Source organism: Paenalicyclobacillus macrosporangiidus (genome assembly GCF_900116805.1).
GTDB classification, from domain to species: domain Bacteria; phylum Bacillota; class Bacilli; order Alicyclobacillales; family Alicyclobacillaceae; genus Alicyclobacillus_H; species Alicyclobacillus_H macrosporangiidus.
Genome location: NZ_FPBV01000001.1, coordinates 343690 through 400243 on the forward strand (window position 1 = coordinate 343690; position 56554 = coordinate 400243).

55 protein-coding genes and 1 riboswitch (2 of these 56 running past the window's edge) are annotated in these 56554 nt (G+C 65.4%); of the genes, 42 read left to right on the forward strand and 13 right to left on the reverse strand.

The features are described 5' to 3' along the window. Window positions 1-113, forward strand: partial view of a S9 family peptidase gene (locus tag BM357_RS01545; RefSeq protein ID WP_074948876.1) — the 3' end only. It extends 1993 nt beyond the left edge of the window; 113 of the gene's 2106 nt are visible here — the last part of the coding sequence; its start codon lies off the left edge, out of view; the stop codon is at window positions 111-113. An 83-nt stretch (window positions 114-196) separates the two neighbouring features. Here BM357_RS01545 and BM357_RS01550 read toward each other — a convergent pair whose 3' ends face one another. Then, the gene (locus BM357_RS01550) at window positions 197-1786 is read right to left on the reverse strand and encodes a class II fumarate hydratase (RefSeq protein WP_074948878.1); all 1590 of its coding nucleotides are present in this window, start codon (window positions 1784-1786) and stop codon (window positions 197-199) included. A 249-nt stretch (window positions 1787-2035) separates the two neighbouring features. Here BM357_RS01550 and BM357_RS01555 point away from each other — a divergent pair, with 249 nt between their 5' ends. The 8 genes from BM357_RS01555 to BM357_RS01590 all read left to right on the forward strand — a co-directional run bounded on the left by BM357_RS01555 (window position 2036) and on the right by BM357_RS01590 (window position 7917). Next, entirely contained in the window at window positions 2036-2257 is a 222-nt protein-coding gene (locus tag BM357_RS01555) for a heavy-metal-associated domain-containing protein (RefSeq protein WP_074949266.1), read from the forward strand. Between the two features lie 21 nt (window positions 2258-2278). Beyond that, the gene (locus BM357_RS01560) at window positions 2279-2602 is read left to right on the forward strand and encodes a hypothetical protein (RefSeq protein WP_074948880.1); all 324 of its coding nucleotides are present in this window, start codon (window positions 2279-2281) and stop codon (window positions 2600-2602) included. A 105-nt stretch (window positions 2603-2707) separates the two neighbouring features. Then, window positions 2708-3592, forward strand: coding sequence for an inositol monophosphatase family protein (locus BM357_RS01565; protein WP_245783791.1), 885 nt, complete (start codon window positions 2708-2710; stop codon window positions 3590-3592). A gap of 5 nt (window positions 3593-3597) precedes the next feature. Continuing rightward, entirely contained in the window at window positions 3598-5133 is a 1536-nt protein-coding gene (locus BM357_RS01570; RefSeq protein ID WP_074948882.1) for a nicotinate phosphoribosyltransferase, read from the forward strand. Window positions 5134-5171: 38 nt separating this feature from the next. Further along, window positions 5172-6113, forward strand: coding sequence for a 4-hydroxy-3-methylbut-2-enyl diphosphate reductase (locus BM357_RS01575; RefSeq protein ID WP_074948885.1), 942 nt, complete (start codon window positions 5172-5174; stop codon window positions 6111-6113). 43 nt (window positions 6114-6156) lie between these two features. Next, window positions 6157-6348 carry a hypothetical protein gene (locus tag BM357_RS01580; RefSeq protein WP_074948887.1) on the forward strand — a complete coding sequence of 64 codons (192 nt, stop codon included), beginning with the start codon at window positions 6157-6159 and terminating at the stop codon, window positions 6346-6348. 15 nt (window positions 6349-6363) lie between these two features. Further along, window positions 6364-7278 (forward strand): proline dehydrogenase family protein, encoded by a 915-nt coding sequence (locus BM357_RS01585; RefSeq protein ID WP_074948889.1) that lies wholly within the window; start codon window positions 6364-6366, stop codon window positions 7276-7278. Between the two features lie 30 nt (window positions 7279-7308). Continuing rightward, window positions 7309-7917 carry a flavin reductase family protein gene (locus BM357_RS01590; protein WP_074948891.1) on the forward strand — a complete coding sequence of 203 codons (609 nt, stop codon included), beginning with the start codon at window positions 7309-7311 and terminating at the stop codon, window positions 7915-7917. Between the two features lie 60 nt (window positions 7918-7977). Here BM357_RS01590 and BM357_RS01595 read toward each other — a convergent pair whose 3' ends face one another. After that, complete coding sequence (locus BM357_RS01595; RefSeq protein ID WP_074948893.1) at window positions 7978-9063, reverse strand: glycosyltransferase family 4 protein; 1086 nt, start codon at window positions 9061-9063, stop codon at window positions 7978-7980. A gap of 108 nt (window positions 9064-9171) precedes the next feature. On the opposite strand from BM357_RS01595, the gene BM357_RS01600 reads away from it, so the two are divergent. Together BM357_RS01600 and BM357_RS01605 are read left to right on the forward strand one after the other, a co-directional pair. Continuing rightward, window positions 9172-10284: a YheC/YheD family protein gene (locus BM357_RS01600; RefSeq protein WP_074948895.1), complete on the forward strand. Its 1113-nt coding sequence runs from the start codon at window positions 9172-9174 to the stop codon at window positions 10282-10284. Between the two features lie 70 nt (window positions 10285-10354). Continuing rightward, complete coding sequence (locus BM357_RS01605; RefSeq protein WP_074949270.1) at window positions 10355-11464, forward strand: M24 family metallopeptidase; 1110 nt, start codon at window positions 10355-10357, stop codon at window positions 11462-11464. An 11-nt stretch (window positions 11465-11475) separates the two neighbouring features. On the opposite strand, the gene BM357_RS01610 is transcribed toward BM357_RS01605, so the two are convergent. The 3 genes from BM357_RS01610 to BM357_RS01620 are packed head-to-tail and all read right to left on the reverse strand — an operon-like array spanning window position 11476 to window position 12593. Continuing rightward, on the reverse strand, window positions 11476-11790 hold the full coding sequence (locus BM357_RS01610; protein WP_245783792.1) for a DUF1811 family protein: 315 nt from the start codon (window positions 11788-11790) through the stop codon (window positions 11476-11478). Between the two features lie 24 nt (window positions 11791-11814). Next, window positions 11815-12267, reverse strand: coding sequence for a sporulation membrane protein YtrI (locus BM357_RS01615; protein ID WP_074948897.1), 453 nt, complete (start codon window positions 12265-12267; stop codon window positions 11815-11817). After that, complete coding sequence (locus BM357_RS01620; RefSeq protein WP_074948899.1) at window positions 12264-12593, reverse strand: YtrH family sporulation protein; 330 nt, start codon at window positions 12591-12593, stop codon at window positions 12264-12266. The genes BM357_RS01615 and BM357_RS01620 overlap by 4 nt, the downstream gene beginning before the upstream one ends. 161 nt (window positions 12594-12754) lie before the next feature. On the opposite strand from BM357_RS01620, the gene BM357_RS19630 reads away from it, so the two are divergent. The 4 genes from BM357_RS19630 to BM357_RS01635 all read left to right on the forward strand — a co-directional run bounded on the left by BM357_RS19630 (window position 12755) and on the right by BM357_RS01635 (window position 17210). Then, window positions 12755-12913 carry a hypothetical protein gene (locus BM357_RS19630; RefSeq protein WP_175511399.1) on the forward strand — a complete coding sequence of 53 codons (159 nt, stop codon included), beginning with the start codon at window positions 12755-12757 and terminating at the stop codon, window positions 12911-12913. A 27-nt stretch (window positions 12914-12940) separates the two neighbouring features. After that, window positions 12941-13132, forward strand: a complete 192-nt coding sequence (locus BM357_RS01625) for a hypothetical protein (protein WP_074948901.1) — start codon at window positions 12941-12943, stop codon at window positions 13130-13132. 164 nt (window positions 13133-13296) lie between these two features. Beyond that, window positions 13297-16398, forward strand: a complete 3102-nt coding sequence (locus BM357_RS01630; protein WP_083430069.1) for a DEAD/DEAH box helicase — start codon at window positions 13297-13299, stop codon at window positions 16396-16398. Further along, the gene (locus BM357_RS01635; RefSeq protein WP_074948903.1) at window positions 16398-17210 is read left to right on the forward strand and encodes a hypothetical protein; all 813 of its coding nucleotides are present in this window, start codon (window positions 16398-16400) and stop codon (window positions 17208-17210) included. Before BM357_RS01630 ends, BM357_RS01635 begins: the two co-directional genes overlap by 1 nt. Here BM357_RS01635 and BM357_RS19635 read toward each other — a convergent pair. Beyond that, entirely contained in the window at window positions 17180-17317 is a 138-nt protein-coding gene (locus BM357_RS19635) for a hypothetical protein (RefSeq protein ID WP_175511400.1), read from the reverse strand. The genes BM357_RS01635 and BM357_RS19635 overlap by 31 nt on opposite strands. A gap of 232 nt (window positions 17318-17549) precedes the next feature. On the opposite strand from BM357_RS19635, the gene BM357_RS01640 reads away from it, so the two are divergent. The 10 genes from BM357_RS01640 to BM357_RS01685 all read left to right on the forward strand — a co-directional run bounded on the left by BM357_RS01640 (window position 17550) and on the right by BM357_RS01685 (window position 29051). Beyond that, a complete protein-coding gene (locus BM357_RS01640) occupies window positions 17550-18863 on the forward strand; it encodes an ABC transporter substrate-binding protein (protein ID WP_175511401.1) in 1314 nt (437 codons plus the stop codon). A gap of 18 nt (window positions 18864-18881) precedes the next feature. Continuing rightward, complete coding sequence (locus BM357_RS01645) at window positions 18882-19826, forward strand: carbohydrate ABC transporter permease (protein ID WP_074948907.1); 945 nt, start codon at window positions 18882-18884, stop codon at window positions 19824-19826. Between the two features lie 2 nt (window positions 19827-19828). Continuing rightward, a complete protein-coding gene (locus BM357_RS01650) occupies window positions 19829-20665 on the forward strand; it encodes a carbohydrate ABC transporter permease (protein WP_083430070.1) in 837 nt (278 codons plus the stop codon). A gap of 49 nt (window positions 20666-20714) precedes the next feature. Next, window positions 20715-22496, forward strand: coding sequence for a sensor histidine kinase (locus BM357_RS01655; protein ID WP_074948910.1), 1782 nt, complete (start codon window positions 20715-20717; stop codon window positions 22494-22496). Window positions 22497-22500: 4 nt separating this feature from the next. Beyond that, on the forward strand, window positions 22501-23469 hold the full coding sequence (locus BM357_RS01660; RefSeq protein ID WP_074948912.1) for a response regulator: 969 nt from the start codon (window positions 22501-22503) through the stop codon (window positions 23467-23469). Further along, window positions 23372-24547, forward strand: coding sequence for a glycoside hydrolase family 88/105 protein (locus BM357_RS01665; RefSeq protein WP_074948914.1), 1176 nt, complete (start codon window positions 23372-23374; stop codon window positions 24545-24547). Before BM357_RS01660 ends, BM357_RS01665 begins: the two co-directional genes overlap by 98 nt. 2 nt (window positions 24548-24549) lie before the next feature. After that, window positions 24550-25833 carry a Gfo/Idh/MocA family protein gene (locus tag BM357_RS01670; protein WP_074948916.1) on the forward strand — a complete coding sequence of 428 codons (1284 nt, stop codon included), beginning with the start codon at window positions 24550-24552 and terminating at the stop codon, window positions 25831-25833. A gap of 95 nt (window positions 25834-25928) precedes the next feature. Then, window positions 25929-26759, forward strand: coding sequence for a 5-dehydro-4-deoxy-D-glucuronate isomerase (gene kduI / locus BM357_RS01675; protein ID WP_074948918.1), 831 nt, complete (start codon window positions 25929-25931; stop codon window positions 26757-26759). A gap of 36 nt (window positions 26760-26795) precedes the next feature. Next, window positions 26796-27542, forward strand: a complete 747-nt coding sequence (gene kduD / locus BM357_RS01680; protein WP_074949276.1) for a 2-dehydro-3-deoxy-D-gluconate 5-dehydrogenase KduD — start codon at window positions 26796-26798, stop codon at window positions 27540-27542. A 246-nt stretch (window positions 27543-27788) separates the two neighbouring features. Next, window positions 27789-29051 (forward strand): amidase, encoded by a 1263-nt coding sequence (locus BM357_RS01685; RefSeq protein ID WP_175511402.1) that lies wholly within the window; start codon window positions 27789-27791, stop codon window positions 29049-29051. 59 nt (window positions 29052-29110) lie between these two features. Here BM357_RS01685 and BM357_RS01690 read toward each other — a convergent pair whose 3' ends face one another. Then, on the reverse strand, window positions 29111-30205 hold the full coding sequence (locus tag BM357_RS01690) for an alpha/beta hydrolase family protein (RefSeq protein WP_074948922.1): 1095 nt from the start codon (window positions 30203-30205) through the stop codon (window positions 29111-29113). 376 nt (window positions 30206-30581) lie between these two features. Here BM357_RS01690 and BM357_RS01695 point away from each other — a divergent pair, with 376 nt between their 5' ends. The 3 genes from BM357_RS01695 to BM357_RS01705 are packed head-to-tail and all read left to right on the forward strand — an operon-like array spanning window position 30582 to window position 33254. Beyond that, on the forward strand, window positions 30582-31481 hold the full coding sequence (locus BM357_RS01695) for a TRAP transporter substrate-binding protein (RefSeq protein ID WP_245783793.1): 900 nt from the start codon (window positions 30582-30584) through the stop codon (window positions 31479-31481). Window positions 31482-31493: 12 nt separating this feature from the next. Continuing rightward, window positions 31494-31970 (forward strand): TRAP transporter small permease, encoded by a 477-nt coding sequence (locus tag BM357_RS01700; RefSeq protein WP_074948924.1) that lies wholly within the window; start codon window positions 31494-31496, stop codon window positions 31968-31970. Then, window positions 31971-33254, forward strand: coding sequence for a TRAP transporter large permease (locus tag BM357_RS01705; protein WP_074948926.1), 1284 nt, complete (start codon window positions 31971-31973; stop codon window positions 33252-33254). Window positions 33255-33370: 116 nt separating this feature from the next. On the opposite strand, the gene BM357_RS01710 is transcribed toward BM357_RS01705, so the two are convergent. The 3 genes from BM357_RS01710 to BM357_RS01720 all read right to left on the reverse strand — a co-directional run bounded on the left by BM357_RS01710 (window position 33371) and on the right by BM357_RS01720 (window position 35667). Further along, window positions 33371-33931: a C40 family peptidase gene (locus BM357_RS01710; RefSeq protein ID WP_074948928.1), complete on the reverse strand. Its 561-nt coding sequence runs from the start codon at window positions 33929-33931 to the stop codon at window positions 33371-33373. Window positions 33932-33975: 44 nt separating this feature from the next. Continuing rightward, window positions 33976-34434, reverse strand: coding sequence for a hypothetical protein (locus BM357_RS01715; RefSeq protein WP_074948930.1), 459 nt, complete (start codon window positions 34432-34434; stop codon window positions 33976-33978). Window positions 34435-34740: 306 nt separating this feature from the next. After that, window positions 34741-34866: riboswitch (cyclic di-AMP (ydaO/yuaA leader) on the reverse strand. Window positions 34867-35040: 174 nt separating this feature from the next. After that, window positions 35041-35667: a CAP domain-containing protein gene (locus BM357_RS01720; protein ID WP_074948932.1), complete on the reverse strand. Its 627-nt coding sequence runs from the start codon at window positions 35665-35667 to the stop codon at window positions 35041-35043. 319 nt (window positions 35668-35986) lie between these two features. On the opposite strand from BM357_RS01720, the gene BM357_RS01725 reads away from it, so the two are divergent. The 7 genes from BM357_RS01725 (at window position 35987) to BM357_RS01755 (ending at window position 43676) form a co-directional block, all read left to right on the forward strand. Continuing rightward, window positions 35987-37321, forward strand: coding sequence for a DNA polymerase Y subunit UmuC family protein (locus BM357_RS01725; RefSeq protein ID WP_074948934.1), 1335 nt, complete (start codon window positions 35987-35989; stop codon window positions 37319-37321). A 49-nt stretch (window positions 37322-37370) separates the two neighbouring features. Continuing rightward, entirely contained in the window at window positions 37371-37613 is a 243-nt protein-coding gene (locus tag BM357_RS01730; RefSeq protein WP_074948936.1) for a hypothetical protein, read from the forward strand. Then, window positions 37613-40723, forward strand: coding sequence for a DNA polymerase III subunit alpha (locus BM357_RS01735; protein WP_074948938.1), 3111 nt, complete (start codon window positions 37613-37615; stop codon window positions 40721-40723). The genes BM357_RS01730 and BM357_RS01735 overlap by 1 nt, the downstream gene beginning before the upstream one ends. A gap of 231 nt (window positions 40724-40954) precedes the next feature. Next, entirely contained in the window at window positions 40955-42019 is a 1065-nt protein-coding gene (locus BM357_RS01740; RefSeq protein WP_139234508.1) for a phospholipase D-like domain-containing protein, read from the forward strand. Then, a complete protein-coding gene (locus tag BM357_RS01745) occupies window positions 42009-42611 on the forward strand; it encodes a phosphatase PAP2 family protein (RefSeq protein ID WP_074948940.1) in 603 nt (200 codons plus the stop codon). Before BM357_RS01740 ends, BM357_RS01745 begins: the two co-directional genes overlap by 11 nt. Window positions 42612-42773: 162 nt before the next feature. Continuing rightward, on the forward strand, window positions 42774-43130 hold the full coding sequence (locus BM357_RS01750) for a cupredoxin domain-containing protein (protein WP_074948942.1): 357 nt from the start codon (window positions 42774-42776) through the stop codon (window positions 43128-43130). Between the two features lie 87 nt (window positions 43131-43217). Continuing rightward, window positions 43218-43676: an OsmC family protein gene (locus BM357_RS01755; protein WP_074949280.1), complete on the forward strand. Its 459-nt coding sequence runs from the start codon at window positions 43218-43220 to the stop codon at window positions 43674-43676. On the opposite strand, the gene BM357_RS01760 is transcribed toward BM357_RS01755, so the two are convergent. After that, entirely contained in the window at window positions 43673-44017 is a 345-nt protein-coding gene (locus tag BM357_RS01760) for a histidine triad nucleotide-binding protein (RefSeq protein WP_074948944.1), read from the reverse strand. The genes BM357_RS01755 and BM357_RS01760 overlap by 4 nt on opposite strands. A 171-nt stretch (window positions 44018-44188) precedes the next feature. Between BM357_RS01760 and BM357_RS01765 the strand changes: the two genes are divergently transcribed. The 7 genes from BM357_RS01765 (at window position 44189) to BM357_RS01795 (ending at window position 54943) form a co-directional block, all read left to right on the forward strand. Then, window positions 44189-45133 carry an aminotransferase class IV gene (locus BM357_RS01765; RefSeq protein WP_074949282.1) on the forward strand — a complete coding sequence of 315 codons (945 nt, stop codon included), beginning with the start codon at window positions 44189-44191 and terminating at the stop codon, window positions 45131-45133. A gap of 144 nt (window positions 45134-45277) precedes the next feature. Continuing rightward, window positions 45278-47686: a 3-hydroxyacyl-CoA dehydrogenase/enoyl-CoA hydratase family protein gene (locus BM357_RS01770; RefSeq protein ID WP_074948946.1), complete on the forward strand. Its 2409-nt coding sequence runs from the start codon at window positions 45278-45280 to the stop codon at window positions 47684-47686. Between the two features lie 27 nt (window positions 47687-47713). Further along, window positions 47714-48895, forward strand: coding sequence for an acetyl-CoA C-acetyltransferase (locus BM357_RS01775; protein ID WP_074948948.1), 1182 nt, complete (start codon window positions 47714-47716; stop codon window positions 48893-48895). A 73-nt stretch (window positions 48896-48968) separates the two neighbouring features. Further along, entirely contained in the window at window positions 48969-50741 is a 1773-nt protein-coding gene (locus BM357_RS01780; RefSeq protein WP_074948950.1) for an acyl-CoA dehydrogenase family protein, read from the forward strand. Between the two features lie 268 nt (window positions 50742-51009). Beyond that, the gene (locus BM357_RS01785) at window positions 51010-52665 is read left to right on the forward strand and encodes a site-specific DNA-methyltransferase (protein WP_074948952.1); all 1656 of its coding nucleotides are present in this window, start codon (window positions 51010-51012) and stop codon (window positions 52663-52665) included. Beyond that, complete coding sequence (locus tag BM357_RS01790; RefSeq protein ID WP_074948954.1) at window positions 52662-54674, forward strand: DEAD/DEAH box helicase family protein; 2013 nt, start codon at window positions 52662-52664, stop codon at window positions 54672-54674. The genes BM357_RS01785 and BM357_RS01790 overlap by 4 nt, the downstream gene beginning before the upstream one ends. Further along, on the forward strand, window positions 54656-54943 hold the full coding sequence (locus tag BM357_RS01795) for a hypothetical protein (RefSeq protein ID WP_074948956.1): 288 nt from the start codon (window positions 54656-54658) through the stop codon (window positions 54941-54943). Before BM357_RS01790 ends, BM357_RS01795 begins: the two co-directional genes overlap by 19 nt. Before the next feature lie 125 nt (window positions 54944-55068). On the opposite strand, the gene BM357_RS18880 is transcribed toward BM357_RS01795, so the two are convergent. Both BM357_RS18880 and BM357_RS01805 read right to left on the reverse strand, forming a co-directional pair. Then, the gene (locus BM357_RS18880) at window positions 55069-55794 is read right to left on the reverse strand and encodes a 3D domain-containing protein (protein ID WP_175511403.1); all 726 of its coding nucleotides are present in this window, start codon (window positions 55792-55794) and stop codon (window positions 55069-55071) included. A 167-nt stretch (window positions 55795-55961) separates the two neighbouring features. Next, window positions 55962-56554 carry the 3' portion of a deoxyribonuclease IV gene (locus BM357_RS01805; RefSeq protein WP_245783794.1) on the reverse strand. It continues 259 nt past the right edge of the window, so 593 of the gene's 852 nt are visible here — the last part of the coding sequence; the start codon falls outside the window, past its right edge; the stop codon is at window positions 55962-55964.

Genomic DNA, 56554 nt, shown 5'->3' on the forward strand with positions numbered 1-56554 from the left:
GCGTGCCAAACGCCAGCCATGACCTGTCGCGCACCGGCAAGCCGAAGCTGCGGGTCGCGCGTCTGGAAGCGATGTTCCGCTTCATTCACGACCGCCTGCCGAACCGGGATTGATCCCGGTCCGGCAGGGCGGCGTCCGCGACGGGACACAGCGGCGGACCGGCTGCCGTGCGAGGCGGACGGGGGATGGCCGCTCGTCAGTCGCTTCGTTCCCTCGACACGTGCGGCGGCATGCTGGCATACCCCATCCATCCGCCGCTGGTCCCCGCCCCGTCCGCGAGCTTCACCCCGCTCGCACTTCCATCCCCCGGCGAACCTGCACCCGGGCCCGTGCTGCCGGAGCCGCTCATGCCGTCTGTCTGGATGCCGGCGCTGTGGGCCTCGGCCAAGGTACGCGGCACCCCCTCCGAGAGGTGGTCGACGTCGAGGGCGTGGCGCAGCGCAGCCTCGTCGATGCCGAGGGCCAAGCCCGCTTCCAGCAGGCTCGTATCGTGGGCCAGCGCATGTTTCACCACCTTCGCCGCCGTGTCGTAGCCGACCACCGTGTTGAGCGCGGTCGCCAGCGACAGCGAGCGTTCCGCATAGGCGCGGCAGCGGGCGGCGTCGGCGGTGATGCCCTGCACGCAACGGTCCGTGAATACCGTGACGGCGTTGGTCAGGATCTCGATTTCATGCAACAGGTTCGCCGCCATCACGGGCATCATCACGTTGAGCTCCAACTGGCCGGCGCCTCCCGCCTGGGCGATGGTGGTGTCGCACCCCTGCACCTGGAAGGCGACCATGTTTAGCATCTCCGCCATCACCGGATTCACCTTGCCGGGCATGATGGACGACCCGGGCTGAACCGCCGGCAGGGTGATCTCCGCGAGTCCGGTGCGGGGCCCGGAGGATAGCAGCCGCAGGTCGTTGGCGATCCGCTGCAGGGCCAGGGCGAGGTTGCGCAGCGCCGCGCTGACCCACACCGCCTCGTCCGGGTTCTGGTTGAACGTGAAGGGATTCTCCGGCAGCCGGAAGGAGAGGCCGGTGTATTCCGCCACGAACTGCACCGCCAGCTCGGGGAACCCGGGTGGCGTGTTGATGCCCGTCCCCACCGCGTTTCCCCCGAAACCGATGGCCAGGAGGTCCCCCGCCGCCTGCTCCACCCAGCGCCGGTGGCGCGCCACGTTGTCCGCCCAAGCGGCGAACTCGTCCCCGAGGCGCATCGGCACCGCATCCTGCAGATGGGTGCGGCCCGATTTGACGATCCCGCGAAACGCCATCGCCTTGTCGCGCAGCGCCTGTTCCAACCGGGCGAGGGCCGGATCCAGCCCGTGGGCGAGCCGTTCCATCGCCGCGATGTTCATGGCGACGTGGATGGTGTCGTTGGTCGACTGGGACTTGTTGACGTCGTCGTTCGGATGCACTCGTCCCGTGTCTCCCCGCGCGCCGCCCAGCAACTCGGCGGCCCGGGCGGCAATCACCTCGTTGGCGTTCATGTTCTGCGACGTGCCCGCGCCGGCCTGGTAGACGTCGACGCGGAACCATTCGTCCAAGTCTCCGCGGATCACCTCTTCCGCCGCCATGCAGATGGCGTTGGCTTTCTGCGGGTCCATGGCACCGAGGGCCTGGTGCGCACGGGCGGAGGCCCACTTGATGATGCCCTGCGCGCGGATAAACGCGCGCGGCAGCCGCAGTCCGCTGATGGGGAAATTCTCCATCGCGCGTACCGTCTGCGCGCCGTAATACGCGTCCGCCGGAACTTCGAGTTCTCCCAAGGAATCGCGCACGATGCGTGTCTGCAACCGCATGGCCTCCCTCCATCCGGCGCCGCCTCAGGACAGGCCCGAATGGGGCCCGTTTCAGCCCGGGCGAGGCGGACGATGGTACATGGGATTGAAATGGATGGCTGTTTTTAGTATATCCTCGAATGATTGCCATCACCCGTCCTCTCGTCCAGACACAAAGATGCCTCGGTGCGGTACAATGACATCAATCGGCACACCTCGCCGCAGGGCGGGAAGCCGCAAGGCGGGGTGGAAAGGTGGGAGATGCGGCGCATGGCCGATCAGGTGTTTTACGTGACGGGCATGTCATGTGCGCACTGCAAACAGGCCGTGGAGTCGGCCCTGATGGACTTGCCCGGCGTCTTGCGGGCGGAGGCGGATGTGCAGACCGGACGTGTGGTCGTGGCAGTCGGGGAGCCGGTGGATCCCCAGCTCATCCGCCTGGCTGTCGAGGAGGCGGGGTACACGTTGGCGGAGTCCGGGCCAGTTCGTTAAGATGGGACAGGAGTGTGAACGATGATCTGGATTCACGAGGCGCTGGGCATCGTCACGCTGGTGGCTGCGCTGGTGGTGTGCGTGTGGGCGTGGCTGCGGGCAGCGGCGGGGATGCAGGCGAAGCTTCCGTCCAAAGTGTTGATTGGGCTCATCGATCTCCAGATTTTACTCGGCATCATCACATGGGTCCTGCATCGCGTGTGGAGTTTGCATCCGCTGTTCGGCATCGCGGCGGCCGCCGTGGCCCACATCTGGGTGAAGGACAAGCGGTCGCGCGCGGCGCAGGCGTGGGGTGCCACGGCCGTGCTGGTCCTGTTGGCGGTCGGCGTGCTCGCAGGCCGGTAACAGCATGTACGTCGGTCGATCACGGTACTGCGCGGGGGTTTCACGAAGCGGCCTGCGCAGCACAAGCGGAGTGAAACGTCCACGTCATTGAAGGGGTTTGGTCCATTGCTGTCAGAACATCTCATCCAGTGTTTGGCGACCGCCGCCGAGGCGGCGCTGGAAGCGGGCGACTACTTCCGCTCCCGAGTCGATTCCATCCAAGACGTCAAGGCGAAATCCTCCCCGAACGACCTGGTGACGGATGTGGATCCCGCCTGTGAGGCGATGATCCGGCGCCGCATTGCGGAGCGCTTCCCGGATCACGACGTGTTCGGGGAGGAGACCACCGCCCCCGGCGCCGCCGCGTCAGCCGCCGCCGCTGAGCAGGTGTGGAACAAGCCGCACCTGTGGATCGTCGATCCCATCGACGGCACCACCAACTTCGTCCACCACCTGCCATTGTCCGTGGTCTCGGTGGCCTATGCCGCGGGCGGCGAGCTTCAGGTCGGCGTGGTGTACGACCCGTACCACCGCGAGGTCTTCTACGCGGTGCGGGGCGTCGGGGCCTACCTGGCCGGGGCCGGAGCGATGCGCGGGTGGCTCGGCGCACCGTCGGCGGAGGGGCTCCCGGTGGGCGTGCGGCTGGAGGCCTCCCGCGTCGAGCATCTCAAGCGGGCGGTGGTCGCGTCCGGTTTTCCGACGCGATCGCGGACGTACGAACAGACCACCGCCAACACCGCCAGGCTCTTCGGCCGCGTGAAGAGCATCCGGGCGCTCGGCAGCGCAGCCCTGCACCTGGCGTACGTGGCGGCCGGGCGCATCGACGGCTTCTTCGAGTACGACCTCAACGCCTGGGACGTGGCGGCGGGGGCACTGTTGGTGCGGGAAGCCGGGGGCTGCGTCGGGGAGATTGGGGGCGGGCCGTATCACCTGCGCGTCCGCGACATCGCCGCAGGTGGCACGCCCGCTCTGTTCCAGGCGATGGACGGCGCGATCCGGGGGGAGGCGTGAGACTCATGAGCGGAACGGAAGAGACCCGCTGGCCGGACGCGGAGCAGCATGAGCGTGCCCTGGCGCGCATCGAGGCCATCTCGCGGTTGCCGGTGTACCGGGACAGGCCGGTCTCCTTGTTGACCGACCTGTACGAGCTGACGATGATGTACGGACATTTCCAGGCCGGACGGCACCGGCAGCGGGTGGTGTTCGATCTCTACTACCGGACCAATCCCAGCGGCAACGGCTACGTGATTGCCGCCGGGTTGGAGCAGGTGGTCTGGTATCTGCACAACCTGCGGTTCACGGACGCGGACATCGCGTATCTGCGCAGTCTTCGCCTGTTCTCCGAGCCGTTCCTCGAGTACCTGCGCACGTTTCGGTTCACGGGCGACCTGTATGCCGTACCGGAGGGGACCATCGTGTTTCCCAACGAGCCCCTGCTGCGCCTCGAGGGCCCGATTGACGAGCTGCAACTGGTGGAGTCCGCCCTGATGACGTTCATCAACCATCAGAGCTTGATTGCGACCAAGGCCCAGCGCATCGTCGACGCGGCGGCCACGGCGCAGGGCGCGCGGGCGCCCGTCATCGAGATGGGGCTGCGGCGGGCGCAGAACATGGACGCCTCCGTGTTCGGCGCGCGCGCGGCTTTCATCGGCGGCTGCGTCGGCACCAGCAACGTGCTGGCCGGCCAGAGCTTCGGGATCCCCGTCTCAGGCACCATGGGGCACAGCTGGGTACAGAGCTTTCCATCGGAACTGGAGGCGTTTCGCGCGTACGCGAACGCGTTCCCGGACGACACGGTGCTGTTGGTCGACACCTACGATGTCCTGCGCAGCGGCGTGCCCAACGCCATTCAGGTCGGCCGGGAGCTGGCCGCCAGCGGCCGGCGCCTGAAGGCCATCCGCATCGACAGCGGCGACATCGCCTACCTGTCCAAGCAGGCGCGGCGGATGCTGGACGAGGCGGGGCTGCACGACGTCGGGATCATCGCGTCGTCCGACCTGAACGAGTGGACCATCCGCGACCTCATCGTCCAGGGCGCGCGCATCAATGCCTGGGGGGTCGGCACCAGCCTCATCACCAGCTACGATCATCCGGCGCTCGGAGCGGTGTACAAGCTGGCGGCGCAGGAGGAAGGCGGCGTGCTCCGGCCGCGCATCAAGATCTCCGAGAACGCCAACAAGATCACCAACCCGGGCAAGAAAAAGGTGTTACGATTTTATGTGAACGGGCGTGCATCGGCCGACCTCATCGCGCTCGACGACGAGTCGTTCAACCCGTCAGAGCCGCTGGAGTTGTTCGATCCCGTTCACACCTACAAGCGCAAGGTGATCCAGGGGTTTGAGATGGAGGCGCTGCTGCAACCCGTCTACATCGGCGGGCGGCTGGTGTACGAACTGCCGGACCTGCGGCAGATCCGCCGCCACGTGGAAGCCGGACTGGCGCGGTTCGCGCCGGAGATCCTGCGCCACGTCAATCCGCACATCTACCATGTGGACCTGTCGCAGCGGCTGTGGGATCTCAAGCAGCGGTTGCTGCACGAGTGGCGGCCGTGAGACGGCCGGGATTGCCTGCCGCGAAATGAGGGAAAGCCATGAAGGTCATCAAAATCTCGCCGCGCGGGTATTGTTATGGGGTGGTGGACGCCATGGTGATGGCCAAACAGGCCGCCGACGATCCCACCCTGCCGCGGCCCATCTACATCCTCGGGATGATTGTGCACAACCGGCACGTCGTCGAGGCGTTCGAGCGCGAAGGCGTGATCACGCTGGACGGCGCCAACCGGTTGGAACTCCTGGAGCAGGTCAAGGAGGGCACCGTGATCTTCACCGCCCACGGGGTGTCGCCTGAGGTCAAGCGGCGTGCGGCGGAACGGGGCCTGCACACGATTGACGCCACCTGCCCGGATGTGACCCGGACGCACGAGCTCATCCGCGACCGCGTAGCCAAGGGATACGATATCCTCTACATCGGCCGCAAGGGCCATCCGGAGCCCGAGGGGGCGGTGGGGGTGGCGCCCGGGCGCGTGCATCTGATTGAGAACATGGCGGACATCGAGGCGCTGGATGTGCGCAACGACAAGATTGCCGTCACCAACCAGACCACCATGAGCCAGTGGGACACGGCCGAGCTGATGCAGGCGGTCAAAGCCAAGTATCCGCAGGCGGAGATCTACAACGAAATCTGCATGGCCACCCAGATGCGCCAGCAAGCGGTGGCCGAACAGGCGAAGGATGCGGATCTCTGCATCGTCGTCGGCGATCCGCGCAGCAACAACTCCAACCGCCTGGCGCAGGTGGCCGAGGAGATTGCGAAGGTGCCGGCGCACCGGGTGGCGGATGTCACCGAGATAAATCCCGCGTGGTTAAAAGGGATTCGTACGGTCGCTGTGACGGCCGGGGCGTCGACGCCGACGGCCATCACCAAGGAAGTCATCGATTACCTGGAGCAGTTCGACGAGAACGACCCGTCCACCTGGACGCCGAAGCGCACGGTGCAGCCGGACCGGATTTTGCTCACCGCGCGCCGGACGTGACGGCTGGATCCGGCGTGGACGAGAGCGGGTGGGGAGAGTTGCCGTGCAGGTCTTGATGCTGGTGGTGCTGCTCGCCATCGCGGTGCTGTGCAGTTGGCTGCGGCGCAAAGCCGTGCGTTGGCTGTTCACCTTGCTCGCGGTGGTGTTCTGGATCGCGTTTTTCGCACTGCTCGGATTCGTCATCGGATACAGCGCCGGGGAGCACGGCGTGCGGATTTTGCACGCGCTGCAGTAAAAGGAGGAACCACACATGGAGCAATGGATGCGGTCTGTGCTCTTGTCGCTGGCCAAGAACCGGGCTGCGAACCGCTGGGCCAAGCGGTACGGGTTGCGCCTGGGGGCACGGCGATTCGTGGCCGGGGAGACGATTGACGAGGCCATCCGGGCGGTGGCTCAGCTCAACCGTCAGGGGATGGCCGCCACGCTGGACCACCTGGGAGAGTTCGTCGGCGACGAACGGGAGGCACGCCAGGCGGCGGATGCGTGTGTGACGGCCCTGACCGCCATCCACCAGGCCCAGGTGGACTCCACCCTGTCCGTGAAGCTGACGCAGTTGGGGCTCGACATCGACCGGGAGCTGTGCTTGGAGAACATGCGCCGGATCCTGGGCCACGCCCGGGATCTCGGGATCCGGGTCACCATCGACATGGAGGATCACCCGCGCTGCCAGGCGACGCTCGACCTCTTCGACATCCTTCGCGCCGAGTACGACAACGTGGGCACCGTCATCCAGGCGTACCTGTACCGCAGTCTGGACGACGTGCTCAGGCTGGCGGCCGACGGGGTGCACCTGAGGATCGTCAAAGGGGCGTACAAAGAGCCGCCGGAGGTGGCGTACCCGGAGAAAGCCGACGTGGACGCCAATTACATCAAGCTGATGGAGGCGCAATTGCTGAGCCCGGGGTTCACGGCCGTGGCGACCCACGACGAGCGCATCATCGAGCACGCCAAGCGCTTCATCGCCGAGCACGGCGTCGCCCGCGACCGCTATGAGTTTCAGATGCTCTACGGCATCCGAACCCAACTGCAGCAGCAACTGGTGCGGGAGGGGTATCCCTTGCGGCTGTACGTGCCGTACGGGAACGACTGGTATGGTTACTTCATGCGCCGCTTGGCGGAACGTCCGGCAAACGTGTGGTTCGTCCTGCGCGGCGCGCTCCGCTGACGGAACACATCCTGTGGGGAGGGATGGCGGGTGGAACTTTCTCCGGATGCGCTGGCGTGGCAGGACAGTTACAAGCTCCTGGTGGGCTGTGTGGTGCCGCGACCCATCGCCTTTGTGTCCACGCAGAGCCGGGACGGGGTGCGCAATCTGGCGGCTTTCAGCTTTTTCAACGGCGTGTGCCCGAAGCCGTTCATCATTTCGTTCGCGCCGATGTTTCGCGGCGACGGCGAGAAGAAGGACACCTTGCGCAACATCGAGGAGACCGGAGAGTTTGTCGTCAATGTGGTCCCTGACGAGTTGGTGCAGCAGATGAATCTCACGTCCCCCGAGTATCCGCCGGAGGTCGACGAGTTCGCCGTCGCCGGCCTGACCCCGGTGCCAAGCCGTGTGGTGGCTCCGCCGCGCGTGGCGGAGAGCCCGATTCAGATGGAGTGCGAACGGGTCCAGATCCTGCAGTTCGGGGACGGCCCCGGCGGCGGGTTCCTGGTGCTCGGCCGGGTCGTTCATCTGCACGTGCGCGACGACCTATGGGCGGGGGACCGCATCGACGGATCCCGCTGGCTGCCCGTGGGGCGCATGGCGGGGAACGAGTACACCCGCGCCACAGATCGCTTCCGGCTCAAACGCCCGTCTCTGTAGGATGCGCGCCCTTATCGGGGAGGCGCCCTTATCGGGCAGGTGCCCTTATCGGGGAGGCGGTCAGAGTTCGCCGTAGAGGGCGGCGAAATGCGCGGCGCAGCGGGGCCAGGTGAACGCCTCGGCGCGCCGCCTTGCGCCGTCGCACAGCGCCTGCCAACGGCCTGTGTCCGCCATGAGCGTGCGGATGGCGCGCGAGAAGCCGGCGGGGTCGCGATAGCGGCGCACCAGAATGCCGCACGATGCGTCGACGGTCTCCTGGATGCCGCCCTGTTGACTCGCGATCACGGGCAGGCCGGCGGCCATCGCCTCCACGTTGACGAGCCCGAACGCCTCAGGGGCTTGAGACGGGCAGACGAGCGCGTGTGCCGCCCACAGCCGCGGCGGCAGCTGGTCCGGCGGCACAAAACCGGGCCACTGTACGGGCAGACCGCGGATGGCGGCCCGCAGCGCCCGCTCATAGGCGCTCTCCCACCGGGGCGTCCGGCCGATGATGGTCAGGTGCACGGGGACCTTCGCCCGGTGCAGCTGCCGGACCGCTTCGACGAGGATGTGCACGCCTTTGCCGCGAATCACCCGGCCGACATACACGAGCCGAAACGGCGGCCAGGCCGGCCGGGCATTCTGAGCGGGCGGGGTGAACCGCCCGGCGTCGACGCCCGGGTGGATGACGTGCGGCCGCCAACGGCCCGGATCCAGGCGAAACGCCCGCGCGATCACGCGGCGTAAATAGTGGCTGTTCAGCACCACCGCGTCGGCGTGCCGGAGCACGCGCCGGGCCCGGGCCCGGTCGATGTGCCGCGGCCCGAGAAAGGTGGTCGAGTGCAGGTTCAGCACCACCCGCGCGTTTGGCACCGCCCGGCGCACGCGCGGGACCAGGTCCGGGCGGTTCTCCACCTGGATCACCTCCGGCGCAAGGCTTCGCAAGTGAGCCAGGCAGGCGCGTCGGTACGCACCGCGACTGGATTCCTCAATCTGAATGTGGCGCTCGCAGGCGTCCCGCCCGGCTCCCGGTGACAACAGGGTCACGTCCACCCCGGTTGCATCCAGCTCTCGCACCAAATCTTCCAGGTAGATCTGCACCGATCCGCCGCGCACCGGCGGGATCGGCAACCCCTCCGGCGCGACGAGCGCCACACGAATCCCCATCTTCCCGTCCCTCCCGGCATTCGCCCAGCCCTCATTCGACACAAGGTATGCACGCCCTGCGGGGAAGGTCACATAGCGTGCATCATGCACGCGCAGGGAGGGGTTCGCATGCTGATCACCGTCACCGGAACCACGCCTGTCGCCGCGCGGCCCAGACGGCGCGTGCTGTGGTTTCAGACGTTGGGCGAGGCGGCTGCGGCATACGACATGCCGCTGGTGGTGACCCCGCCCGATCTAGCAGCGGCGGGATTGCCGGACGGCGTGACCGGATGGGCTTGGGAGCGAAGCGGGACGTGGCGCCGGGCGCGGATGGCCCATGTGGCCCAACCGGTGGTGTACGACGCGATGTATCTCAAGGACCTGCAACGTCACCGGATGGCCTACCGGCGGCTGCGCGAGACGTTGGACCGCAGCCGCCTGGTCGCCTTCAATCCGGTGCTCCCGGCGAAGGACCAGGTGTACCGCGTGATCCTGGCGGATGACTCGGTGCGGACCGCCTTGCCCCCGACGCGGTTCCATCCCTCGCCCGAGGAACTCCTCGACCTGTCGGAGGTGTGGGGAGCGGTCTGGTGGAAGCCGGTGTACGGCTCGGGCGGGCGCAACATGCTGTTCATTCGTCCGCTTTCCCGCAGGCGTTGGTATGTGACGGGTGAGCGGTTTTTCGGCCAGATGATTCACCGGGACGTGGACCGGGAGCAACTGCTCGCGCTGTTGGCCTACAGCCAAAGGCGGCGGCCCTACATGGCGCAGGGGCATATCCCGTTGTGGCGCACGGAGGACGGACGGCACCTGGATCTCCGAGTGACGGTCCAGTGCAACGCGTGCGGGGTGTGGGAGGTGTTGGCGGTCACCGCACGCAGGGGACCTCCGGGGGCGATGGTGACGAACTACCATGCCGGCGGACGCGTGGAATCTTTGACGCATCCGACCGCCGTCCAACTGTCCCGGCTGGCCAGTGCCTGCATCGACGAGGCGGTGCTTGATCGCGCACGGGCGCAGGCGCTGCAGGTGGCCCGCGTGCTGCAGCGGGCGTATCCTGCGCTGGGCGTGTTGGGCGTGGACGTGGGCGGATCACCGGACGAGGAATGGTGTTACGTGTACGATTTGAACAGCCGGCCGGGCCGGGATATCCTGACCGATGACGAACTGGCGGGGTTTGCACGGGGGGTGGCGGGTTTTGCCCACTATTTGCGCCACGAGATGCCCCGCCGGTGCCGCTGATTTGGTACACTCTGGACGACGGGGACCGCCTGCGGGCGGGACCGGACCGAGGATGGAGGCGATGCGGTTGATGACGTCAGGTCCGTGGTCGGATCGTCGTCAGCGGTTGTGTCAGGAGTTGGCCCGGGCCGGGGTGGAGGCGGCCCTCCTCACCTCGAGGCCCAATGTGTACTATCTGACGGGGGTGTGGCTCGCGACCGGGGAGCGCGCGAGCGCGTTGATTGTCCGTCCGGACCGGGATCCGGTCTGGGTGGTCCATGAGATGTTCGCGCAAGAGGTGACATCGGCGGACGTGCGCATCGTCCTGTGGAAGGACGGTGAGGACGCGCACCGCCTGATCCAGGAGCAGGTGGGACAAGCCGCACGGGTGGCCGTCGACGGGGGCTGGGAGGCACGCCACTTGATGGCGTGGATGGCGCTGCGGCCGGGGCTGCCGCTCCCGGTGTCCGCGGACGGGATGATGGCCAAGCTGCGCAGCCGTAAGGACGCGGAGGAGTTGGATTGCCTGGCGCGGGCCTCGGCGATGGCGGATGAAGTCGTCAAGGCGCTCGCGGCGGATCTGCGTGCGGGCGACACGGAAGCCGTGTTGGCAGAACGGCTCGCCACGCTGTGGCGGCAGGCCGGATCGGAGGGCATGTCGTTTCCGCCCATCGTCGCCGCCGGCCCGAACGGAGCGGCCCCGCATCACGAGCCCGGCGGGAGCCAGGTGACGGCGGGGACCACGGTCATCGTCGACACGGGCGGGGTGTACCGCCATTACGTCAGCGACATCACGCGGACGTACATCGTGGGAGAGCCCACGGAGGAGATGAGGCGGGTGTACGCCTGCGTCCTCGCCGCGCAGGAAGTTGGCATCCAGGCCGCGAAACCGGGTGTGACGCTGGGAGAGGTGGACGCGGCGGTCCGGCGGTACATCACGGATGCCGGGTATGGTCCGTATTTCACCCACCGCACGGGGCACGGGGTCGGCCTCGACGTCCACGAGGAGCCCTATGTGGTGGGCGGCAATGACCAGGTGTTGGAACCGGGGATGGTGATGAGCATCGAACCCGGGATCTACCTGCCCGGGCGATTCGGGGTGCGGATTGAGGATCTGGTGGTCATCGAAGAAACGGGTGCCCGGTCTCTCAACCGTGCGCCAAAACACTGGGAGGCGGTGTGCCTGCCGCTCGGTGAGTGAGTGAGCTTGGATCACGATCCGTCGATGACCAGCATGGCCAGGGGGACCGCCGTCTCCGATCCGTCGGAGAAACGGATCCCCCAGGCCATCACGCCCTCCACGCGCGTGACGGTCAGGCGGTCCGGTTCTTCGGCGAGATCGTACACGCGGCCGGGTTCAATCCGGACCTGATCCCGGATGAGGTACGATTTCGCGAGGTACCATTTCTGCATGGCCACGGCGTATCGCGACCAGTCCTGACGGTCGAACGCCTGCCGGCCCTCTTCTTGCAACTGTGCCATTTCCCGCTCCAACTGCGCCGGGGTCATCTCGCTGTATCGCAGCATATCGTTCCTCCACGTGTGCATCGGTCATGCCGAGGGGCTGACGGTGATGGCGACGAACAGCTTTTTGGCCACCACCACGGTGTTGACACGGATGGTGAACTCCTGTTGGTCGACGGTGACGGTGCGGCCATCCAACAGCCGGTAGGGAAGATCGGGGTTGTGATCGAGGGTGGACAGGGGGCGGTCGACCAAGAAAGCCAGTTGTTTCTTGACGAAATCGACCACCTCCAACTGGGTCAGGCTGTCCGGGGCCTTGGCGTCCACCTGGATGCTTTCAATCACCGGCTGCGGGTTCGGCTGCTGCAGCTTCGCCGACAGCAGCCGCACTTGGTCTTCCAACGTTTCCTTCTCCGTTGTACAGGAATTGTACTGTACGCGCAACTGATTGATCTCCCGGCCCTGGTAGACCAGCATCAGGCTGCCGCCGAGCAGGGCACCCGCCACGAGGGCCGCGATGAGGCGGCGGTTGACGGTCATGAGGAGCTCCCCTCCCCGGCAAGCCAGCGCACGATGAAGGCACCGGCCTCACAGCCGACGAACGCGGCAATCAAGAACGTAATCTGGCGCCCGACCGGCGCCAGCTCGCGGGAGAGTACCCCGGTTTCGATGACCTTGAGGGTGTCCATCGTGCCGCCGAGCGTGCTCACCATCGCCCAGATTTTCAGCTGCTCGGACAGATTCACCATCACCGCCATCGGGGGCGCGTGCATCAGCGAAGCGCCGATTCCCCCCAACAGGGAACCGCCCAGCACAATGCCCATCGCCACAAAAAAATCGACGACCAGGCTGGAAACGAACGACATCCTGCATCTCCTCCCGCATCGAGCCGCCTGTGGACGCCATCCGTCACCAACATACGGGACAGGTCCATGAATTATGCCCGGCGCATACTCATATCCCATCCCGTGTGAGGCACACTAGCTGCGACCAGAATGGTGTCAGGCAGGCCGAGGAGGTGGGGAGGATGCCGGTGGTCCACGAAGCCCGGTGTCCGTATTGCGGGGAGACGTGGGAGATCGACGTCGGCGTGGAGCAGGTTTCGGACGAGGAGTTCCTCGACGCGACGCGCACCCCGTACGTGTATGTGCCGTGTGAACGCTGCACCTATCTGCACTTTGACTGAGACCTTTCAGGAGAGGAGCGATGGCGCATGGACGGCGGGGATCCCGTCCCCCACACGCCGCAGCACAATGCGTTCACGGAATCCGTCGTGGATGCGGTGGACCGCATGCGGGATGAAGGGGGAATCGCACCCGACATTCCGCACCGGGAAAGCACGTTGAAGGAGCGTGGGGTCACGGGCCATCCGGATGGACCGGACGGGCAGGATGACCCCCATTGAGAGACAGCCGACATCACCATCTTCCGTATCCGGGGCGAGGCGGCCGTACGGCCGGCCTCGCCACGCCGTTTTGGGCGGCAGCGGCCGAACCCCGCCGGGGACCGGAACTTGATATAATATAACGAATACCGTCCATGAGGCTTGGACAGTTCGAGGGGACAGGGATGCGGGTTGAGGAGACACAACCGGTTCGATTGCACGGGCGGTTGACGCCAGGAAAAGCCTGGTGGCAGGACGGAGAGGTCCGGCTGTGGCTGACCGGGGCATCCGTAGGCCATGACCCCGTGGAACCGGTCAAACGCTGGTGCCTCAGACACCTGGAGCCTTCCTGTGTACGGGCCGAAGCGGACAGCGTGGTGCTCGGCGGCCGGGACTTTCTGCACCTGATTTCCCGCTTGCCAAGTGCGCCGTGGCCGCTGGCGGACGACCTCGCCGTATACGGGTGGGCGGTCGGGTTGGCGCTCGAGATCGTGCAAAGCCAGGACGTGCTGCCGTTCGCAGCCCCCGTGGACCTGCCCGGAGGGGGCGTCTGGGATCTCATGGGCCGTCTCGCGCAGGCGGGGGACCTGGGATACGCGGAGTGGCCGTCGGGCGCGGGCGCGTTCGCAGCCGCCTGGATGCCGGCGTGGACGCGGGAGGAATTGGTGGACCGCAGAATGGTCCTGCTGTCCCAGGCGGAACGGTGGTGGGCGCCGTCAGCCGCGGCGTTCGGGGATGAGAATGCCCGCCGGCTGTGCGATGCCTGGCTCTGTCGATGTGTGGATCACTTCGTCCGCCAGGCGCTGTCCCGAGGCGAGCTGCTCCCGCAAGACGCGCCGGCCCCGTTCCGCATCCTCTATCGGGGCGAACCGGAACTGATGGAGGCGTTCGCCCGAGCGTTGACTTCGGACGGCGCACTGTTCCACGCCGACGGATGGTTGATGTGGCGGGCCTTGCGGCGTTGGTTCGCCGGCACGGGATGGACGCCGGAACGGTGGGCGGATACCCACGGTGCAGGGCGTTACCGGTTGGAGTTGGTCTTGGAGCCGCCGAAGGGGAACAGCTACGATTGGACCGTGCGTTTTTGGATCGCGCATCGGCGCCGCCCGGGCGTACGGGCGCCGCTGGCGTCGTGGTGGCGCGAACCGCGCCGGGTCTGGTGGATCGGCGGGGAACGGCTACATCGCCCGGACCGATGGATCCTCCCGCAGCTCTGCCGGGCGGCGGAGGTGTGGCCGGCCCTGGGGCCGGCGCTGCAGGCGCCCGCCCCAAGCCAGTGGCGGGTGCCGGCGCAGGAGGCGTACGACCTGTTCACGGTGTATGCGCCCAGGTTGGAGGCCCAGGGAATCTCCGTCCGGCTGCCCGCGTTGAAGCGGGTGGATGCCGGAGACATCCGCCTCCAGGTGCAGGTTCGCCGTCGATCTCCCAGGTCTTCACCGCTTCCCGCGGCCACCGCGCGTCCGTGGTTCGATCTGGCGCACCTGGCCGACTTCGACTGGACCCTCGCCGTCGGAGACGTCACGGTGACGCCGGAGGCCTTCGCGCGCATGGTCGAGCAGGGCGCGCCGTTGCTCCAGACGGATGCCGGGTGGTGCCTGGTCCCGGTGCGGGCTCTCCTCGACCGCCTGGAGATGACGAGGCCATCGCCGGAAGAGCGGTCGTTGCCGGCGTTCGCGAGGCTGTGGCTGTGGGCGCAGGCGTCCGAGGAAGAGACGATACCGGTGGAGCTGTCCTTTGACCATTCCGCCGCCGACCTGGCGCAGTTCGTCGACGCGCTGCGCATGGCCTGCCACCCCAGCCCCCTGCCCGCTCCGGACGGCTTCCGGGGACAGTTGCGGGGCTATCAGCAGACCGGGTATGCGTGGTTGGTGCATCTGCGGCGGCTGGGGCTGGGCGGGGTGCTGGCCGATGACATGGGGCTGGGCAAGACCGTCCAGATATTGGCCTATCTGTGGTATCTCAAGGAGACGGGGCAAGCCCGGGGCCCTCACCTATTGGTCTGTCCGACGTCGCTGCTCGCCAATTGGCGGCAGGAGATGGCGAGATTCGTCCCCAGCCTGCGCGTCCACATCCACCACGGCAGCGCCCGCCACCAGACGGATGCGGACGGGACGCCGCGGTTGGCGGCGGCCCTTCGGAGGTGCGACGTCGTCGTCACCACGTACGGAACGGCCGTGCGCGACGCGGACGTTCTGCAGGCCATCCAGTGGGACGTCGCCATCGCCGATGAGGCGCAGGCCATCAAGAATCCGGACACCCATCAAGCGCGGATGCTGCGCCGCCTGAAGGTGCGGCAGTGGGTGGCCTTGACCGGCACGCCGGTGGAGAACCGGCTCGAAGAGCTGTGGTCCATCGTCCAGTTGGTCAATCCGGGATACCTCGGGAGCGCCCGTTGGTTCCACCGTGCCTTCGCCGATCCGGTGGCACGGGCCCCGGGCGGCGTCACGGCGCGGCGGCTGCGGACGCTGCTGCAACCCATCCTGCTGCGCCGCAGCAAGGCGGACCCCGTCATCCGCCGGGAGCTGCCCGAAAAGTGGGAGATCGCCGCCTATGCCGCCCTGACGCCGGAACAGGCCGCCTTGTACCAACGGATCGTCCACGACCTGTTCCAGGGGCTCGGGCGGCCAGGCTCCATCGGGCGGCGCGGGCAAATTCTCGCCGCGCTCACCCGGCTCAAACAGGTGTGCGATCACCCGGCGCTGGTCGCCGGAGGGAAGGGGACGCCTGGCCGATCGGGAAAGTTGACACTGTTGTTGCAGCGGATCGAAGAGGTGGTCGCCAAGGGAGAAGCCGCCCTGGTGTTCACCCAGTTCCGCGAGATGGGCGAACTGTTGGTCGCTGCGCTTCAGGCCCGGTTCGGTTGGTGTCCACCCTTTCTGCACGGGGGGCTCGGCGCAGCCAAACGGGGGGAGTTGGTCGCCCGGTTTCAGGAGGGGGTGGATCCCGCGCCGGTGTTCGTCCTGTCGCTCAAGGCGGGCGGCACGGGGCTCAACCTCACCCGCGCCAACCACGTGTTTCACTACGACCGCTGGTGGAATCCGGCGGTGGAGGATCAGGCGACGGATCGCGCGTTCCGCATCGGGCAGACGAAGGACGTCCAGGTGCACCGGCTCATCTGCCCGGGGACGCTGGAGGAGCGGATCGATCAGATGATTGCGCACAAGCGCGCCCTGACGCAGGTCGTGGCCGGGACGGGGGAAGGTTGGTTGACGGAATTCGATGACGAAACGCTGCGGCGGCTGTTCATGTTGGATGTGGAGGCGGCCGTAGGGGAGATGGAGGACTGATGGCGCGCTCGTCGAAGCCTGGCGGCACGTGGGGATGGCATCACCTGTTGGAATGGATCGATTCGGCAGGACAGCGGCGTCCGCGTCACGCGGCGCGGCAGAGCCTGGTGACAGGGGTGACCGTGCGCGAGGGGCACATTTACGCCATGGTGCAGGCACCCCATCCAGGCCCGGGTGCCGGTCTGGACGCGGGGGCGTCGGTGACCTTGCCCTGCCCGGATTGGTGGCCACCGGTGTTGGACGAGGTGGCGGAGTGGTTCTGCCAGCGCCCGGATTGGCTGGGCGCCTTGTGGATGGGGCGGTGGGAGGAATCTTTCTTGCGCCACGCGGCGGACGCCGGGCGGCTCCTGTTGCCGGACGCGGCCGCGGCAGCCCGGATGGCGGCCGGCGCCGAGTGCTCCTGCGGGGCCGCCGAACGGTGCCTGCATGTCGCCGGATTGGCGCACTCGATTGCCCAGGATGTGCAGATGCAGCCCGAGCGCGCCCTGTTCTACGTGGGGGTCTGTCCGGAGGGGTTGTTCGACCGGGCGCATGCGCGCACCGCCGAACGGCTCGCGGACGCACGGGATCCGCGGCCGGCCGGGCTTCCCGGTTCAGAGGCGGGCGATGCCGAGCCGGACGCGGTGGCCGCGGGCCGGGCGGCAGGCCAGGATCCGTTGTGGCGCATGGCGGCGTCTTGGGCTCAGGTGCCGTCCGTCACGCCAGGCGAGCCGCCGGCCCGTGCGGCCGCTCCGTTCACGGTCCGGTGGGATGCGGCGCGGCTGGAAGCGCTGCAGAGAGACTACATGGCGTGGGTGTGGGGAGCATCCTGATGCGATTCCGGTTCCGGCGGTGTTTCCATGCCCGACAGCGCCTGCCTGGCGAAGAGCCCCAACACGACGCTCAGCAGGCCGACGGTGATGATGAATCCAACCCCCATGTGGGTGACACCTCAATTCCGAACCCTCTGCGCCCCGGGCACCAGGGCGTCCGTTCACCTATATAGACGCAGTGCCCCCGGGCGACGTTGCAACGGAAACCCTGTCGCATATCGGATTTTTAAACAACACCCTTCGGATTTTTCGATTCCTGCCGGTACGGGCCGCTTTCTATAATACAGACATCCTGCAAGCGGTTTCATCCGCGCGAAGAGGAAGAAGGGGGTTCGGATGATGAAACGGGCGGCTCAGTGGCTCGTACCGGCCGCGGTGGCCCTGGTGGCGGTCACCGGATGCGGCGGAAGCAGCGGCGGTACCGGACAGAACACGGCCAACAACGGTGTTGGCGGACCTGCGAGTAACGGGCAGACCATCACGCTGCGCATCTCCTGGTGGGGGGATCAAACCCGCGCGAATCTTACGCAGCAGGTCATCGATCTCTATGAAAAATCCCATCCAAACATCAAGATTCAACCCGAGTTCACCGGTTACTCCGGGTATCAGCAGAAGCTGACGACCGAGGCCGCCGGCAACAACCTGCCGGACGTCATGCAGATGAACTACGGGCCGATGATCTCCCAGTTTTCCTCCCAGGGCCTGTTGGACGACCTGAAACCTTACATCGACAGCAAGCAGATTGACGTCAGCAAGATCGATCCGCAGCTGCTCGGCACCGGCGTCATCAACGGCCAGCAGCTCGGCATCCCGTTGGCGGAAAACGCCCTCGCCGTCCTGTACAACCCGGATCTACTGCAGAAGGCCGGCCTGAGCGATCCCAAGCCCGACTGGACCTGGGACGATTTCATCCAGATGGCGGAGACGGTGCACCAAAAGCTCGGCATCTGGGGCGCGCGCACACTGGATTACACGTTCACGCCCGAGTACTACATCCGCCAGCATGGCCAGCACCTGTTCTCCCAGGACCAGAAAGCGCTGGGCTACGACGACCAGACGCTCGCCGACTACTGGCAGATCAATCTCAAGCTGATCCGGGACGGTGCCGCGCCGACCATCGACAAGATTCAGCAGATTCAGGGTCTGGAGCAGGAGCCGTTGGCGCAGCAGAAGGCGGCCTTCGATCTGCGTTGGTCGAACCAGTTGACGGCGCTGTCGAACAACGGCAAGCTCCCGCTGAAACTCGCGCCGCTGCCGGGCCCGGACGCGGACAAGGGGATGTACCTGAAGCCGTCGATGTTCTTCTCCATCAGCAAGACGTCCCAACACAAGGCGGAGGCGGCGGATTTCATCAACTTCTTCATCAACAACCTGGACGCCGCCAAGATCCTGAAGACGGAGCGCGGTGTGCCGGTGTCATCGGACATCCGGGAGCAGTTGAAGTCGTCTCTGTCGCCGCTGGATCAGGAGACGTTCGACTATATCGATTACGTGTCGAAGCACAGCAGTCCCATTGATCCCGACAGCCCGCCCAATTACTCGCAGATCAGCCAGACCTTGAAGGACGTGGACCAGAAGGTCCTGTTCGGCAAGGAGACGCCAGAGCAGGGGGCCAAGGAATTCCGGAGCAAGGCCGAATCCCTGCTGAAGTGACAGAGGGTGAGAGAACGCATGCTTGCCACGAAAACCGACACCATCGTCCCGCCGGCGCCCGGAGTGCGTTCTCGCCGAAAGAAGAACGACAACTTGACCGGGTACCTGTTCATCCTGCCCTTCGTGATCGGGTTCATCGGCCTGACCCTGTTCCCGACGGCGGCGTCGTTGTACCTGTCCTTCACGGACTACAACATGTTGGGTTCTCCGCATTGGGTCGGGATTGAGAATTTCCGGCAGATGTTTACCCAGGATGACAAGTACTGGCAGTCCGTGCGCGTGACGGTCCAATACGTGTTCACCGCGGTACCGGTCCGGTTGGTGTGCGCCCTGCTCATCGCCATGCTGTTGGACCGTATCACCGCAGGGGCGGGGTTTTTTCGCACGGTGCTGTACGTTCCCTCCCTCATCGGCGGGAGTGTCGCCGTGTCGGTGATGTGGAAGCAGCTGTTCAGCGACAAGGGGGCCATCAACGCGCTGTTGACGGCGGTGGGCCTGCATCCGCTGCCTTGGCTGGGCGATCCGCATCTGGCCCTGTGGACCCTGGTCCTGTTGGCAGGCTGGCAATTCGGATCGCCCATGCTGATCTTTCTCGCCGGGCTCAAGAACATCCCGCGCGAGCTGTACGAGGCCGCCGGCGTCGACGGGGCCAACGCATGGCAGAAGTTCGTGCGCATCACCCTGCCGATGTTGACCCCGGTCATCCTGTTCAACGTGGTCATGCAGGTGATCCAGGCTTTCCTCGCCTTTACGCCGAGCTACATCATCTCCAACGGCCACGGCGATCCGCTGGACGGCACACTCCTGTACGTGCTCTATCTGTTCCGCAACGCGTTCGAGTTTTTCAAGATGGGGTACGCATCCGCCATGGCCTGGGTGCTTCTGGCCGTCATCGCCCTGTGCACGGCGCTCATCTTTCGGAGCTCGTCGTACTGGGTGCACTACGAGTCGGAGAGTGAATGACGATGGGGAGCCGTTCGGCGAAAACAATCCACTACATCCTGGTCAGTCTCGTGTCGCTGGCGATGATCTATCCCGTGCTGTGGATGATCAGCAGTTCCCTGAAGGACGGAACCGAGGTGTTCTCGACCGCTTCTTCTCTCATTCCGCACAACCCGCAGTGGCAGAACTATCCCGAGGGATGGAAGGGATTTGCTGGCATTTCGTTTGCCACATTCTTCAAAAATTCGCTGCTGGTCGTCATCATCAGCACCATCGGGAGCGTGCTGTCCTCGACCCTGATTGCGTACGGATTCGCCCGCATCCGCTTTTTCGGGCGGAAGTTCTGGTTCGTCTGCATGATGCTGACGATGATGCTGCCGCCGGAGATCGTGATGATTCCGCAGTACATCCTGTTCAACAAGATGGGGTTCCTGAACACCTATCTGCCGCTGATCCTGCCGACGTTCTTCGGCACGCCGTTCTTCGTCTTTCTCATCATGCAGTTCATCCGAAGCATCCCGAGGGATTTGGAGGAGGCCGCGCTCATCGACGGGTGCACCCGGTTCTCGGCGTTCGTGCGTATCTTGGTGCCGATGATTGTTCCGGCCATGGTCACCTGCGCCATCTTCAGTTTCTATTGGCGATGGGAGGAGTTCATCGGGCCGCTGATCTACCTGCAGGACCCGAAGAAATACACGGTGTCGCTGGCCATCAAGATGTTCTCCGACCCGGACGCGGTGTCCAACTGGGGGGCCATGTTCGCCATGTCGGTGGCGAGCCTGATCCCGGTGTTGGTGGTGTTTTTCATCTTCCAACGCTACGTGGTGGAGGGAATCACCACGGGCGGGTTGAAAGGGTAAGCGTCCAGAAAGGCGGCCGGCGTGCGGCCGCGTGAAGGGGGCTTCCCGGTTGAACACGCTGCGGCGCCTGCGCGTTCACTACCGCCATCTCAAGATTCGCAACAAGATGGTTCTCGCGTTTTCGTCGCTCTTGGTGGTGTACACGTTGATTGGGGTCGCGTTGGTGGAGGCGGTCACCTGGTTCGGGAACGCCAAGCTGTACACGGAGGCCAGCGGCGAACTGAATGTCGGTTCGTCCATCATCAACAGCGAACTGAGGTCGGTGGAGGATTTTTCATTTCAAATCCTGGCGGACGACTCGGTGCAGGCGGCCCTCGTGCAGATTGCGGATCACCCGGATGGGTTTGACACCCTCGTGCGCCGGGACGCCCTGTTCAAGCAGCTCATCACGCTCCTCCAGGACAACCAGTATCTCGGCTACATCGACCTGCAGAGCAACGACGGGACCCACTTCACGGTGGGCAACGACGGATTGGTCCTGGAACTGAAGCCGCAGGAGCTCGCGCAGATCCGGGATGCCCAAGGCGGCCACGTGTGGCTGTTGCGCACGGACGGTCCGGATGTGGCACTCCTGTCTGCCCGCGAGATCCGCGACAAGAACAGCCTGAGCCTGCGGCCCATCGGCCTGTTGACGATGAAGGTGGAATTGGACCGACTGGTCCGCATGTACATCGACCTGTCGGACGGGAAAGACGTGCTCATCAGCAAGGCGGGTCAACCGGTGTTCGCGTCGAGCTCCGAGGTTCTGGCGATGTACCCGGACCTGTCCGAGCGGGTGAAGACCTGGAGCATCCTCGATACCCCGCGGGGGCGGGTGTTCGTCACGCGACTCCGGACAGGCTACCAGGGATTCGAGTATTACACCCTGATCCCGTACGACGTCATGTTCAGCGGCCTGTGGAAGGTCAAGGCCGCCTGCATCGCGGCCGACATGCTGCTGTGCCTCCTGTCCCTGTGGCTCATCCGGAACCTGGCGGCGCGGTTGACCCGGCCGCTCGAGGAACTGACCACGCAGATGAAACTGGTGCAGGCGGGGGACTGGCCCCTCGCGAGTCCGGACGGAGAGGCGGGGCCGCGCGGCCGCGATGAGATCGGTCAGCTGTATGTCAACTTTCACCGGATGTTGAAGCGGATCGACCAGTTGGTGGAGGAGAACTACGTGCAGAAGCTGTTGGTGAAGGAGGCGGAGTTCCAGGCGCTGCAGGCGCAGATCAACCCGCACTTCCTGTACAACACCCTCAACTCCATCAACTGGCTGGCCAAGATCAACCGGCAGCACACCATCTCCCGCATGGTGGAAGCGCTCGGGGCGATGTTCCGGAGCTTGATGGATCGCGAGCGGCCGGTCATCGCGCTGCGCGAGGAGCTCGCGCTGGTGGAGCACTACCTGACCATTCAGACGGTCCGGTTCGGGAGCCGGCTGCAGTGCGACATCCGAGTGGAGGATGGGCTAATGGACACCGAGATCCCAAAACTCACCCTGCAGCCGTTGGTTGAAAACGCCATCAAACACGGCCTGGAACAGGTGGTGGGGACGTTCCACATCCGCATTCGGGGGAGACGGGAGGATGACGCGGTGGTCATCACGGTGGCCGATGACGGGCCGGGGATGGACGGCGAAGCGGTGCAGCGGGCCCTGTCGGGCGAGGGAAGGACGGGCAAGATTGGCCTGCGCAACATCCATCACCGATTGCAGTCGCGGTACGGCGAGGCGTACGGTTTGACGGTACGTGCGCAGCCGGGGGAGGGGACGGCCATCACGCTGCGCCTGCCCTGCCGGAGGAACGATGAGACCGGGGGCTGCACCGGAGAGGCTTCAAGGGGGGGGTGAGACGGTGTACCGGGTGTTGTTGGTGGACGACGAGCCGATTGTGCTGCAGGCCATCGCCGCGCTGGTCCCGTGGTCGGCCCACCGCACGCGGCTGGTGGGCACGGCGGACAACGGATTGGCGGCTTATCGGAAAATCGCCGAGGACCCGCCGGACATCGTGATCTGCGACATCAAGATGCCGGGGATGGACGGGCTCGAACTGATGGCGCGGGTTGGTCAAGCGTTCCCCGATGTGGTGTTCGCCGTCCTCTCGGGGTACGAGGAGTTCCACCTGGCGAGGCGCGCGATGGAACTGGGGGTCCGTCACTACTTGCTCAAACCCTGCAACGAAGACGAGATTGGGCGGGTGTTGGACGCGCTCGTCGACGGGCTGGATCATCGCCGGGCGCAGCAGGCCCGGGTGATGGACCTGGAAGCGGAACTGGCACGGGTCAAGGCGCGCCTGTCCGAACTCGAAGCCACCCCGTCCGGAGCGGAGGACCATGCCGAGCGTGCGGAACGGCAAGGGCTCGTGGAACGCGTGGTGGCGTACGTGCAGAAGCACCTGGCCGATCCGTGCATCAACTTGACGCACTTGGCCCGTCACCAGTTCTTCGTCAGTCCGGATTATCTGGGGCGCCTGTTTCGGGAACGAACGGGGCTGCGCTTCTCCGACTTCCTGACGATGATGCGGATCCAGCGGGCCCAGGATCTGTGGCGGGGCAATCCCGACCTGACGGTCGCCGAGGTGGCGGAGCGGGTGGGTTTCGCGGATCACACGCAGTATTTCAGCCAGGTGTTCAAGAAATACACGGGGGACACGCCCTCCGGCTTCAAGAAACGCATGCGCGCCGCCGAGGAAGGATGCGGCGCCCGGGAAGGGGGCGAGGACGAGCATGAACCGGGAGACGACCTGGATCCTCCGCGTGGCGGACGCCTGCGCACAGCGAGCGTTCGGGTGGAGCAATGGGCTGCACGCGTCGTGGAACTATGAGAGCGGTTGCGTGTTGCGGGCGGTGCGGGAGATCGGCCGCCGGACGGGACGGGCGGAGTACCTGGCGTTCGTCCGGGAAGTGGTGGACGGGCTGGTGGATGCGGACGGGCGCATCCGCACCTATGTGCTGGAGGAGTACAACCTGGATCAGATCAACGAAGGCAAGCTGCTTTTCCGGCTTTACGTGGAGACGGGCGAAGCGCGGTATCGACGGGCGGCCGAGCGGCTGCGCATGCAACTGGAAGGGCAGCCCCGGACTCGTGCAGGCGGGTTTTGGCACAAGAAGATCTACCCGTTTCAGATGTGGCTCGACGGCGGATATATGGCCGCACCGTTTCTGGCCGAGTACGCCTACACGTTCGCGCGCCCGGTCTGGTTCGATACGGCGGCGGAGCACCTGCTCCTGCTGGAGCAGGTCACCCGCGATCCCAACACCGGCCTGTTGTATCACGGCTGGGACGAGACCCGGGAGCAGCGGTGGGCGAATCCGGCGACAGGATGCTCTCCGGAGTTCTGGGGCCGCGCCATGGGCTGGTACGCGATGGCGGTGGTCGACGTGCTCGATTTTCTTCCGGTCAACCATCCGCGCCGCGGACAGCTGGTGGGCGTCTTCGAACGGCTGATGCACGCGGTGGCGGCCGTCCAGGACGAGGCGACCGGGTTGTGGTACCAGGTGCTCGACAAAGCGGGCCACCCGGGCAACTACCTGGAGTCTTCCTGCAGCGCCATGTTCGCCTACGCGTTTGCGAAGGGCGTCCGGCGCGGCTATCTCTCGCGGGCGTTCTCCGGCGTCGCCGAGCGGGCGTTTGACGGGCTCGTGGCGCATCACCTGCGCTTGGACGAGGACGGACGGCCGCACCTGATGCACTGCAACGCGGTGGCGGGGCTCGGCGGCACACCGTACCGGGACGGCTCGTACGCGTATTACGTGGGCGAGCGGGTGGTCGAGGACGAGCCAAAGGCCGTGGCGGCGTTCCTCTTGGCCGGGCTGGAGGTGGCGCTCGGCGGCGGGACGGATCCGGAGCCCGTCGCGTTCTCCGAAGAGGACGGGCGCACGCTGGTGCGTTGGGAGGGATGACCATGAAGCGTTGGGCGGTCTGCGGAGTCAGCAACCGGGCGATGAGCATGTTCATCGGGCCGATGATTGAGTTGTTTCCGGGTTACGCCGAGGTGGTGGGCCTGCTCGACGCCGACTCGCGGCGCGTGGCCATCTGCAAGGACCGTTTTCCGAGCCTGCGCGATGTGCCGGGGTACGCGCCGGACGAGTTCGACCGGATGGTGGACGAGGTCAAGCCGGACGTGATCCTCGTGACGGGCCGGGACTGCACCCATGCGGAGTACATTGTGAAGGCGCTGGCGCGCGACCTCGACGTGGTCACCGAAAAGCCGATGGCGACCACGGCGGCGGACTGCCGGCGCATCCTCGACGCCGAACAGAAGAGCCGCGGCCACGTGGTGGTGACGTTCAACTACCGGTACGCACCCATCCACAGGAAGATCAAGGAGATAATCCTGGAGGGCCGCGTCGGCCGCGTGACGTCGGTGGACCTCAACTGGTACATCGACACCTACCACGGATCGAGCTATTTCCAACGCTGGAACCGGATGCGCGAGTTCTCCGGCGGCCTGTCCGTCCACAAGAGCTCCCATCACTTCGATCTCGTGCAGTGGTGGATTGACCAGCGGCCGGTCGAGGTGTTCGCGTTTGGGGCACTCCACTACTACGGTCCCTATTCCGAGCACAATCCGGAGCGCCGGGACGGCCGCTTCTGCGGGACGTGCGACGTGCGCGACCGCTGCGCGTACTACACCCGCTGGCATACGCGCAGCCTGCAGGGGGCGGTGCGGGACGATCACCTTGGCGCCATCCAGGGCGTGCCCATTGACCAGGCCTACACCGGCTACCGGGCCGACATGTGCATCTTCGATTCGGAGATCCGCATCGAGGACACGTACACGGCGACGGTGCGCTACGACCAGGGGGCGCTGTTGTCCTACTCCATCAACTTCTCTCTGCCGTATGAAGGGTATCGCCTCGCCATCAACGGCACGAAAGGGCGCATCGAGACGATGGAGTATCACGCCCCCTCGCGCGTGCCCTTCCCGACACCGGTGCAGACCATCGACTACTTCCCGCTGTTCGGGTCCAAGGAAACGCTCCACGTGGTGCAGCGCGAGGGAGGCCACGGCGGGGGCGATCCGGTGCTGCAGGAGGATCTGTTCATGGGCGTCGATCCCCGTCGTCCGTACCCCATTCTTTCGGGCAGCCGGGACGGAGCGTACGCGGTGGCCACCGGAGAAGCCGTGTGGCGTTCGGCGCAGGAGCACCGGCCGATTGCCATCGCCGATTTGCTTGGGCTGTGATGGGAAAACCGGGATCGGCCAACGTGGGGTCAGGCGGACGCCCTTGGTCCGGGAGTGCCGAAGCCTTCAACCCATGCGAGGAGGAGAGAGGACACATGGAGATTCGACATCCGATTCATCCGCGGGACGCCGCGCAGTTTTCCACGGAGCGCATGCGCGCCGAGTTCCTGGTGCAGGGCCTGTTCCAGCCGGGGGAGGTGAAGTGGGTGTACACCCACCACGACCGCATGCTCATCGGCGGCGTGGTGCCGGTGGAGGCTCCGGTGACGGTGAGCCAGGTGCCCGAGCTGCACACGGAGTACCTCCTGGAGCGGCGCGAAATCGGCATCGTCAACATCGGCGGGCCGGGGACGGTCACGGTGGACGGAGAGGTGTACGGGCTGGCCCGGCGCGAGTGCCTGTACGTCGGCCTGGGGAAGCGGACGCTGTCCTTTGGCAGCGTGGATAGGGCCCAGCCCGCCCGTTTCTACCTGGTGTCCGCGCCGGCGCACCAGGCGTATCCGACGCGCAAGACCGGCCCGCAGGATGCGGAGTTCGAGCAGCTCGGCTCGGACGATCAGTCCAACCGCCGCACCCTGTACCGGTTCATCCATGCGAACGGCGTCCAGAGCTGTCAACTGATGCTCGGCATGACCGAGCTGGCGCCGAACAACCTGTGGAACACCATGCCGGCCCACCTGCATGACCGGCGTTCGGAAGTCTACCTCTATTTCGACCTCGATCCCGCCGCGCGCGTCTTCCACTTCTTTGGCGAACCGGGGGAGACACGCCATCTGGTGGTGGCCAACGAGGAGGCGGTGATTTCCCCCAGTTGGTCCATCCACTCGGGTGTCGGGACGCGCTCCTACACGTTCATCTGGGCCATGGCGGGCGAGAACTACACGTTCAAGGACATGGACCCGGTCGCCATGGACGATTTGCGGTAAGGGGGTGAGCGCGTGAGCAGGAACGGTTTGGAACGGATGTTTTCGCTGTCCGGCAAGACAGCGCTGGTGACGGGGGCCCGGACCGGCATCGGCCAGGCCATCGCCGTGGCGTTGGCCGAGGCGGGCGCGGACGTGGTACTGCTCGGCCATCAGGACAACATGCAGGAGACGGAACGCCTGGTGGCCGAAACCGGGCGGCGCCACCGCACGGTCTTGCTGGATCTCGCCGATCCTAGTGCCGCCGCGGCGGGCGTGCAGGGGCTGCTGGCGGAGGAGCGGATCGACATCCTCGTCAACAACGCGGGCATCATCCGCCGGGCGCCCGCCGTGCAGTATCGCGAACGGGACTGGTACGACGTGATGAACGTCAATCTCCACGCCTTGTTCTGGCTGACGCAGGCGGTCGCCAAGCCGATGCTCGAGCGCCGCCAGGGCAAGATCATCCACATCGCGTCCGTCCTGTCGTTCCAGGGGGGCATCCTGGTGCCCGCGTACACCGCCAGCAAACATGCGGTGGCAGGCCTCACCAAGGCGCTGGCCAACGAGTGGGCGGCGCTGGGCGTCCAGGTGAACGCCATCGCGCCGGGATACGTCGCGACGAACAACACGGAAGCGCTGCGCAAAGACCCGGATAGAAACGAAGCCATTCGATCACGCATCCCGGCCGGCCGCTGGGGCGAACCGGCGGACATCGCCGGGGCGGCGGTGTTCCTCGCCTCCCCCGCGTCCGACTACGTGAACGGGCACGTGCTGGTGGTCGACGGGGGCTGGCTGGCGCGGTGAGGCAAGCGGCGTTCGGACGGAAGGTACCGTCCACCGTCGCCAGGGCGGATGGCTTGCGCGAAAGGGATACCCGGGGAGGCGGCTGTGGCGCCGCCCCGCTTCGTTTTGTACGGAATCTTCGGGATGGCTGTGGTATCATCTCGCTGAGAACCCCAGGTGGCTACGGCGTTTGTTGCGGCGACAACAGCAACGGTACATCGCAACGGTACATAAAGGAGTGACGGTGTGATGGAGGAGAAGGGGTCCGTGAAGCGCGCTGTCGAACGGTGCCTGGCGGCCATTGAGCAACTGGACGGCCACGTGCTGGCGTGGGAGACCGTGTTTGCAGAGGAGGCGTTGCACCAGGCGGAGGAACTGGACCGAGAGGAGCGCCCGCGCCCGCTCAAAGGGCTCGTGGTAGGACTGAAGGACGTCTTCGACTTGGCCGGCCGTCCGCCTGGAAACGGTGCGCCTGTGAAATCGGACAGGGTTCCGAAGGAGGATGCCGCTTTGGTCCGGCAGCTTCGTTCGGCTGGCGCGGTGATCCTCGGGACGACAAAACTCACGGAATTTTGTTGGTACCGCCCGACGGTGACGCGCAATCCGCACCATTTGGATCATACGCCGGGCGGATCGAGCAGTGGTTCAGCGGCGGCGGTCGCAGCCGGGATGGTCCCGTTCGCGGTGGGCACGCAGACGAACGGATCGGTCATTCGGCCTGCGAGTTTCTGTGGGATTTACGGATTCAAACCGACATTTGGCATCGTGGATACGCTGGGTATGACGCACATCAGCCGTTCTCTGGATCACCCTGGGTTTTTCACGCGGGAACCGGAATGGCTGTTGCGTGTTTTCGATGTCCTGACCGGGTATGGCGGCGCGGGCACCGCGGTCGTCACGGAGAGGAATCGGCCGTCGGGGGGATCCCGGCGCCTGAAGGTCGGCGTTCTCGACACCAGCCCGATGGAGGGCATCACGCCGGACGTGCTGGCGGCCGTCGGACGGTATGCCGAAGCGCTCGCTGCGCAGGGACATGCGATCCGCGAGATGCGCGTTCCCGACTGGTTCTTGAACGTGAAGATGACGTTCGAGTCCATCTTCCATCCCGAAGTGTACAGTTTGCTCGGAGACGTGTTGGCGGCGGCGGAGGGACTTCCCATCGGGCCCGAGATTCGATGGGTGGTCGAACAGGGGGCCAAAGCCAGCATCCAATCGTATTTGGAGGGGCTGCGCAGGAAGGATGAGTTGACCTGGCAGGTGACGGAGTTGTTTGGGGACTGCGATCTGTTGGTGTTGCCCTCCACCTTGGGGCCCGCCCCGAAGGGATTGTCGTCCACCGGGAATCCAGCCATGTCGACATTGTCGAGCATCGTGGGGCTGCCGTGTGCATCCATCCCGTTCGGGACAAGTGCGGATGGATTGCCGCTGGGGGTTCAGGTGTGGGCGAGAAAGTACCATGACCGCCATCTGTTGTCGGTCTTGCCCGAGTTGCCGGCCCAACAGGTCCGTCCGCGCTATTTCGCGGAATGAGTGTCGTGCGTCGGGCGACCTGAAAGCTGCGCGTGCGACAGATAGATGCGTTTTGTGCTTCACGCCATGTCCGCGGCATGGAGTTGCCGCGCCAGCCAGTCGAAAGAGCGGCGCCCGCTGATCTCGTGTCCGCCGGGGAAGACGTCGGTGGCGATCGCGTCCGGCGCCCCCAGCGCCTCGTACCGTGCACGCACCGCTGCGGCGGCGTCCAGGGCAGATGGGAGCGGGAAGACCGCATCGGTGGCGCCCATCTCCAAAAATAGCGGGCGGGGCGCGATGAGGCCTATCCAGTCCGGCATCTCGCCCCATTCGAGCAGGTCCGGGATGTAGTTGTCGACGCAGTGGGGGGCTGCGAGGACGCTGTCCCGGAAGGTCGAGGCGTACCCGGAGAGGACGACCGCCCGGATGCGCTCGTCGAGTACCGCGGTCAGCATGGCGATCAGCCCTCCGCCTGAAAAACCGAACACACCGATCCGATGCGCGTCCACTTCTGCCCGCGTTCGCAGGTAGTCGAGGGCGCGCATCGCTTCATAGGTGCGAAATCCGGCTAGCGTCTGGCCGTGCATCAACAGATGGGTGGCGATTCGGTAACAGGAGGAGCGGCGGCCGACGGGATCGACCGCGTCATCGTCGGCCAGGCGGCGGACGCCGAGGCCGAACACCTCGGGGACGATCACGATCATCCCCCGCCGCGCCAGCTCGATCGCAAAACGGTGGTGAATGCCACCGCCCTGCGGGACGGGGTGACCGGCCGAGGACGGGGCGGATGGACGGGCCAGTTTCGGGGGCAGTGGCCGGCCGATGGCGTCGGCGATCCCGCGCCCGTGTCCGGGGCAGGCGAGCACGGCAGGCCTCGGACCGGGGGCTTGCGGGGGTGTCAGGACGCAGGCGCAGGTGCGTACGCCCGGGTATGTGGTGTATTCGATCCACTCCAGCCGCAGGTCTTCCACCGTTTCGACGGCGAGCAGGGCAGGGGCGAGGGGGGATGAGGGCAATCGATGATCTGACACCACCAAGTGATCAATGCCCAGCAACCGCGTGAGCTGTCGGCGCCTCTGCTGAAGACTTCCTTCTGCGTTCAAGCGGGCGGTCCGGCGATTGGCGGAATCCTCATAGATTCGCTGCAGAATATCTTCGGCGTGCGTGACGGGCATGCCGGTCCCTCCCGTGTTCGGATTCGAAATCATTCTATCGCAAAATGTGTGGATGTGTTGGAGTTTGAAAGATAATATTGATTTCGGTTGGAAGCATAGGTTAGAATTTTCCCGAGAAACCCACTGATGTCGCGGGCATGTGCGGCGAAGAGAGAGATTTTATTACCAAATGTGCTCGGCTTCTGTGGATTGGTGTTGGGTTTCAGCTCATATTTCAGGGGGGATACGGATGCGTATGCGCAGATGGTTGGGCATGGGTGCCATGATGGCGCTTGCACTAGGTGTAAGCGCATGCGGGACGACGTCGCCGGGAGGGAATCAGGCGGGATCGAACACCAGTGGCGGAACGTCCTCCAGTGCGTAGGGACAGCCAGCGATGGTGCTTCGTCTGGCCGACAACCAGCCGGCCGACTATCCGACCGTGCTCGGCGACAACGAGTTTGCGAAGTTGGTCAACGAACGGACGAACGGCCGCATTCAAATCAAAGTCTATCCAAATGCGCAGTTGGGAGACGAGAACACGGTCATTCAACAGATTCAGCTCGGGGCCATCGACTTCGGGCGAATCAACACGGCGCCGCTGGCGTCTTATGACAAGGAAATCGGCGTGTTCTCGCTGCCCTATCTGTTCAGCAGTTCGGACCAAATGTGGAAGGTCCTCAACGGCCCCATCGGGCAGCGGTTGCTCGACAGTCTGCAAAGCGCCAAGATGGTGGGCTTGACCTATTACGATTCGGGCGCCCGTAATTTCTATGACTCCAAACGTCCGATTGTCCACCCGTCCGACTTGAAAGGACTGAAGATTCGCGTCCAGCAGTCGAACATCTTTGTGGATCTCGTCAACACCCTCGGCGGTTCGGCGACTCCGATGGCGTATGGTGAGGTGTTCAACGCGCTGCAGACCGGCGTGATCGACGGAGCGGAAAACAACTGGCCAAGCTACTATACGACGAATCACTACAAGGTCGCGAAGTATGTGACAGAGGACGAACACACGCGCAATCCCGAGGTCTTGCTCGTCAGCCAGGCCACTTGGAACAAGCTGTCTCCTCAGGATCAGCAGATCATCCGGCAAGCGGCCGTGGAGTCGCAGCAGACGGAGCGCCAGGCATGGACGCAGTTGGAGCAGAAGGCCAAGGATGCGGTGAAGGCCAACGGGAATGTCATTACGGAAGTGCAGGACGTGACGGAGTGGCAACAGGCGGTTCAACCGTTGTACGACAAGTATGGGAAGGACTACAAGGACCTGATTGATCAGATCCGCGCGACGAAGTGATGGAGGATGGTCATGGACCGGCTGAAGCAGGCCATGCGGTGGCTGGATCGCATGGTCGAATGGTTGGGTGCCTACTTGATGCTCGTCATGGTCGTCATCGTGTTCTGGCAGGTCTTCAGCCGCTATGTATTTCATCACACCCCGGCGTGGTCCGAGGAAATGGTTCTGACCGTGATGCAGTGGTTTGGCTTCATCAGCATCGCGGCTGGCTTCCGGCAACAGATGCACCTGCGCATCACGTTCATCGTGGACCGCTTTCCGAAATGGATGCAGCGGGGGATTGACAAGGCCATCGACCTGTTGGTGGTGCTGTATGGATGCGTCCTGACGGTAGAGGGGTATCGATTCACCTTGCTCACGTGGTCCTCCCGCCTGCCGGTCACCGGTCTGCCCAACGGGCTTCAATACCTGGTCATCCCGGCCGCCGGTGCGCTGACGGTCCTCTACGGGCTTGTGCACTTGCTCAGCCGTGAAGGGAAGGTGAGATGAATGGCCACGTGGATTTTGATTGGCAGCTTTGTCCTGGGGGTGTTGCTGCGGGTACCCGTCGCTCTGGCGTTGGTCATCTCCTCCTTCCTCACGGCTTGGTACCTCGGGGTTCCGCTCGAAGTGGTGGGCCAACGGATGCTCAGCGGTATCAACTCTTGGTCGCTTCTGGCGATCCCGCTGTTCATCCTCGCCGGTGAAATCATGGGGGAGGGCGGGTTGTCCCAGCGGATTATCGACTTTTCGAACCTGTTGGTCGGGCGTCTGCGCGGTGGACTGGCGCTTGTGAATGTCGTTGCGTGCATGTTTTTCGGAGGCATCACAGGATCCGCCGTGGCGGATGCGTCCTCCATCGGCTCCATCATGATCCCCATGATGCGTCAAAAGGGCTATGACAAGGATTACGCGGTCGGCGTGACCATCACGGGATCCATCCAGGGGTTGATTGTCCCGCCGAGCCACAACATCATTCTGTACGCTCTGGTGGCTGGGGGCGTATCCATCAATGCGCTGTTTGCCGCAGGAATTGCCCCAGGCATCCTGCTGTGCCTGGCCCTGATGGGGTTGAGCTACGCGATGGCGGTGCGTCGGGGATATCCGAAAGAGGTGCTGCCGCCGGTTCGTGAGTGGCCGCGCATCGTGGCGCATGGACTCCTGTCGCTGACGGTGGCGTTCATCATCATCGGCGGTATCCTGTTCGGGGTGTTCACCGCCAACGAATCGGCCGCCATCGCGGTGGTATACGCGTTCATTCTGGTGTTTGTCGGTTTTCGAAGTGCTTCGTTGCGACAGATACACCGCGTGTTGGTGGCGACGTTTTACCGGTTGAGCGCCGTGTTGTTTTTGATCTGTGCTTCCGCGGCTTTCTCGTGGTTTCTGTCGTATTTGCAGGTTCCCGATCAGGTGATGAGGGCCCTCACCTCCGTGTCCAACAATCGGTATGTGGTGCTCCTTCTCATCAATCTCATTCTGCTGTTGTTGGGACTGATGATGGACATGGCACCGTTGATCCTCATCGCGACGCCCATTCTGTTGCCGGTGGTGACGCACTTCGGCATGGATCCGGTGCAGTTCGGGATTGTCATGATGCTCAACTTGGGTATCGGTTTGCTCCACCCGCCGGTGGGCAGCGTTCTCTTTGTGGGCTGTACGATTGGTGAGATCTCGGTCGAGCGGATGACCGTCGCCATGATTCCGTTCTTGCTGTTGCTGTTCGCAGTGTTGATGGTGATCACGTACGTACCGGCGGTCACGTTGACACTGCCGCATCTGTTGCCGAACGCGTAGGTCAGGTGCGGCGTGCCTCCGGGGAGTTCCCGGAGGTTTTTTATTTTGTGCAGGGTTCCCCGTCTCCGCTGCCGGGGAATGCTCCGCGATGCAAGTCTTCATTCAGAGGGTTTCCTTTACAGCACACGCCGGCCGTACAGAAATTTGCCTGACCAGTACGGATCATCGAGGGGAATGACCTTCAGGCCGTGGGTGGTCAGGGCTGCGAATTGGTTGTTGCCGAGGTAAATTCCGTCAAAGGTTGCAGCGCCGGTGTTGTCGAGGTCGAAGAAGACCAGGTCTCCGATGGCGAGATTGGTGGCGCGGTGGATGAGGATCCCGGTTTGCGCTTGTTCGGCAATCGTCCTCGGCAGTTGCACGCCCGCCTTGGCATACACAGACTGTACAAAGCCGGACGCATCCAGCGAGGGGGGCGCGGGCGCTTGCAGCATCTGTTGGACCGCGGCGTACACCTGGTTTTGCAGTTGAAGTTGCTGCGGGTTTTGCTTCTGATCTTGCTGTTGGTTTTGCTGCGAAGCGTCCACGGGCGTGGAGGATACGAGTTGAATGGACACGTTGGAATCGGATGATGGTGTTCCGGCACGCTGCCACAGATGGTACCATGCACCGATTGCCCCCGCCAAGACGGCGGTCGCGCCCAGCAGTCCACTGGCAAGCACTTTCAAACGCGTTTTCACGGTGTGCCCTCACCTTCCCATGGTACAAGAGGAGAAGATTTGCCTCAGTGAAGCACTTTCTTCAGCTCGGAAAAATCATCCAGATAGCCGTAGCGGTCCAGTTCCTTGATGGCGTTTCGGATGTGGTGTTCTTCTTCGCCCGATTGGCTGGACAATTCCATCAAATCCTGCAATCGGACGTGTGGGTGGTCTTTACAGTACGCCAGCACCCCTTTCGCTGTCCAGGACAGGCGATCATCTTCGAATGCCCCAACGATTTGCCGAAAGATCTTGTGCGGCAGGATTCTTAAATCCACGAGCGCTTGGAGCGCACCCGTTGCCTGTTTGGTCGTCATCCGGCCGAGGCGGGCAATGTCTCCCAGGGTGGGGAGGGTGGATTCGTTCTTGTAGGACTGCAACACAATACACACCATCTGTGTGTAAATATCCAGGCCGGGATGCTGAAAAATTTCCGTCGACACCATAAACACATGTTCAGCTTCCTTGGTGGGTTCGATGGCCACGTTCCATTCTCCTCCTTCAGGCGATGATTGGGGAGTCACCCAACTCATGCTTGGGCGTGCCGATTACGGATGCGGGCTGTTGAGCAATGCCCGCGTGGTCGGGTACGGCTGCGGGTACACCTGTGGATTCGCGTTGGAGGATGCGGACACCGCGATGGGCGGATGCAATGTCCCTGGGTGGTGTGAGGCAGAAGGATATGAAACGGAGTCCGACAAAATGGGGTTTTCAACCAAGTGCACGGAATCGGCGAAAAAGGAAACAGAACCCGTTCCCGTCAGACGGGTTTCCGGAAACGTATGCACTTGAATTCTCCTTTCTTTCGCCTACGAGGTTAGTTGACGGGTTCGGGCAGAAAGGTTGCCCTAGACGTTTCGTCATTCACCCCAAGAAGAAATCTCCCCCGCCCTAAAAAGGTTCGGCGTTTTGCAATTCGGCGTTTTGCAATTCCATGAACCGCGCGGGACCATCTATGGATAAGGGATTCGGCTGGGTCGCTCCGTTTCTGAGGGCACTCCATATGGATTCACGATCCTCGGAGTGGACACGGTATGGTATGCAAAAGAGGCAGGGGATCTCCCCTGCCTTTTTTGCATACAACTGAACCGTCAATATCCGTGCCCGATGAACTCCTGCACCCATACCCCGTGGTCATAGGCGACACCGATGGTGTCGTAATGGGGGTTCAAAATGTTGGCGCGATGTCCCGGGCTGTTCATCCAATCGTTCATCACCTGTTGCGGGGTGGTTTGACCCTCCGCAATGTTTTCCCCGGCATAGGTGAAGGAGATCCCTGCTCGTTTCATCATGTCAAACGGTGAACCATACGTCGGGGAGGTGTGGCTGAAGTAATGATTTTGGTACATATCCGCGGCTTTCTGCATGGCCAGCGCGGAAAGTTTGCTGTCGAACGCAAGCGGCTTCAGTCCAGCCTTGGCGCGCTGCTGATTCACCAGTTGTGCGACCGTCACCGCATACGGTTGCGCCAGGGAACCCGTTGTGGTCGATGCGGTGGAACTGGGGATCTGCAGTTTTTCACCGACCCAGAGGATGTTCGGATTCTGGATTTGCGGGTTGGCTTGAATCAAGGAATTCAAGGAAACCCCATGGCGTTGGGCGATTTTCCACAGGGTATCGTTCGGTCGAACCATATATGTCGTCCCCGCATAGACAGGGGTTCCAAATGCGAAAAGGGCAACGACGGAAGTGACGGCAGCAAAGATCCGCTTTTTCATTCTGACAACCCCTTTCGGAATGGAGAAGCGTTAGTTCTATGGTAACGGCAGAACGCCGTCATTCCTACCAGTAATATCAGGAATATCAGGAATACACGACGTCCTCGGGTTGGAATGCTGGATTTCCCCACCGATGCTCGAGCCTGTCCGCATTGGATGCGCTGTCCATCGTGGCCGTCCAGGTCTGGATGCCAGGCGTCTCCATCCACCGATTCCCATGCGAACGTATGTTTGTTTTTGCTCCGGATGGGAGTATAATACTCGCATACAGAACATATGTTCGCATTGTGCGCGTGATGTGCGTACAGGGGGTGGGAACATGCGGTTCACGCTGTTCGGCGAAGTGGAAGGGGTGTTGGCGGAGTCGACCGCGCCGCTGTGGGCGAGCGTCGGGGCGGGAGGTGTCAGCGACGCGTCACTGTCCGCCCGGCGGCAGGGCGTCCGCCCGGGGATGCGCCCCGCTGAGGCGCAGGCGTTGGTCCCCGGATTGGTGCTGTGCGCGGAGGCGGATCGGCCGACCACGGTGATGGAGACGGTGTGGGCGCGGTTGTGGCAGTGTTCGCCGTGGCTCGAGACGGTGGGGAAAAACGCGTTCTATCTGCAGATCCCGGGACAGAAGCCCCCCATCGAGGAGGTGCGGGAGCTGTTGCGGGCGTTGGACGGGTTGTTGAATGAACACCAGCAGCTGCGCACAGCGTTGGCCGAGCACCCCCTGCTCGCCCGGGCCCTGCTGATGGCAAGCCGGCATCACAAGATCCCAGGGGTGCAGTCCGTACGTGTGGGCCGGCAGGTGTGGGTGATCTCCCCCGGCGTGCGGGCGTGGGGCGCACACGCCCTTGGGCAGGGGGCGGAGACCTTGAAGGTGAAGGAACCGCCCGTGAACACGGCGTGGGCAGGCCGTCTGCCCATCGAGGCCCTGTGGCCGCTGCCGGCCGCCACCCGGGTGGCGTTGCGGCAGCTCGGCGTCGAATGCTGGGCGGACCTCGCCGCCGTCCCCGCGGCGCAGTTGAAGCGACGGTTCGGGCCGGATGCCCTGGCGTGGCGGGCGTGGTTGACCCCTGCGCCGGGCGGTGCCATCGCGGTGAATTATCCGCCCGCGTCGCGCAGGGCGGCGTGGCGGGCACCGGCGGGCGAAGCGGCGAGAGGAGCGGCGGTGGAACAGGTGTGGGAACACCTCGTCCGGCGGTTGAGCGAACAACTGCAGCGGGACGGGATCGGGGCCTTGAAGGTGGGGGCTGTGTGGGAAGCCGGGACGGAGATCGGGCGCTGGGAGCGGCCTCAGAGGCGGCCGCTTCATACGCCGGAATCCCTTCACGCCGCGCTCGCGCCGGGGCGGGAGGCGGTGGATCGCATGGCCTTGGCCGGGCTATCCGGCCTGGAGGTGTACGCGTCCGACCTGCGCCCGCTCGAAGCGGTGCAGGCGAGGCTGGACGATTTCATGCGGACGGGCGGTGCGGAACGGGCCCGCCTGAGACAGCCGGGCGGGAGCGCACCCCGTAGGCGGGAACGGATGGCGGCCGTGAAGAAGGTGGTCCATCAGATCAACCGGAAATACCCGGCGGCCGTCCGCCTCGGTGTGACAGCGGGATTTCGGGAGCGAAGGATGCAGGCCGTGCTGGACGCGGCTGCGCCCACTGGCGTGAGTGAGGTGTGAGGACGCGGGTGTGAGATGGGTGTGAGGCGGACGTGAGGTGAGACGGCCCGTGAGCAGATTGGTGAATCGGCCCATCCAGGTGCATGGCCTGTGCGGGGAGATCCCGCAGGTCTTTCGGGATGGCGGAAAATGGCATCGAGTGGACTGCGTGATCGACCGCTGGATTGAGATGGGGGATTGGTGGGCAGATCAGGGGCCGCGCGTCGTGGTGCGCGTGCTGACCGAGGATCAGGCGTTGTTCGATCTCGAGTTTGTCGATGAACGCTGGTTCATCTACCGGGTGTGGGACTGATGTTCCTCCACCTGCACTGCCATTCCTGCTTCTCCTTCCTCGACGGGGCGGCGGGGGTGGAGGCGTTGGTGGCACAGGCGGCGCTGCTCGGCATGAAGGCCATCGCTCTCACGGATCACAATACCATCGCGGGATTGCCCAGTTTCCACAAATGGGCCGCTGCATACGGCGTGAAACCCATTTCCGGGGCGGAGATCACGCTGGAGGACGGATCGCACCTCACGGTGCTGGCCGAGACCCGGACGGGGTACGCCAACTTGTGCCGGTTGCTCACCCTGGCGCACACCGGGCCGGAGCGCCGGCGCGATCCGCGGGTCCCCGAGCACGAACTGCTGGCCCATGGGGAAGGCCTGATTGTGCTCTCCGGCTGCCGCCGCGGGCGATTGGCCCGCCACCTGCTGCGCGGCGAGAACGATGCGGCAAAGCGGCTGGCGCGCGTGTATCGCGACGCGTTTCCGGGGGCATATTTCATCGAGCTGCAGGCGGACGGGTATCCGGGGGCGGATCGCCTCCACCGGAGTCAGGTGGCCTTGGCGAAGGATCTCGGCATCCCGGTCGTCGCCACCGGAGATGTCCACCACGTGCATCCGGAACAGGCGGCATTGCACGATGTGCTGACCTGCATCCGGCTCGGCTGCGACATCCACACCCCGCACCCCGAACGGCCTCTCAACCACACCCGTTGGCTGTTTTCCGCCGGCGAAGCCGAGCGGCGGTTCGCCGGCTTGCCGCCGGAAGCCCTCGCCAACACAGTTGCGATCGCGGAGCGCTGCGACGTGGTCCTGCCGCAGGGGGGGTCCCTGTTTCCCCGCTACCGGTTGCCGGAGGGCTGGCGCCATCCGCGCGGGCTGTTGCGCCACCTGGTGTGGCGGGGGGCGCGGGAGCGGTACGGGCGCATCGACGCCGCACTGCGCCATCGGATCGAGCATGAACTGGAGATCATCGAGCGGCTCGGTTACACGGATTACTTTCTCACGGTCTGGGACATTGTGGATTTCGCCCGCCGTCACCGCATCCGCTGTGCCGGGCGCGGATCGGCGGCCGACTCGGCGGTGGCGTACTGCCTGTACATCACCGACGTCGACGCGGCCGGGCGCGGGCTGCTGTTCGAGCGGTTCATGTCGCTCGAGCGGGCGGAGAAGCCGGACATCGACATCGACTTCGACAGCCGCCGCCGCGACGAGGTGATGGATTACGTGTACCGCAAATACGGGGCGGATCACGTGGCGCGCGTCGCGACCTATCAGACGTTCCGCGGCCGTTCGGCGGTGCGCGACATCGGTGCCGCGCTCGGGCTCCCGGAGGCCCTGTTGGACGCGCTGGCCAAGCGGGTGCCGTGGGCGGCCCACGCCGATCGCCTGGAGGGATTGTTCGAGCGGCTGCCGGAGCTGCGGGAAGTCTCCCAGTACCAGCGGCAATTGCGCTGGCTGTGGCGGCTTGCGGCGCAGGCGGCCGGCTTTCCGCGCCATTTCGGGATGCACCTGGGCGGCGTGGTGATCAGCGCCCGGCCGCTGCTGGAGGTGACGTCGCTGCAGCCGTCCGCCAAAGGGGAATGGATGACCCCGTTTGACAAGGAGGGCGTCGAGGACGTCGGGCTCGTCAAGCTGGACCTTTTGTCGCTGCGCACGATGGCAGCCATCGAGGATACGGTGGTGCTGCGCGAGCGGCAGGGCCATCGGCTCGACTACGACCGCATCCCGCTCGACGACCGGGAGACGTTCGCCATGCTCGGCAACGGTGAGACCATCGGCGTGTTCCAGCTCGAGAGCCCGGCCCAGCGGGCCCTGCAGGCGCGCCTGAAACCGGAGGGGTTGGAGGACATCGTTGCCAGCGTCGCCCTCATTCGGCCCGGCCCCATCAAGGGGAACATGGTCGATCCGTTCCTGCTCCGCCGCCATGGCCAGGCGCCCATCACCTACCTGCATCCGAAACTGGAGCCCATCCTCGGCAAGACCTACGGGGTGGTGTTGTTTCAGGAGCAGGTGATTGAAATCGCGACCGAGGTTGCGCGCTTCACCCCGGGCGAGGCGGACCAGCTGCGCCGGGTGATGAGCAGGGCCCGCTCGGCGGCGGAGATGGAGCGCATCGGACGGCAATTTCTCGAGAAGGCGGAGGCGGCCGGCGTCGATCCGGCGGTGGCCCGGACCATTTTCTCCTACATCCAGGGCTATGCCAGCTACGGGTTCTGCGAGGCGCACGCGGCGGCCTTCGCCACCACCGCCTACAAGACCGCGTACTTGGTCTGCCACTTTCCGGCCGAATTTTACGCGTCCATCCTCAATCAGTACCCGATGGGCTACTACCCGGTGCACGTGGTCTGCGCCGAGGCCCGCCGGCGCGGAATCCGCGTGCTGGGGCCGGACGTGAACCGCAGCACCTGGGCCTGCCAGGTGGAGGACGGTGCGATTCGGCTCGGGTTTTGCCGCATCCATGGGTTTCGTGAGGCGGTCGCCGAGGCGATGTGCGAGGCGCGGGAGCGAGGCGGACCGTTTGAATCCGCCCTCGACCTCTTGCGCCGCGTCCCGCAGGTGGACCGTCTGACGGCGGAACATCTGATTCGGGTGGGCGCGTTTGACGGGCTGCATCCGTCGCGCCGGGCGGCGTTGTGGGCGCTGCCGGCGTGGCTCGGGGCGCGGTCGGAGGCTGCCCCGTGGTGGGTGGCCTCGCCCGGGCCGGGGATGGAACCGGACGGGTCAGGTTTACCCGGCGATGATCTGCCTCTGGCGGCGAAGTTGATGGACGAATACCGTCTGCTCGGGGTGGGCGTCTCGGGCCATTGGTTGAATCTGTACCGGCCCGAGCTGGAGAGGACCGGACATGTGACGGCGCGGGAGGTGGAGTCGTTGCCGGACGGCAGCATCGTGCGGGTGGCGGGCCTGGTGGTACGGCCGCACCGGCCGCCGACGAGGAGCGGCAAGACGGTGGTGTTCTTCACGTTGGAGGATGAGACGGGATTTGTCGACGTGACGATGTTCGAATCGGTCTACCAGTCGTGCGGGGCGATGCTGTTCACGCCGTACGGCCGGTTGGCCGGCGTGGCGGGGGAGGTGCAGCGGCGCGGCGGGACGAAGCCGCAGGTGGTGGCGTCGGCCGTGTGGCCGCTGACATGACGCGGACGCAGCCCCGGCGCCCGGCCCAAGCCGCCGGCTGGCCCGGATGGCGTCCGCGGGCACGGGTTGCTCCAAAACGCGCGGATCGATACGATGTTGGAGACTGATCGCATGGAAAACAGGACATGGCCGTCCGATGGGGTATATTCCAGGTGTCATGACGATGTCACAACGGGGGCGCCGCCGGGCCCTGTGTGACGGGGGCGCCGGGCGCCATCGGGAGGAGCGTGTATGCGGTTTTTGTGGCCCACTTGGATGCGCCGGGGAGGCTTCGCTGTGGCGTTGGGGATGCTGGCGCTGGCGGCGGGGTGCCTGCCCGCCGTCCAGCCCGGTGCATCGCAGCGCCACGCACCGGCACCGGTCACCGAGGCCGGGATGACCCTCGTCTGGGAAGGGGATGTGAAGACCCAGGCACTGGCGCTGATCCGGGAAAGCCGACACATCTGCCACCTGGATATCTACGAACTGTCCGATCCGGACATTCTCGCGGCGCTCGCCGACGCCCGGCGCCGCGGCGTGGATGTCCGGGTGGTGGTGGACGCGGCGGAGCGGCACAGCCAGGAGGAGGGGGTCCCGTACCTGCGCCGGAACGGGGTCCCTGTCGAATCCCTGCGCATCCCGCGCGGTATCTCGCACATCAAGATGTTGGTTGCGGACGGCGGGGTCCTGATAGGCGGGATGAACTTCGGGGCGGGGAGCTGGGACAACAACGACGCGTCCGTCGTGATCGCGCAGCCGAACGACTCTTTTGACGCCCTCTTTCGCTGGGACTGGCAGCGGGCATCCGGCCACCCGGCCGCCGCACCTGCCGTGAAGGCACCGCTCGTCGACGAGCGCGAGATGGAGCAGCACGTGGTCGACGCCATTGGGAGCGCCCGCCAGTCGGTGGCGATGGAGGCGTTCGTCCTGTCCGACTGGGCCGTCATCGACGCCTTGACGGCGGCGGCGAAGCGGGGGATCACCGTCGAGGTCCTGCTCGAACCGGGCCAATCGCAAAACCGTAAGACCGCGGACACCCTCCGCAAGGCGGGCGCGGTGGTGCGGTTTTACAAGCCGTACGGGGAAGAGTGGATGCACGCGAAGATGGTCGACGTGGATCACGGACGGGTGTTTCTCATCGGAAGTGCCAACTTCAGCCACCAGGCGTACGCGTACAACCACGAAGGAGATGTGGAGCTGCATCAGGTGCCGTCCTTCGCCCGGTCGCTGGAGGAGGATCTGGCGGACGAGATGAGCCGCGGGACGGTGTATCCCGAGCGGCGCTCGAGCGAGGGAGGAGACGGCGATGCGGGTTGAGCAGCCGGCCGGCACCTCCGGCGGATGGGGGTGGGCCGCGGCCGAGGGGCAGAGGAACCCGGGGGATGGGCCGTGGGCCGACCGGATCGATCACGCGGTCACCCAACGGCTTGTGCCGCTGTGGCGGCGATGGCCCGGGCTGAACGCGGCGATGGCGGTGATCGCGCGTGTCACACCCGTCGTGATGTTGGCCCTGATGGCGATGGCCTCCTTCGGTTGGCCGGCGGGCGTTCCGGCCAAGGAGACGGGGACGTCCGCCCTGGCGGGCGTGGCGGCGGCCGTCGCGGCTCGCGTGCTCAACGAACCCATCTCCCGTTGGGTGGACCGGCCGCGCCCGTTTGAGACCGCCGGGTTTGCGCCGCTGGTCGGGCACGCCGGAGGGCAGGCGTTCCCGAGCAACCACGCCACCGGGGCGTTTGCGCTCGCGGTCAGTTTCGTGCACGTGCCGGCCTACGGGCCCGTGCTGCTGGCGCTGGCGGTGCTGCTTTGCGCCTCGCGCGTCTACTGCGGGCTGCACCACCTGACGGATGTGCTCGGCGGTGCCCTGCACGGCGCGTTGGCGGGTGCCGTGGCCGTGTGGTGGATCGGCTAGTCCGGGGGGCGATGTGCATGGCTGCAAGCGGCTCGACAAGCGCCGTCGCCCCGCGCACGCACGCCGTCGTCCGATTGAGATCTCTCCTGCACATGCCGGCTGGCTGCCTGGGGGACACTGGAAAAATCAATCTTGGATCCGTCAAAGCGAGGAGACACCCTCATGGTGGCAAGAGCCTTCGCGGCGTGTCTGTGCGCGGCGGGCGTGGCCGTTCTGGCCGGACCTCTCCCCCCGGCGCAGGCGCAGGTGTCGGTGCACGTGACGTTGCGCGACACCGGAATTGACCCGCCGCAGTTCACCGGCAGACTCAATCAACCGGTGAACCTCACGATTGTGAACCGAGGCACCAAGACGCACAACCTCGTCATCCCCGATTTCTACATCTTCACCCCCAATCTGGCGCCTGGCGGGCGGACGACGGCGTCCTTCACGCCCGACCGGCGCGGTACATTTCCCTATTACTCCGACGCCGGGGGCCGCCCGGAGCCGGGACTGCGCGGCACGTTGACGGTGCGCTGACGGCGTCCGCGCATGCGCTTCGCGCATGGTTTCCCACGGGCGGGCGCCGAGGTACAATGGGAGCGAAGGGAGGGGCGCGGCGTGGAGATGCGCGTGACGACCACGTGGCATGGAAAACGCCACTTCACGGCGGTCGGTGATTCGGGACACGAGGTGTCCATCGACGCGAAACCGGACGTGGGGGGCGAGGACAAGGGCAGCCGTCCGATGGAACTGTTGCTGATGGGGCTGACTGGCTGCACCGGCATCGACGTCACCATGATTTTGGAACGCATGCGCCAGCCGCTCGAGCACCTGGATATCGAAGCGGTGGGGGTACGGCGCGAGGCGTACCCGCAGGCGTTTACGGAGATCCACCTGACCTACCGCATGTCGGGGGATATCCAGCCGGCCAAGGCGTGGCGGGCGATTCAACTGAGCGAGGAGAAGTACTGCTCGGCCTCCGCGTCCCTGAAGGCGCGCATCGTGCCGCACCTGGTGCTCAACGGCCAGGAGGTGCCGAATCCCGGGGCGGAAGCCGCCGCAGAGGATGACCTCCCGGATTAACCGGGAGGCCATTGCAGTTGGCGTCCGCCGAGCAGGTGGTAATGCAGGTGCGGGACCGTCTGCTGACCGTGGAACCCGACGTTGGTCACGAGGCGGTATCCTTGTTCAGCCACGCCGAGTTGCTCGGCGATCTGCCTGGCGGCCTGGTGGATCTCGCCGAGGACGGCCGCGTCCTCCGCCGTCAGGGCGTGGGCCGACGGGATGTGCCGTTTCGGGATGATCAGCACATGCACCGGGGCCTGCGGGCGGATGTCGTGGAAGGCGAGCACCTCATCATTCTCGAACACGGTGTTCGAGGGGAGTTCGCCAGCCACAATCTTGCAGAAGATGCAGTCACTCATCGGACTCACTCCTGTCGCTTGACTCGCAAAATGGCCGATGCGGTGTCGCAGGACGTGCCTGCACGTCACCATTGTACTCGTTTTGCACCGCATCCGGTCAACGGAACAAGGCGCGTCCGGCCCGGGAGACAGATGCTTCCGCGGCGGGCCGCCGGATTGGGGGAGAAGCAGATGGCGGTGGTAGCGTATTTCAACGGGCAGTTCGTCGATCCCGATGGCGCCTGGGTGCCATTGGAGGAGCGGGGGCATCAGTTTGGCGACGGGGTGTACGAGGTCATTCGCGTGTACAGCGGCCGCCCGTTCCTGATGGAGGAGCACCTCGAGCGGCTGGAGAGAAGCCTTCGCGTGATTGACATCCCGAATCCGCACACGCGCGAGGAGTGGGCGCAGTTGATTGCGGAGTCGGTGCGCCGCAGCGGTGAGGCGGAGGCGCAGGTCTACCTGCAGGTGACGCGCGGATCCGCGGTGCGCGGGCACGCCTTCCCCGGGGGGACGGCGCCGAACGTCAGCCTGGTGGTCCGCCCTGCGGCGGCGCCGGTGCATCCGGAGGACGCGGCGCTGCTCGCGCTGCCCGATGAGCGCTGGCCGAACGTGTACGTGAAGAGCATCAACCTGTTGCCCAACGTGATCGCCAAGGAGACGGCGAAGCGCGCGGGCGCGGCGGAAGCCATGCTGGTCCGCGCCGGGGTCATTACGGAAGGCGCGAGCAGCAACCTGTGGTTCGTCATCGGCGGACGGGTGTACACACATCCGGCGAACCGGTACATCCTCGGGGGCATCACGCGCCAGTTCGTGTTGCAGCTGGCCCGCGAGTCCGGGGTGGAGGTCGTCGAGGAGGCGGTCCCGTTCTCGAAGCTCGGCGAGGTGCAGGAGGTGTTCGTCACAAGCACCACGCAGGAGATCCTGCCCGTGGCGCGGGTGTTCACCGACCGGCGCATCGCACCTGCGCTCGACACGCTGCCGGCCGAGCCGCCGGAAACCCTGCTGCCGAAGGTGGAGGAGCCGGTGGAGCTGTGGCGCAGGCCGGGTGCGGCGGTGGTGACCGCGCGTCTGGCGGAGGCGTTCGCTCAGGCATTGGAGAAATTCCGCAACTATGAGCCGCTGCTGCAGGCGTGAGTCCGCCGGCCGCCCGCGCGTGAAAACCGCACGCGGGCGGCGCCTGCCAGGGCTTGTTGAAAAGCAAATGGTTCTGATATCATTGGAGTCGATCAATCTACCGACTGGTCGGTTCTGAAGCGGCCGGATCGAGGGGGAGAGACCTTGACGCGCAAGATACGCAGGGTGGGCGTCATCGGCGCCGGCGTGATGGGCGCGGCGATTGCAGCGCACCTGGCCAACGTCGGAATGTCGGTGGTCCTGTTGGACATCGTGCCGGGCGAACTGACGGAGGACGAGGCGAAGCAGGGGTTGACGCTGGCGTCGAAGGCGGTGCGCAACCGCATCGTCAACCGGGGCCTGCAGGCCGCGCTGCGCGCCAAGCCGGCTTCCTTTTACACCGAGGAGGACGCGGGCCGGATTGAAACCGGGAACCTGGAGGATGACCTGGATCGCTTGGCCGCGTGCGATTGGGTGATTGAGGCCATCGTCGAAAACCTGGAGGCCAAGAAAGCGCTTTTTGCGAAGCTGGAAAACGTCGTCCGCGAGGACGCCGTCGTCAGCTCCAACACCTCGGGCATCTCCATCGCCGCGATGGCCGAGGGGCGCGGCGAGTCCTTCCGGCGCCGGTTCCTCGGCACGCACTTCTTCAATCCGCCGCGGTACATGAAATTGCTCGAGATCATCCCCGGCCCGCAGACGGATCCGGAACTGGTCTCGTTCATGCGGCGGTTTGGCGAACGGGTGCTCGGCAAGGGCGTGGTGCTGGCCAAGGACACGCCGAATTTCATCGCCAACCGCATCGGCACCTACGGGTTGATGGTGACGCTCGATGCCATGCGTCGGTTCGGCCTTGGCGTCGATGAGGTGGACGCGCTGACCGGGCCGGTGATGGGCCGTCCGAAGAGCGCCACGTTCCGCACCCTGGACCTGGTCGGCCTGGACACGTTCGTGCACGTGGCGAACAACGTCCGCGCGTCTGTGGCGGATCCGGCGGAGAAGGATGCGTTCACCATCCCGCCCTACCTGGAGCGGATGGTCGCCAACGGCTGGCTCGGGGAAAAGACGGGGCAGGGCTTTTTCAAGCGCGTCAAAGGCGCGGACGGGCGACGAGAGATTTTGGCGCTCGATCTCGAAACTTTCGAGTATCGGCCGCGCCGCCGTGTGCAATCGCCGGCGCTCGAGGCCGCCAAGAACCAGCCCACCGCCGCGCTGCGCCTGAAGACCCTCGTCTCTGGGCAGGACCCCGCGTCGCAGTTCGTCTGGGATGTGCTCAAACGGGTGCTTCTGTACACCGCCGAGCGGCAGGGCGAGATCGCCGACGACATTGTGTCCGTCGACAACGCCATGAAGTGGGGGTTCAACTGGGAGCTCGGGCCCTACGAGACGTGGGACGCCATCGGCCTGCAGGAGTCCGTCGCGCGCATGCGCGCCGAGGGCGAACGGATTCCCGCCTTCGTGGAGGAACTTTTGGCGTCCGGGCGGACGAGCTTCTATGAACGGCAGCCGGGCGAAGTCCCGAAATTCTACGTGGGCGCCGGAAAGTACCGCACCGTCGAGGAGCCGGCCGAGGTCATCTCGCTCGCCCGCCTGAAGGAGCAGGGCCGGCTCGTGCGCGGCAATCGTTCGGCCAGCTTGGTCGATCTCGGCGACGGCGTGCTGTGTCTCGAGTTTCACTCCCCCAAGCAGGCGCTCGGCCCGGACGTCGTGCAGATGATCCACGCGGCGGCCGATGAGGTCTCGGCCAACTGGGAGGCGCTGGTCATCGGCAACCAGGCGCCCAACTTCTGTGTCGGCGCCAACCTGATGCTGATGTTGATGGAAGCCCAGGACGAGAACTGGGACGAGATCAACCTGGCGGTGCAGCAGCTCCAGCAGGCGCTGATGCGCATTAAATATCTGGATAAACCGGTGGTGGCCGCGCCGTTCGGCTACGCCCTGGGCGGCGGCGCCGAGGTGTGCTTCCCGGCGGACCGCATCCAGGCGTCCGGGGAGACCTACATGGGCCTCGTCGAGGTCGGGGTCGGTCTCATCCCCGGCGGGGGCGGCAACAAGGAGATGCTGATCCGCGCCATCGAAGGCGCGGAGGGAGCGGCGGATACCCGCTTGGACAACTTCGTCCGGCGCGCCTTCGAGAATATCGCGCTCGCCAAGGTTTCCACCAGTGCCCGCGACGCGCAGAGACTCGGCTACCTGCGGAAGACCGACGGCATCACCGTGGGCGGCGACTACCTGTTGCACGACGCCAAGCAGGTGGCCCTGGGGCTCGCCCGGGCCGGGTACACGCCGCCCACCCCGCGGCCCATCCCGGTCATCGGCGAAGACGGCGCGGCGGCCCTGAAGATCGGGGTGTACGGGATGAAGAAAGCCGGTTACATCTCCGATCACGACGAGAAGATCGCCCACCACCTGATCCGCGTGTTGACGGGCGGGTCGGTCCGCCGCGGCACGCTGGTGTCGGAATCGTATCTGCTCGACCTGGAGCGCGAGGCGTTCCTCAGCCTCATCGGTGAGCCGAAGACGCAGCAGCGCATGCAGCACATGCTGCAGACCGGCAAACCGCTGCGCAACTGAGGCGAGGTGTGCAAAGGAGAGATGGGGATGAGAGAAGCGGTGATTGTCGCCGGCGTGCGCACGGCCATCGGGAAGGCGCCGAAGGGGAGCCTGCGCACCACGCGCCCGGATGACCTGGGGGCGTTGGTGATCCAAGAACTGTTGAACCGGGCGCCCGGGGTGCGTCCGGAGGACGTCGAGGACGTGATCATCGGCTGCGCCATCCCGGAGGCGGAGCAGGGCATGAACCTGGCCCGCATCATCGCGCTGCGGGCGGGGATGCCGACCACCGTGCCGGGGGTGACGGTCAACCGGTTCTGCGCGTCGGGCCTGCAGACCATCGCGATGGCCGCGCAGCAGGTGATGTCGGGCATGGCGGATGTGGTCATCGCGGGCGGCGTCGAGTCGATGAGCATGATCCCGATGGGCGGATACAACATCTCGCCGAACCCCTACCTGGCGGACCACTATCCGCAGGCGTACATGTCGATGGGCCATACGGCCGAGGAGGTGGCCAAGCGCTTCGGCGTGACGCGCGAGGACCAGGACGCTTTCGCGCTGCGAAGCCACCGGAGGGCCGCGGCGGCCATCGACGCGGGCAAGTTCAAGGACGAGATTGTACCGGTGGAGGTCAAGCAGACGGAGCTGGGGCCAGACGGAAAACCGGTGACCCGGACGTTCGTGTTTGACACGGACGAGGGCGTGCGCCGGGACACGTCGATGGAGGCGCTGGCGAAGCTGCGCCCGGCGTTCAGCGCCAACGGCACAGTGACCGCCGGCAACAGCTCGCAGACCAGCGACGGGGCGGCGGCGGTGCTGGTGATGTCGGCGGATCGCGCGGTGGAGCTGGGCTTGAAGCCCTGGGCGGTGTTTCGCTCGTTCGCCGTGGCCGGGGTCGATCCGGACATCATGGGAGTCGGACCGGTGGCGGCGGTGCCGAAGGCGTTGAAACTGGCGGGCCTGACGCTCGGCGAGATGGACCTGATTGAATTGAACGAGGCGTTCGCGGCCCAGGCGCTGCAGGTGATCCGGGCCCTGGAGATGGACGAGGAACGCGTCAACGTCAACGGCGGCGCCATCGCGCTCGGGCATCCGCTCGGCTGCACGGGCGCCCGGCTGACGGTGTCGTTGCTCCACGAACTGTCCCGCCGCGGCGGCCGGTACGGCCTGGTGACGATGTGCATCGGCGGCGGCATGGGCGCGGCTGGCGTCATCGAGCGCGTGTCGTGACGTGAGGCGGGCTCTGGGGATTCAGGAGAACGCCCCGCACCGTCCGGCGGGGCGACACGAGGAGGAGCCGAAGATGGCGACGGAGGAGAAAAAGCTGACGAAAGGCGGCGCGTTCCTGATTGAGGCGGCCGCGCCCGACGAGGTGTTCACCCCGGAGGATTTCACGCAGGAGCACCTGATGATTGCGGAGACCACCCGTTCCTTCGTGGAGAACGAGGTGATCCCGCATCAGGAGCGGTTGGAGCATCAGGATTGGGAACTCACGGTCCAGTTGCTGCGCAAGATGGGCGAACTCGGCCTGTTGGCGGCGGATGTGCCGGAGGCGTACGACGGCCTCGGCCTCGACAAGGTGAGTTCGGCCCTGATTTCGGAGAACCTGACCTGGGGCGGTTCCTTCGCCCTCAGCCACGGGGCTCACGTGGGCATCGGGACGCTGCCGATTGTGTTCTTCGGCAACGAGGAGCAGCGGCGCAAGTATCTGCCGGCTCTGGCGTCGGGCGAAAAGATTGCGGCCTACGCCCTGACGGAGCCGGGGTCCGGGTCCGACGCCCTGGGCGCGAAGACGACCGCCCGCCTGTCGGAGGACGGTAAGTACTACATCCTCAACGGGACGAAGCAATTCATCACCAACTCCGGCTTCGCCGATGTGTTCGTGGTGTACGCGAAGATCGACGGGGAGAAGTTTTCCGCCTTCATCGTCGAGCGCGATTTCCCGGGGGTGTCGACCGGCCCCGAGGAGAAGAAGATGGGCATCAAGGCGTCCTCGACGCGTCCGCTCATCCTCGAGGACGTGAAGGTGCCTGTGGAGAACCTGCTCGGTGAACCGGGCAAGGGGCACCTGATTGCGTTCAACATCTTGAACATCGGCCGCTACAAGCTGGCGGTGGGGTGCGTGGGCGGCATCAAGGCGGCGCTGAAGACTTCCGTCAAGTACGCGAAATCGCGCAAGCAGTTCGGGACGCCCATCGCGCACTTCCCGCTCATCCAGCAGAAGATCGCGGACATGAACATCCGCGGGTTTGTCACCGAGAGCATGGCGTATCGCTCCACGGGAGACATCGACCGGCAGCTCCAGTCGCTGGGCGGCCACGTGGACGGCATGAGTGCGGCGCGGGCCATCGCGGAGTATGCGCTGGAGTGCTCTGTCAACAAGGTGTACGCTTCGGAAGCGCTCGACTTCGTCGTCGACGAAGGCGTGCAGATCCACGGCGGATACGGGTTCATCCAGGAGTACGCGATTGAGCGGATGTACCGGGATTCGCGCATCAACCGGATCTTCGAAGGCACCAACGAGATCAACCGGCTGCTCATCCCCGACATGTTGCTGCGCAAGGCGCTGAAAGGGGAGCTGCCGCTGCTGCAGGCCGCGCAGGGCCTCCAGCAGGAACTGATGGGCATGCTGCCGCTGCCCGACGAGTCGGTGCCCCTGGGGGCCGAGTCGCACATTCTGGACATGGCCAAGAAGGTGTTCCTGTTCACCGGCGGGCTGGCGGTCCAAAAGTACATGCAGTCGCTCAAGGACGAGCAGGAGATCCTGGCCGATCTGGCCGACATCATCATCGAGATCTACGCGTTGGAGAGCGCGCTGCTGCGCACGAGGAAGGCCATCGAAAAAGGGCTCAATGCGGAGAACAAGATCGATATGGTGCAGGTGTATGCGCGCGAGGCGTTCGACCGCATCGAGGGGCGGGCCAAGCGCATCCTCTCCGCCCTCGAGGAAGGCGACACCCTGCGCACGCAACTGGCGGTGCTGCGCAAGTTGACCCGCGTGCAGCCGGTCAACAGCAAGGAGATCAAGCGCCGCATCGCGCGCCGGGTGATTGAAGCGGAGCAGTACCTGGCGTAATCCGCCGGTGCCCGGGCGGGGCTTGGATGTGGTCGCTTCGACACACCCGCAGGACACACGGGAACCGGTGAGCGGACGGCCGGCAGCGCAGAGGACAGGGGCGCCCCAGACGGGGCGCCCCTTCGCGATGGGGCACGGAGGTCTGATCTTGTATTACAATCGGAGAGATCGGACTGTCGAGCGGTCCGTGGGAGAAGGGGCCTTCATCGGACTGACTCAGGGAACCCGCCATGGCCGCCGGCAAAGCGGACGCACAAGGGGAATCTGGATGCCGTCACTGCATTTCAAAGGCAAGTCGTTTGTCCAAAACCACCATCTCACGGTGCCTTGCCACGAGCTCATCCCGGTGCCGGAAAAGTGCGAAACGGACGAGCCCCGCCTGGATGACAACCTCATCATCCACGGGGACAACCTCGTCGCCCTCAAGTCCCTCCTGCCGCTGTACCGGGAGCGGGTCAAGGTGGTGTACATCGATCCGCCGTACAACACGGGTACGGAGTCTTGGGTGTACAACGACAACGTGGACGCGCCCATGATGCGCGCGTGGCTGGGGCGGGTGGTGGACCGGGACGACCTGACTCGCCACGACAAATGGCTGTGCATGATGATGCCGAGGCTTCAGTTGCTCCGCGAGCTGCTGCGGCCCGACGGCGTGATCTTCGTCAGCATCGATGCCAACGAGATCCATCACCTGCGCTGCCTGATGGATGAGGTGTTCGGCGAGGAGAACTACCGGGATACCATCGTCATCCGGCGCGGCGCGAAGAATGTCCAGGCCCAGTTTGACACCATCGGCACCCTGTCCAACGGGTACGAGTCCATCCTGGTCTACTCGAGGAGCCCCGAGGTTCGGTTTCACAAGGTGTACGAGGACCTGAAGGAGGACCGTCCGGGCGGTTGGAACCACCACTGGCGGGGGACGGACCGGGCGACGATGCGCTATTCGCTGTTCGGAATCACGCCGAAGACCGGTCAATGGCGGTGGCAGGAATCGAGGAGTCTCGCCGCTATCCGAAACTACGAGCGTTTGGTGGAAGATCTCCGCCGCCGGGGTTGGGCCGTGACGCAGGAGAACATCGACCGGTGGTACCTGGAGTGGACCGAGCGCACGGGGGAATCCCTCGACCTCCTGCGGCTGTCGGAGTCGGGGATGCCGGAGCACTACGTGCCGCCCACCAGGCGGAAGCTGCTGAGCAATCTGTGGACGGACCTGAAACCCAACGGGCATCGCCAGGTGGCGCAGTTGTTCGGGCGCCGGGTGTTCGACAACCCGAAGCCGGTCGAACTCGTCCAAAGATTGATTCGTTTCGCCTCGGACGAACCGGACATTTTGGTCCTGGACGCGTTTGCCGGGACCGGGACGACAGCCCACGCGGTCCTGGCGATGAATCGGGAGGACGGCGGGCGGCGCCGGTTCATCCTCATCGAGATGGAGCCCTACGCCGACACGGTCACCGCGGAGCGGGTCCGGCGCGTGATGCGGGGCGCGCCCGATGCGAAGGACGAGGCCTTGCGCGTCGGGTACGGCGGGTCGTTCTCCTACTACGAGATCGGGCGGGCGATAGAGCTCGAGGGGCTGTTGTCCGGAAGGTGCCTGCCCGCCTACGAAGAGCTCGCCCGATACGTGTTCCACACGGCGACCGGAGAGGTGTTCCGTCCGGAAGCGCTCGACCGGCGGCGGTGGTTCATCGGCGAGAGCCGTGCCTTCGAGGTGTACCTGCTGTACGAACCGGATGTGGCCGCTCTGCAATCGTTGGCCATCACGCCGGAATTCGTTCAGGCGTTGGGCCGGCCTGCCAGTTCGAAGCGGCGCTTGGTATTCGCTCCGGCCCGGCTCGTGGACGATGAGACGCTCGCCGCCTGCGGGGTGGCGTTTGCGCAGTTGCCCTATGATCTGTTCCGGGAACGCGGGGGATTGGGATGATTCCGCTCAAAGGGTACCAGCGGCGGGCGCTCGCCGCCGTGGAGACGTATCTGCGCGCCCTGCGGGATCACCGCGACCGGTGCACCCAGCCGGACGGGGCGCGGCCCGCGAGGGATTTCGCGGCGGAGGCGTGGCGGGCGGTGTCCGATGCCCCGCACGCCGCGCGCCGGACGGGGGCGGGGGATCCGCTGCCGGCGTTCTGTGTCCAGATCCCGACCGGCGGTGGGAAAACGTACCTCGCGGTGCGGATTGTCGATCTCGTACAGCGGATCTATCTCCGGCGCCGGACGGGCCTGGTCCTGTGGGTCGTGCCGACCCGCCAGATCTATCGCCAGACCCTGGCGGCATTGAAGGACCGGGCCCATCCGTACCGGCAGTTTCTCGAACTCGCCACCGGGGGCCGGGTAAGGGTGCTGGAGAAGACAGACCGCTTTCGCCCGCGGGATGTGGCGGACCACCTGTTGGTGCTGATGTTGATGCTGCCTTCGGCCAATCGGCGGGATCGCGAAACCCTGCGCCTGTTCCAGGATGCCGGCGGCTGGGACGACTTTTTCCCGGCCGAGTGGGACCGGGTGGCTCACGAGCGGCTGCTCGCGCGCTGGCGGAACCTGGATTACCACGGTTCGGCGGGCGATCCGCGCGGAATTCAGGTGAAGACTTCGCTCGGCAACGTGTTGCGGATGTGCTCCCCCCTGGTGATCCTCGACGAGGGCCAGAAGGCGTACAGCCCTGGCGCGCAGCGCACGCTGCGGGGGTTCAATCCGTGCATGGTGGTGGAGCTGTCGGCCACCCCGCCGAAGGACAGCCCGGTGCTGGTGCGGATCCCGGGCCGGGCGTTGAAAGAGGAAGAGATGGTCAAGCTTGACCTGCACGTCGTCAACCGGGACGGCGGCCGCTGGCAGGAGACGCTGCGGGAGAGCGTGGCGTGGCGCCATCGGCTGGAAGCGGCGGCGGAGCGGCACCGGGCGGAGACGGGCCGATATATTCGGCCCATCTGCCTCATCCAGGTGGAGCGCACGGGGCGGGACCAGCGGGATTCGGGACACATCCACGCGGACCACGTCCGTTGGGAATTGGTTCACACGCACCGGATTCCGGCGGATCAGATTGCCGTCAAGTCCAGCGAGCGGGACGACATGGAGGGCATCGACCTGCTGTCGCCGGCGTGCCCCATCCGGTTCATCATCACGAAACAGGCGCTGCAGGAAGGATGGGACTGCCCGTTCGCCTACGTCCTGACGCTGCTGGCGAACCCGGCCTCCCCGACGGCGCTCACCCAGTTGGTGGGCCGCATCCTCCGCCAGCCGTACGCCCAAAAGACGGGGGTCCGCATGCTCGATGAGAGCTACGTCTTTTGCTTCCGCCGCGACGCGGCGGAACTCGCCCGGGCCATCCGTGACGGGCTGGAACGGGAGGGCCTGGGGGATCTGACCGGTCGCGTGCGGGTGTCGGACCGGTTGCGGGACGGGGACGGCGGGCCGGCCGACCGATCCAGGCCGGGGCCTCATCCCTTCGGTGGCGGTGACCGTGCCGCAGCCGGCGTGGCAGAAGTTGGCCCGGCTGAAGGTGGCACCGCTGCAGTGGGTCCGGGAGACATTGGACCGGTCACACGGGCAGCCCCGGAAGGTCCGGCGGCTTCTTCCGGCGGGTCGCTGGCTGCGTTGGGACAGATTCGTTGGGAGCATGTGACGCTCGCGTCCATCCGGAACCTCAGACCACTGAACGCGCCCCGCGAAGACCCGGAATCGGGCGGCGCGTTGGTCAACCGGTTGTATCTCACGCGCGCGCTCCAGGCGGACGTGCCCAATCCGTGGGTGGCGTGGGCCTTGGTGGACCGCGCGCTTCACCTCCTGCGGCAGGAGCGCGGTTGGGACGAAGCCGTGTTGGCGGCGAATCAGGGGTGGCTTGCGGAGGCGTTGGCCGAGGCGGTCCGGGCGGAACGGGATGCGCAACTGCGAGCGATCTCACACGACGGGAGGTGGAAGGACCCATGCTCGAGGGATGGGTGATGACGTGGATCGCGGGGGTGTTTCCCGTGCTGTCCTTCGTGTTGCCGTTGATCCTGTACTACCGCTGGAAGACGGTCTGGCTGTCGACGTGCGCGGTGCTGTTCGGGTCGCTGGCGGCCCTGTGGGCCTGGTTCAGCCTCACGTTCTGGCCCTGGGTCTTGGCGTATGTCATGCTGGCCTGGTTGGGCTGTTGGGCGGGGGCTTGGTTGCGCAAGCAGAGGCCGCCGCGAGGTGAGGCGGACCGGCGCGCGGACGCGGACGGCCGCTGAGCGACCGGGGATCGGCGCGGAGACGTGGCGGGTGCCGGGATGGACCAAGGAGTCATCGGCTTGTCAGGATGTCGCTCGACCCCGCGGCGCGGCATGGCGGCGCGGAGGCCGTCCTGGACGGCCCCTCACGCGCCGGTCTGGTCATTCGGCAGAATGTACACCGGGACGTGATACTTGACGCCGAAGTGTCGGGCCACCTGGACGTCGTCGTAGTAGATGTCGATGTGGCGGCCGGCGATGGCGCCGCCCGTGTCCTCGGCGACGCGGTAGCCGATGCCCGGGATGAAGACGCGGGTGCCGTACGGGATGACGCGCGGATCGACCGCGACGGTTTCGCCCTGGACCACGTGTTTGCCGGTGGCGGTCACGCCGTACAGGGGATCGCCCGGATTCTTTCCGGTCGACTCGAATCCGGCGGTGTACGCCGTCAGCGTGCAGTAGATGACCCGCGTGCCTTTGGGCAGAAACTGCATCGGGTCGCTGCCGCGCGAGCTGAGGTTCTGCGGCGCCGGATCCGGGGTGCGGCGCACCTCCAAGCCGAGCAGGGAACGCACGGGATCGCGCCAACCAGGCGGATGGTATACGAGCTTTTGACCGATCTGCAGCATGTCCGGGTTGACGATCTCGTTGTCCGCAATCAACTGGGCCACGGGCACCCCCAGGCGGTCCGACAGCGTCCACAGGGTGTCGCCCGGCCGCACGGTGTACACCTCGGTGGGCTGGAAGTGAAAGCTCGGCATGCGGTCGTCGATCACGGTGGTGGTGGGCAGCTCGACCGCCGCCCAAGCGACCACGGGCGCCGCCAGGAGGCCCAGGAGGCCCGCCAGCCAGGCGCGTTCGCTTCGGGTCACGTGACTCTCCTCCCCTTCCATGCGGGTTACGTTCTCTACCAGCATGGACCGGGGAGAGGAAAGATAAACATGAGGGCGAAAAATGGTTGAAAAAGAGAAAGTATTGTGTGAATTCCTGTCCCGGCGACGCACCGGAGGGTCGCCGGGACAGGGTTCACGCGGACCGGTCAGGCCGTGGGGGTGCGGTCGAGCAACAGATCGATCTCGCTCTTGTACTTGCCCTCCGGCGTCTCGAGGATCTGCGGGATCCCGCGCAAGACCTCGTGGTGGACGATGCGTTTGAGGGCCTCGAGGCCGATGGACCCCTCGCCGATGTTGGCGTGCCGGTCCTTACGAGAATTGAACGGGGTCTTGGAGTCGTTGATGTGCGCCACCTTGAGGCGGTCCAAGCCCAGCACCTCGTCGAAGTGGTGCAGGAACCCGTCGAAGTCGTTGACGATGTCGTAGCCGTAGCTGTAATTGTGGCAGGTGTCGATGCACACGCCGAGCTTGTCCTGATGTTTGACGCGGCTGATGATCTCCGCAATCTGCTCGAGCGAATTGCCCACTTTCGAGCCGTCGCCCGCCATGGTCTCGAGGCAGATGGTGAGTTTCTCCTCACCGGTCAGAATGCTGTTGAGGGCTTCCGCGATCCGCTCGATGGCGTAGGCCTCGCCCTCGCCCACATGGCTGCCGGGGTGCATGACGATGTACCGGAAGCCCAGGTACTCCACCCGTTCAATCTCTTCCTTCAACACCATCACGCCGTAGTCCCAGGTCT

Coding starts and splice junctions, on each gene's coding strand:
- BM357_RS01745 (WP_074948940.1), top strand. CDS start 42,009: ATGCGGGTTGAGCAGCCGGCCGGCACCTCCGGCGGATGGGGGTGGGCC.
- kduD (WP_074949276.1), top strand. CDS start 26,796: ATGTTTTCGCTGTCCGGCAAGACAGCGCTGGTGACGGGGGCCCGGACC.
- BM357_RS01720 (WP_074948932.1), bottom strand. CDS start 35,667: ATGAAAAAGCGGATCTTTGCTGCCGTCACTTCCGTCGTTGCCCTTTTC.
- BM357_RS01585 (WP_074948889.1), top strand. CDS start 6,364: ATGGAGCAATGGATGCGGTCTGTGCTCTTGTCGCTGGCCAAGAACCGG.
- BM357_RS01750 (WP_074948942.1), top strand. CDS start 42,774: ATGGTGGCAAGAGCCTTCGCGGCGTGTCTGTGCGCGGCGGGCGTGGCC.
- BM357_RS01635 (WP_074948903.1), top strand. CDS start 16,398: ATGGCGCGCTCGTCGAAGCCTGGCGGCACGTGGGGATGGCATCACCTG.
- BM357_RS01575 (WP_074948885.1), top strand. CDS start 5,172: ATGAAGGTCATCAAAATCTCGCCGCGCGGGTATTGTTATGGGGTGGTG.
- BM357_RS01705 (WP_074948926.1), top strand. CDS start 31,971: ATGGCCACGTGGATTTTGATTGGCAGCTTTGTCCTGGGGGTGTTGCTG.
- BM357_RS01690 (WP_074948922.1), bottom strand. CDS start 30,205: ATGCCCGTCACGCACGCCGAAGATATTCTGCAGCGAATCTATGAGGAT.
- BM357_RS19635 (WP_175511400.1), bottom strand. CDS start 17,317: ATGGGGGTTGGATTCATCATCACCGTCGGCCTGCTGAGCGTCGTGTTG.
- BM357_RS01670 (WP_074948916.1), top strand. CDS start 24,550: ATGAAGCGTTGGGCGGTCTGCGGAGTCAGCAACCGGGCGATGAGCATG.
- BM357_RS01735 (WP_074948938.1), top strand. CDS start 37,613: ATGTTCCTCCACCTGCACTGCCATTCCTGCTTCTCCTTCCTCGACGGG.
- BM357_RS01795 (WP_074948956.1), top strand. CDS start 54,656: ATGCTCGAGGGATGGGTGATGACGTGGATCGCGGGGGTGTTTCCCGTG.
- BM357_RS01605 (WP_074949270.1), top strand. CDS start 10,355: ATGACGTCAGGTCCGTGGTCGGATCGTCGTCAGCGGTTGTGTCAGGAG.
- BM357_RS01625 (WP_074948901.1), top strand. CDS start 12,941: ATGGACGGCGGGGATCCCGTCCCCCACACGCCGCAGCACAATGCGTTC.
- BM357_RS01620 (WP_074948899.1), bottom strand. CDS start 12,593: ATGTCGTTCGTTTCCAGCCTGGTCGTCGATTTTTTTGTGGCGATGGGC.
- BM357_RS01645 (WP_074948907.1), top strand. CDS start 18,882: ATGCTTGCCACGAAAACCGACACCATCGTCCCGCCGGCGCCCGGAGTG.
- BM357_RS01550 (WP_074948878.1), bottom strand. CDS start 1,786: ATGCGGTTGCAGACACGCATCGTGCGCGATTCCTTGGGAGAACTCGAA.
- BM357_RS19630 (WP_175511399.1), top strand. CDS start 12,755: ATGCCGGTGGTCCACGAAGCCCGGTGTCCGTATTGCGGGGAGACGTGG.
- BM357_RS01615 (WP_074948897.1), bottom strand. CDS start 12,267: ATGACCGTCAACCGCCGCCTCATCGCGGCCCTCGTGGCGGGTGCCCTG.
- BM357_RS01780 (WP_074948950.1), top strand. CDS start 48,969: ATGGCGACGGAGGAGAAAAAGCTGACGAAAGGCGGCGCGTTCCTGATT.
- BM357_RS01700 (WP_074948924.1), top strand. CDS start 31,494: ATGGACCGGCTGAAGCAGGCCATGCGGTGGCTGGATCGCATGGTCGAA.
- BM357_RS01610 (WP_245783792.1), bottom strand. CDS start 11,790: ATGCTGCGATACAGCGAGATGACCCCGGCGCAGTTGGAGCGGGAAATG.
- BM357_RS01650 (WP_083430070.1), top strand. CDS start 19,829: ATGGGGAGCCGTTCGGCGAAAACAATCCACTACATCCTGGTCAGTCTC.
- BM357_RS01775 (WP_074948948.1), top strand. CDS start 47,714: ATGAGAGAAGCGGTGATTGTCGCCGGCGTGCGCACGGCCATCGGGAAG.
- BM357_RS01555 (WP_074949266.1), top strand. CDS start 2,036: ATGGCCGATCAGGTGTTTTACGTGACGGGCATGTCATGTGCGCACTGC.
- BM357_RS01560 (WP_074948880.1), top strand. CDS start 2,279: ATGATCTGGATTCACGAGGCGCTGGGCATCGTCACGCTGGTGGCTGCG.
- BM357_RS01790 (WP_074948954.1), top strand. CDS start 52,662: ATGATTCCGCTCAAAGGGTACCAGCGGCGGGCGCTCGCCGCCGTGGAG.
- BM357_RS01765 (WP_074949282.1), top strand. CDS start 44,189: ATGGCGGTGGTAGCGTATTTCAACGGGCAGTTCGTCGATCCCGATGGC.
- BM357_RS01630 (WP_083430069.1), top strand. CDS start 13,297: ATGCGGGTTGAGGAGACACAACCGGTTCGATTGCACGGGCGGTTGACG.
- BM357_RS01600 (WP_074948895.1), top strand. CDS start 9,172: ATGCTGATCACCGTCACCGGAACCACGCCTGTCGCCGCGCGGCCCAGA.
- BM357_RS01760 (WP_074948944.1), bottom strand. CDS start 44,017: ATGAGTGACTGCATCTTCTGCAAGATTGTGGCTGGCGAACTCCCCTCG.
- BM357_RS01740 (WP_139234508.1), top strand. CDS start 40,955: ATGCGGTTTTTGTGGCCCACTTGGATGCGCCGGGGAGGCTTCGCTGTG.
- BM357_RS01640 (WP_175511401.1), top strand. CDS start 17,550: ATGAAACGGGCGGCTCAGTGGCTCGTACCGGCCGCGGTGGCCCTGGTG.
- BM357_RS01695 (WP_245783793.1), top strand. CDS start 30,582: ATGGTGCTTCGTCTGGCCGACAACCAGCCGGCCGACTATCCGACCGTG.
- BM357_RS01785 (WP_074948952.1), top strand. CDS start 51,010: ATGCCGTCACTGCATTTCAAAGGCAAGTCGTTTGTCCAAAACCACCAT.
- kduI (WP_074948918.1), top strand. CDS start 25,929: ATGGAGATTCGACATCCGATTCATCCGCGGGACGCCGCGCAGTTTTCC.
- BM357_RS01725 (WP_074948934.1), top strand. CDS start 35,987: ATGCGGTTCACGCTGTTCGGCGAAGTGGAAGGGGTGTTGGCGGAGTCG.
- BM357_RS01755 (WP_074949280.1), top strand. CDS start 43,218: ATGCGCGTGACGACCACGTGGCATGGAAAACGCCACTTCACGGCGGTC.
- BM357_RS01570 (WP_074948882.1), top strand. CDS start 3,598: ATGAGCGGAACGGAAGAGACCCGCTGGCCGGACGCGGAGCAGCATGAG.
- BM357_RS01595 (WP_074948893.1), bottom strand. CDS start 9,063: ATGGGGATTCGTGTGGCGCTCGTCGCGCCGGAGGGGTTGCCGATCCCG.
- BM357_RS01665 (WP_074948914.1), top strand. CDS start 23,372: ATGAACCGGGAGACGACCTGGATCCTCCGCGTGGCGGACGCCTGCGCA.